Raw genomic sequence first — 57,671 nt, 5'->3', positions numbered from 1 at the left:
AGTTTCATCTGGATGCTGGCGACCGCGAAGGCGAGGCTGGCGGCGAGCAGCATGAACAACGAGGGCAGCGCGTTGCCGAGCCGCGGCTCCCCGGCGATGACCAGCACCCCGGCGAAGGCCGCCGCCATGCCGGTCGCGCGCCGCCAGCCGAGCTTGTCCTTGAAGACCACCGCCGCCAGCAGGGACGAGAAGGGCACCTGCGCCTGCACCGCCAGCGAGGCGGTGGCCGCGTCGATGCCGTTCAGCCCGTTGAACATCAGCGGGAAATGGATGCTGCCCAGCGTCACCGACAGGGCCGCGATCGGCAGCAGCTTCTCGCGCGGGATGCGGAAGAAGGGAACGATCAGCGCCGCCACCAGCACGAAGCGGATGAACATGACGAAGAGGGGGGAGAATTCCTGCAGCGCCCATTTGGACACCACGAAGTTCAACCCCCACAGGGCCATCACCGCCAAGGCCTGGAGCGCGTGGGTAAGGCTCACCGGCCGCCCTCCAGCTCCTCGCGCAGCGCCTCCAGCTCCAGCCAGCGCTCCTCGGCGGTGCCCAGCTCCGCCTGCTTGGCGTGGAGCTGGTCGCTGGTCTTCTGGAACTTGGCCGGATCGCGGGTGAACAGGTCGGGGTCGGCCATCGCCGTTTCCAGCTTGGCGATCTCGGCGGAGAGCTTGTCCATCCGGCCCGGCAGGTCGTCCAGCTCGCGCTGGTCCTTGTAGGTCAACTTGCCGCGCGGCTTGGCGGCGGCGGGGACGGCGGCCGGCTTGGCCTTGGCCGGGGCGGCCACCGACGGCTCCTTCGCCGGGCGCTGCACCAGATAGTCGGAATAGCCGCCGGCGTATTCGGTCGCCGTGCCGTCGCCTTCCATGGCGATGGTCCCCGTCACCAGCCGGTCGAGGAAGTCGCGGTCGTGGCTGACCAGCAGCAGCGTCCCCTGGTAGTCGCCCAGCACGTCCTCCAGCAGATCGAGGGTATCCATGTCGAGGTCGTTGGTCGGCTCGTCGAGGATCATCATGTTGCTGGGCTTGGCGAAGAGGCGGGCCAGCAGCAGCCGGTTGCGCTCGCCGCCCGACAGCGCCTTGACCGGGCTGTCGAGCTGCCGGGTGTCGAACAGGAAGTCCTTGATGTAGCCGGCGACGTGGCGCGACTGGCCGTTGACCATCACCGCGTCGCCGCCGAACGGGCACAGCACCTTGCGGATGGTGTCCTCCGGGTCCAGCCCCTCGCGGCGCTGGTCGAAATAGGCGGTGTCGAGGTTGGTGCCGAGCTTCACCGTGCCCTCGTCGGGCTCAAGCTGCCCGGTCAGCATCTTCAGCAGGGTGGACTTGCCGGCGCCGTTCGGCCCGATCAGCCCGACCCGGTCGCCGCGCAGGATGCGGGTGGAGAAGCTCTGGACGATGGTCTTGCGCCCGCCCTCGGCGGTGTCGAAGCCCTTGGCGATGTTCGTCGCCTCGATCACCAGCCGGCCGCCGCGCTCGGCCTCGGCGACGGCGAGCTTGGCCTGCTGGCCGCCCCGGATGCGCTCGGCCCGGTCGCCGCGCAGGGCCTGGAGGTTGCGCACGCGCCCCATGTTGCGGGTGCGCCGGGCGGAGATGCCCTCGCGCATCCACTTGGTCTCGGCCTCGATCTTGCGGTCGAGCTTGTGGGCGGCGGCCTCCTCCGATTCGAAGACCTCGGCCTGCCACGCCTCGAACTCCGAGAAGCCGCGCTCGGTCGCGCGCACCGTGCCGCGGTCCAGCCACAGCGTGCGCTTGGCCAGCCGGTTCAGGAAGGCGCGGTCGTGGCTGATCAGCAGCAGGCCGCCACGGAAGGACAGCAGCTCCCCCTCCAGCCACTCGATGGTGGGGAGGTCGAGGTGGTTGGTCGGTTCGTCCAGCAGCATGATGTCGGGGTTGCCGACCAGCGTGCGGGCCAGCGCGGTGCGGCGCGATTCGCCGCCCGACAGCGTGAGCGGGTCTCGGTCGCCGGCCACCTGGAGCCGGTCGAGCACCGCGTCGACCCGGTGCGCCTCGTCCCGCTCGTCGGCCGGCAGGCCCTGGACGACGTAGTCCTGGACCGTGGCGCAGCCGCTGTAGTCCGGCTCCTGCGGCAGATAGGCGATGCGGGCGCCGGGCTGCGTGAAGACGGTGCCGCCGTCGGGCAGGATCAGCCCGGCCAGCACCTTCATCAGGGTCGATTTGCCCGACCCGTTGCGGCCGACCAGACAGGCGCGGTCGCCCCGGCCGATGGACACGTCGATGGACTCGAACAGCGGGCGGCCGCCGAAGGTGACGGAGACGCCCTGGAGCGCCGTTATGGGTGCGGGAGGAGCCATGGACCGTTGATGCGCCGGAAAGCGGAAGGGAAGGAGGGGGTTATAACGCGCTTGTTCGTCATCCGGCGATGGTCAAAAACGGCGAGGCCGGGTTGCGCACCCGGCGGCGACCTGTCCCCGATGCGCGCGCCTCAGCAGGACAGCGCGGTCACCTCGGCCGTCTCCGCCCCGGCCTCGGCGCGGGTAAAGGCGCGGACGGCGGCGTAGGCGTCGTGCACCGCGTCGCCGATGCGCCCGACCTCCCGGCTGTCGCCGATCACGTGGGTCGGGAGCCCGGCGGCCCGCAAGACCTCCGCCAGTCCGTTCTCCGGCACGCGGCCCAGCGCCAGCAGGACCCGGCCCGCCGGGCGGCGATGGGTGGTTCCGTCGGCGTGGCGCAGCACGGCGTGGCCGTTCCCGACGGCGGCCAGCTCCATCCCGGTCTCGATGCGGATGCGCGGGTTGCTCTCCAGCCGGGCGATCAGCTGGCGGCGGTAGACGTATTGCGCCCGGCGGGCGAGCCGGCGTTCGGGGGAGCGGCTGACCAGCACCACCTCGTGCCCGGCGTCGGCCACGTATTCCGCGCATTCGCAGCCGGTCTCGCCGCTGCCGACGATGACCACGGGCCCGTCGCCAAGCGGCGCCTCGCCGGTCAGCAGGTCGTGGGCGAAGCCGAGTGGCGCGTCGTCGGCCGCTTCCACCGGCAGGGCGCGGTTGGCCGCCCCGGTCGCGACGACGGCGATGGCGGGGGCGAGCGCCAGGATGTCGGCCGGCTTGGCCTCCGCGTTCAGGCGGACCGCGATCCCGGCCTGCTCCAGCTGGCGCACCAGATAGTCGCGGTACCAGAAGAACTTGTCCTTGCCCGGCGGCGTCCCCGAGGCGACGAGTCCGAGCCCGAGCGTCGCCGCCCGTTCGAACAGCGTGACGCGGAACCCGGCGTCGTGCAGCAGCAGCGCCGCCACCATGCCGCCGGGGCCGCCGCCGACCACGGCGGCGTTGCGGCCGGCGCCGCTGCGCCGGATCGGCGCCTCGGTCTCGCGCCCGGCGCTCGGGTTCTCGGCGCAGCCCAGCCGCTTGTGGCTGAGCAACTGGTCGACGCACCAGTTGCAGGAGGTGCAGGGACGGATCGCCTCCACCGCGCCGCGCCTGGCCTTGGCGGGCCAGTCGGGATCGGCCAGCAGCGCCCGGCCGAGCGCCACGAAATCGGCGGAGCCGTCGGCGACCGCCTGTTCGGCGACCTCCGGCTGGCGGATGACGCCGACGGTCAGCACCGGGACGCCGGCCACCGCCCGCACCTGCCGCGCCAGCGGCACGCGCCAGCCCTGCGGGGCCGAGACCGGATCGACGTTGCAATCCATCCGCTCCGCCGTGCCGGTGGAGACGTGCAGCGCGTCGGCCCCGGCGGCGACGAGTCGCGGGGCCATCGCCAGCGCCTCGTCGATGCCGGTGCCGCCCTCGACGAACTCCTCGGCGGACAGGCGGAAGATCACCGGTGCCTCGCCGGCCCCCTCACGGACGGCCGCGATCACCGCCAGGGGAAAGCGCAAACGGTTCTCCAGCGGTCCGCCATAGGAATCGGCGCGGTGGTTGGACGCCCCGGACAGGAAGCCGCCGATCAGGTAGCCGTGAGCGCCGTGGATCTCCACCGCGTCGTAGCCGGCGGCGACGGCCCGCGCGGCGGCCTCGCCGAACTTGACGGTCAGCGCCTCGATTTCGGGGACGGTCAGGCCGCGCGGCTCCTCGCGGTAGACGCGGCAGGCGATGGGGGAGGCGGCGACCGGGGCCTGCCCGCCGGTGAAGCGGCGCAGGGTCTGCCGCCCGGCGTGGAACAGCTGCAGGCAGGCCCGCGCGCCCTGCGCCTTGATGGCGTCGGTCAGGCGGCGGTGGCTGGCGATCAGCGCGTCGTCGTCGATGCCCAGCTGCGGCGAGCCGCCGAGCCCGAGCGGACGGTCCACGCAGGCGTACTCGACGATCACCATCCCGACCCCGCCGGCCGCCCGCGCGGTGTAATAGGCCAGCATGTCGTCGGAGACCGACCCGTCCGCCGCCGCCAGATTGGATTCCATCGGCGCCATCACCAGCCGGTTGGGCAGGGTGAGGCCGCGCAGGCGGCCGGGCGAGAAGAGATGGGGGAAGGGCTGGTTCATGGTCTGACCTGCTGGGGCTGTCCCGCTGGGCACCGACGGAAGGCGGGAACGGACAAATACAATCACATATGAATTTTTTTGCCGTCAACCGTCTTCTGCGAACTGTGCTAGGATCCCGTTGGTTGTGGGGGATCGCCCGCCGCTCCCTTGTCATGGATCGGGGCGGCTCGGGCAGAACGGAGACGGTTGGGCATGGAGCGGGTGACGCAGGACGGGGCGGTCGAGGCCATCGACGCGGAGGGCCGCAAGACCAAGCGCAAGCCCCAGCAGGAGCGGAGCAACGCCACCCGCCGCAAGCTGGTGCGCGCCACCATCGACCTGCTGCGGGAACGCGGCTACGCCAGCGTGACGACGCCCGACATCGCCGACCGCGCCGGGGTCTCGCGCGGCGCGCTGCAATACCACTTCATCGGCAAGGAGGAGATCTACTTCGCCGCCATCCAGGAGATCACCGACTGGATGGACAAGGAAATGACCATGAGCCTGTTCGCCGGCCTGCCCATCGCGGAGCGGGTGGACCGGGTCGTCACCCAGCACTGGCAGGTCTTCGGCAGCGACGACTACGTGGCCGCCCTGGAAATCCGCCTGTTCGAGCGTTTCAACGACTGGCTTCACCAGAGCATCCGCACCCAGCTCGGCAAGGTGACGGAGAGCCGCGACCTGGAATGGGTGCGGCTGTTCGCCGACTCCCCCGCCGAGACCGCGACCGTCGTGCGCCTGCGCCGGATGGTGCTGGACACGCTGCGCGGCTTCGCGCTGCGCAAGATCCAGGAAGGCCCCGACGTGGATTTCGGGCCGCAGCTGGCCCTGCTCAAGGGCTTCCTCGTCAGCGTCCTGCAACCGGCGCCCGCCCCCGTGCCACCCCCGGCCGAACCGGGCGGACAATAAAAATCATCAATGAATGATTCGTGTTGCGGAGCGGGCGGGGCGGGCGTACAGTTCGTGTAACAAACGATTGCGTCCCCCACGTCATGGCCCGACGCCCTGCCGCCGCTTTCCCTGGCGTGAGCGGTCGATGAGGGGCGGCTCCGGCCTCTCCCAACACCAGTCAGGACACCCGATCATGCAGGAATGGGCGGTCGTCACCGGCGGCAACCGCAACATCGGCGCGGCCATCGCCCGCCGGCTGACGCTGGACGGCTACAAGGTGGCCGTGGCGTCGCGCACCCCTCCCGACCACGGCTTCTTCGCGGAGTATGTGCCGCTCGATCTGGCCGACCCGGAGGGGGCGGCGGGCGCGCTGGCGGACGCGGTCGGCGACCGGCCGGTCACCCGCTTCGTCCACAACGCCGCCATCGCGCCGCTGGCGCCCGGCGCCGAGGTGCCGCAGGCCGACGTCGCCGGGGTCTACGCCGTCAACGTCGGCTCCTTCATCGCGCTGGCGCAGGTGCTGCTGCCGTCGATGCGGGCGCAGGGGGTGGGGCGCATCGTCGCCATCGGCAGCCGCGCCGCGCTGGGCAAGCAGGGGCGCACCGCCTACGCGGCCAGCAAGGCGGCGTTGTCGGGCGTGGTGCGGTCCTGGGCGCTGGAGATGGGCGGGGAGGGCGTCACGGTGAACGTGGTGGCGCCCGGCCCGGTCCGCACCTCGCTGTTCGACGCGGCCAACCCGCCGGGCGACCCGATGACGCGCAAGCTGATGCACGGCGTCCCGGTCGGCTTCATCGGCGAACCCGACGACATCGCCCACGCGGTGTCCTTCTTCACCGGCGACGCGGCGCGCTTCGTGACCGGGCAGGTGCTGTTCGTCTGCGGCGGCACCTCCATCGGCTTCATCGACCCGGAAGGCCGGGCCGACGTGACCCACCGCCACGCCGGGGCCTTCCCGGAAGCGCAACCGTGAGCGGCCTGCCGGACCGCATGACGGCGGTGGAGATCGCCGGCTTCGGCGGCCCCGAGGTCCTGCGCGCGGTGCCCCGCCCGCTGCCGGTCCCGGCGGCCGGGGAGGTGCTGATCCGGGTCGCCGCCGCCGGGATGAACCGGGGCGACCTGCTGCAACGGCAGGGGCTCTACCCGCCGCCGCCGGGCGCCTCCGACCTGCCGGGGCTGGAGGCGTCGGGGGTGGTGGCCGCCCTCGGGCCGGGGGTGGAGGGCGTCGCCCTGGGAGACCGCGTTGCCGCGCTGCTCGCCGGGGGCGGCTACGCCGAGTTCTGCGCGGCCCCGGCGGCGCAATGCCTGCCCGTTCCGGACGGCTTCGACCTGACGACGGCCGCCGCGCTGCCGGAAGCGCTCTGCACCGTCTGGACCAATCTGGCCGAGCGGGGGCGCCTGCGCGGCGGCGAGAGCGTGCTGATCCATGGCGGGGCGAGCGGCATCGGCAGCGTCGCCATCCAGGCCGCCCGCCTGCTGGGCGCGGCGCGGGTCTTCGCCACGGCGGGCGCCCCGGACAAGCTGCGGCTCTGCGCCGAACTCGGCGCCGACCGGGCCATCGACCACCGCGCCGAGGATTTCGTCGGCATCGTCCTGAACGCGACCTGCGGACGCGGGGTGGACGTGATCCTCGACATGGTCGGCGGCGACTATCTGGAGCGCAACATCGCGGCGCTGGCGGTGGAGGGGCGGCTGGTCCACATCTCCTTCCTCGCCGGCTCGCGGATCTGCGCCGAACTCCGCCCGGTGATGACCAAGCGGCTGACCATCACCGGATCGACCCTGCGCGGGCGGGATCCCGCCGACAAGGCGGCCATCGTCGCCGGGGTGCGGGAAACGCTGTGGCCGGCGGTGGCCGACGGCCGCCTGCGCGCGGTGGTCGAGCACGGCTTCGCGCTGGAGGACGCCGCCGACGCCCACCGCTTCATGCACGAGGGCCGGCACCGGGGCAAGATTCTGCTGCGCACGCGGTTCGGCCGCGACCTCAGCCGATAAAGAAACCCAGGGGAAGGAGACGACGAGATGATGGGACGCGCGTGGATGATGGCGTCGGTTGCGGCCGGCTGCCTGTTGGCGGCGGCCGGCGGCGGTGCCCAGGCCGCCGAGGACGCGGTGGTCATCGGCCTGCTCGACGACCTGTCGGGGCCGACCGCCGATCTGTCGGGCAAGGGCAAGGTGGTCGCGGCCCAGATGGCCATCGACGATTTCGGCGGTCAGGTGCTGGGCAGGCCGGTCCGGCTGCTGGCGTCGGACCACCAGAACAAGCCGGAGATCGCCAGCACCCAGGCGCGGGAATGGTACGACCGCGACGGCGTCAGCATGATCACCGGCATGTCGAACTCGGCCATCGCGCTGGCCGTCCGCGCCATCGCGCGCGAGCGCGGCAAGGTGGACGTGATCGCCGGGGGAACGGCGGATTCGCTGATCGGCGCGGATTGCTCGCCGACCGGCATCCTGTGGACCGCCACCGCGCGGGCCATCGCCGGGACCACCGCCTCGGTGGTGGCGCAGACCGAGAAGACGTGGTTCATGCTGACCGTCGACTATTCCGGCGGCAAGTCGCTGGAAGCGGCAGCGCTGGAGGCGCTGAAGGCCCGGGGCGCCACGGTGGCCGGCGTCGCCCGCCATCCCTTCAACAGCCCGGACTTCTCGTCCTATCTGGTGCAGGCGCAAAGCTCCGGCGCCAAGGTGCTGGCGCTGTCCAACACCGGCAACGACACGCTGACCGCGCTGAAGCAGGCCAACGAGTTCGGCGTCCGCCAGAGCGGCATGAGCATCGTCGGCCTGTATTTCGACACCACCCAGATCAAGGCGCTGGAGGATTCGGCGGTCAAGGGCCTGATCTACACCTCCAGCTTCAACTGGAACCGCGACGCCAAGGCGGCGGCCTGGGCCACGCGCTTCCTGGAGCAGCGCGGCGCGCTGCCCTCGCAGAGCCAGGCGGCGACCTATTCCAGCGTCCTGCACTACCTGAAGGCGGTGAAGGCGGCGGGCGGCACCGAGCCCGGCAAGGTCATTGCCCAGATGCGCGCCATCCCCGTCGAGGATCCCGTCACCGGCACCGGATGGGTCCGCGAGGACGGCCGGGTCATGTACGACATGTATGTGCTGAAGGCCAAGGCGCGCGACGCGATGACCGGCCCGCTCGACCTCGTCGACGTGGTGAAGACGGTCCCGCCGGACGAGGCCTTCGGCCCGGTCAGCGCCGAGTGCCATCTGAAGAGCTGAGGGGGGAGGACGTCCGCCGCCGGCGGACGCCTTTGTCACGCAATGCCGAGAAAGACCGCGACCGAGGCGGTGATGCGCTTCATGTCGGTGTCCGACACGCGGCCGAAGATCTTCCCGACCCGCTCGCGCCGGATGGTGGCGATCTTGTCGACCTGCACCCAGGACCGTTCGCGCAGGCTGTTCATCTCATCCGGTTCGAGAGCGGGACGGATGGTTGCGATCTCCGTCCTTTCGCCGGTCAGCAGGCAGACCGTGACGCTGTCCATCGCGTCGAAAAAGTCGGACTGGATGACGATGGCCGGACGCGGCTTGCACTCGTAATCGCCTTTCTGGGCAATCGTCACGAGGTCGCCACGCTTCACCGATCGGTCTCGTCGAAGAGGTCGTCCTGGATGGATTCCAGGAATTCCATCGTGCCGTCCCGGCGATCCGCTTCGTTGATCGCGAGGCACTGCCGGCGGGCGGTCTCCTTGAAACCCGGAACGCGGGTGTCGGGCACCCAGATCTGGACCGGTCGCAGCCCCTGGGCGCGGAGCTGCTCGCGGTGCTGCCGTACCCGGCTGCGGGTGGGTTCAGCCATCTCACCCTCCTCGGCTTCGTTACATGTAACGTAGGCCGAAACCGGAGGAGAGGCAAGGGGAGGGGCGCTTGCCCCTCGTCACTCCCCCGCCGCAGGGTCCATCCCAGCCGTCCAGGTCGACAGCGACCCGGTGAAGCCCGACAGCGCCCGGCGGTGCAGGAAGTGTCCGTGCTGCACCGGCGCCAGGGCGAATTCTTCGTCCACGCCCAGCTTCTGCGCGGCGTCGATGGGCCAGTTCGGGTTGTAGAGCAGCTCGCGGGCGATGGCGATCATGTCGGCCTGCCCGTCGCGGACGATGGCCTCGGCCTGATCGGCGTGGATGATGAGGCCGACGGCGACGGTCGGCATGTCCGCCTCGCGGCGCACCCGCTCGGCGAAGCCGACCTGATAGCCGTAGGTCAGTGAGATCTTCGTCTCGATGGGGGAGGCGCCGGTGATGCCGCCGGACGAGCAGTCGAAGGCGTCCACCCCCAGCGGCTTGAGGATGCGGGCGAGTTCGACGCTGTCCTCCACCTCCCAGCCGCCGTCGTCCTCGGTGGAGACGCGCAAGAACAGCGGCTTGTGCGCCGGCCAGGAGGCGCGGACCCGTTCCACCACCTCCACCGCGAAGCGGATGCGGTTCGCGAAGGAGCCGCCGTAGCCGTCGGTCCGCCGGTTGGCGCCGGGCGACAGGAACTCGTGGATCAGATAGCCGTGGGCGGCGTGCAGTTCCATCACCTCGTAGCCGGCCCGGTCGGCGCGGGCGGCGGCGCTGCCCCAGGCCTCGACGCAGCGGTCGATGTCGTCGCGGGTCATTTCGCGCGGCATCGGGTAGCCGTCGTCCTGCGGGATGGCGCTGGGGGCGATCACGTCCCATTCCTCCCAATCGGCGATCTCCGGGCTGCGGGGGAGGGCGCCGCGCCCGTCCCAGGGAAAGCGCTGGCGCGCCTTGCGCCCGGCGTGCATCAGCTGGATGCCGGGCACGGCGCCGCAGGCCTTCACGAAGTCGACGATCCGCCGCAGCGGCTCGACGAAGCGGTCGTCCCACAGGCCGAGGTCGCCGACGGTGCCGCAGCCGCGCCGCTCCACCGTGGTGCCCTCCTGGAACACCAGCCCGGCGCCCCCGGTGGCGAAGCGGCCGAGATTCATCAGGTGCCAGTCGGTCGGCTGCCAATCCACCCCGCAATACTGCCACATGGGGGCGACCATGATGCGGTTCTTGATGGTGACGCCGCGAAAGGTGATCGGCGCGAAAAGCGGGCTGTGGGCCAAGGCCGGAATCCTCTTGAAGAAGCGTGTGCGCCGGGGGCGCCGTCAGGGGCGTCGCGCCCAGTCGGCCAGGATCGCGTCGGGATCGTCCGGCTCCTGCGGCGGGGCGTTGCGGATCGCCGAGGGGGTGCGCGAGAAGCGCGGCGCCGGCGCCGTCTGGACCACGCCGCCATGTTCGACCAGCGATTGCCGGGCCGCGACGTGCGGGTGGTGCCGGGCCTCGCCCATCGTCAGCACCGGGGCGACGCAGGCGTCGGTGCCCTCCAGCAGGACGGCCCAGTCGTCGCGGTCGCGGGTGAGGAACAGCGCCTGCATTTTCTCGCGCAACGCCGGCCATTGCGCGGAATCGTGCTGGGCGGCGAAGGCCGGGTCCCCGGCCAGCCCGGTCAGCCGCAACAGGGTGGCGTAGAACTGCGGCTCGATGGCGCCGACGGCGATGTGCTTGCCGTCGCGGCAGGCGTAGGTGGTGTAGTAAGGCGCGCCGCCGTCGAGCATGTTGGCCTCGCGCCGCTCCGACCATTGCCCGACGTTGAGCCAGGACTGGAACATCGACAGCAGGCTGAAGACCCCGTCGCACATGGCGGCGTCGACCACCTGCCCGCGCCCGGAACGCCCGGCCTCGTTCAGCGCCGCCAGCACCCCCATCGCCAGATAGAGCGCGCCGCCGCCGTAGTCGCCGACGAGGTTCAGCGGCGGCACCGGCTTGCCGTCGCCCGGCCCGATGGCGGCCAGCGCGCCGGTGATGGCGATGTAGGTGATGTCGTGCCCGACCGCGTTCGCCAGCGGGCCGTCCTGCCCCCAGCCGGTCATTCGCCCGTAGACCAGACGCGGGTTGCGCGCCAGCAGCGGCTCGGGACCGAGGCCCAGCCGCTCCATCACGCCGGGGCGGAAACCCTCCAGCAGGATGTCGGCGCCGTCGGCCAGCCGGCGCGCCGTCTCGGCCTGGGCCGGGTCCTTGAGGTCGAGCGCGACGAAGCGCCGGCCGCGCGCCGTGATGTCCTGCGCGTCGAGCCGTTCGACCCCGCTGCGCTCGATGCGGACGACGTCGGCGCCCATGTCGGACAGCAGCATCCCGGCGAAGGGCACCGGCCCCAGCCCGGCGAACTCGACGACGCGGACACCCGCCAGCGGGCCGACGCGCGTGGCGGACACCGTCATCGGGCCGCTCCCGCGCCGGCCGCCGCCGCCTGGGGGTTCATCCATTCGGTCGCCAGGTCGCGCAGGACGTTCTTCTTCACCTTGGCGCCGTTCGGCCCGTCCGTGACCGGCATGGCGTCGATGGCGAAGACCCGCGCCGGCACCTTGTAGACCGCCAGCCGCGCCCGGCAGGCGGCGAGCGCCGCCGCCTCGTCCAGCCCGTGGCCCGGCTCCATCACGACGAAGGCGACGGGACGCACCCCGGCCGGGCAGCTCGCCGACACCGTCTGGCAGACGGTGACGCCGGGCAGGGCGAGGATGACCTCCTCGATCTCGGTCGGGCTGACCAGATAGCCGGCGATGCGCAGCACGTCCTTGATGCGCGAGACGAAGATCATCCCGCCGTCGGGCAGGCGCAGGCCGTAGTCGCCGGTCTTCAGGAAGCCGTCGTCGGTGAAGACCTCGGCCGTCGCCTGCGGGTTGTTCATGTAGCCGATCATGGCGTTGGGGGTGCGGACCTCGACCTCGCCGATCTCGCCGTCGGGCAGCAGGGCGCCGCTCTCCGGGTCGCGCACCCGCACCACCGCCTGCGGCGACACCGGCCGGCCGCCGCCCTGGGACCGGCGTTCCAGGGGGGCGTCGGCGGGCTGGGCGGCGAACATCGCCAACGTCTCGGTCATGCCGAAGAAGCCGCGCAGCAGCACGCCGTGCGCCTCGGCCTTGGGCGGCAGGATGGCGGTCAGGGCCGGGGTGAAGTTGGCATGGCCGAACATGCGCAAGGCCGGGAAGGGCTTGCCCTCCGGCACCACCGACAGGATCTTGTCGAGCATGTCGTCGGTGCCCAGCATGTGGGTGATGCCGTGCGCGGCCAGCAGGCGGGCGGCCTCCTCCGGCACGAAGGCTTCCATCAGCACCAGCGGCTTCCGCGCCCGGATCGTGGTGATCGCCAGGGTGTAGCCGAAGGCCCCGCACATCGGGATGCCCAGCAGCAGGCTGGTCCCCGGCTCGTTCAGCCCGACCGCCGCCGCCGCGTCGCCCGCGTGGCGGACGTTGCGCTCCTGCGTGTGCTGCACCAGCTTGGGCGCGCTGGTCGTGCCGGAGGTGGCGAGGATCAGGCTGACGTCGCCCGGCTGGCCGTCGGCGACCTCGGCGTCGGCCTTTTCATCGGGCTCAGGGTCGGCGAGCAGGGCGTCGAAGCTGGTCTGCCGCACGCCGTCGAGGATCGTCTCCTCCGTGCCGCCCAGCGTGACGACCAGCCTCAAGGCCGACCGGTCCTCCGGCGGCACGCCGCGCAGCGCCTCGACGCAGGCGCCGTTGCGCTGGGCGGGCGCCAGCAGGATGGCCTTGCAGGCGGCGCGCGACAGCAGGAAGCCGACCTCCTGGCTGCCCAGCCGCACGTTCAGCGGGGCCACGGCCACGCCCAGCCGCGAGCAGGCGAACGCGACCGTCAACCATTCCGGGATGTTGGGCAGCCACACCGCCAGCCGGTCGCCGCGCGCCAGCCCCAGGCGTTTCAGCCGGGCCGCGAGGCAGGCGGAGTCGCGGCGCATGCGGCCGTAGGTGACGGCGCGGTCGCCCGCCATCAGCATCGTCGCGTCGTCGGGCGCGCCGTCGAGCATCTCGAAAAGTCGGGCGGGGGGTGCCATGCCGGTGTCGTTCATGGAGGCTCCAAATCGGCGAAGGCCGGCCGGTGGAACGGCGGTGCGGGATGGGGCAGGGCCGCGCGTCCCGCGCCGCAGGATCGGCGATGCGTCCGCGCCGACTTGGCGGCGCCGGACCGCCGGCCGAGGTTGCTCAGGGTCAAATATAATCACACACGAATAATTTTATCTGTCAACGGGGTTGTTGGGTCGAGGGGGTACACCCCCTCTCCCCTTGCGGGAGAGGGGGTGGGGTGAGGGGTGCCGAAAATCGTCTTTCGCCTGCGGCGAATACCCCTCCTCCCAACCCTTCTCCCGCCAGGGGAGGAGGGCTTTCCTGCGATTCGGGGCTGTCTGCCCACCGTCTTCCCGGCTTCCTGGTTTTGTCAGCGGTTGGGTGCGCCGCAGCATCCGCGCGCGCCATTCCCAAGCCGCCTCTTCCCGCCTTTCAGGACCGCCCAGCACAATTCCGACCGAAAAAATCAATCATATATGATTTTTTATATTCCAAGTTCCCCAAGCGTATGATTGACTTATCCAGCAATAAGCGGCGCGGACCGGATGGCGCGTGCGGCGCCCAACCGGCGCCCGGCTTTCCGCTCGCCCTTCGCAAGAAGCGATCCTTGAGAGGACAGCATGACGACCGAGACCAAGAGCGGCACCCACGCCGTGATCCTGCCTTCCGCGGATCCGGGTTGGCTCGCCCTTCGGCAGGAGGCGATCCTGGAACCGGATCTGCCGATCATCGACCCCCACCACCATCTGTGGGACGCCCCGCGGTCCCCGCGCTACCTCGCCGAGGAGCTTGAGCGCGACGCGCGGGCCGGCCACAACGTCATCGGCACCATCTTCACCGATTGCAGCGAGGGCTACCGCACGGACGGCCCGGAAAACCTGCGGCCGGTCGGCGAGACCGAGTTCGTGACCGCCATCGCCGACCGGGTCGCCGTCGGCGCCTATCAACCGGCGGGCCTGTGCGCCGGCATCATCGGCTACGCCGACCTGCGCGAGGGCGCCGGCGTGCGCGCCGTGCTGGAGGCGCACATCGCCGCCGGCAAGGGGCGGTTCAAGGGCATCCGGCAATCGACCGCCTGGGACCCGAATCCGGAGATCCGCACCACCATCCGCACCCCGCCCGAAGGGCTGCTGCGCGACCCGACCCTGCGCGCGGGCTTCGCCTGCCTGGCGCCGCTCGGGCTGACCTTCGACAGCTGGGTCTACCATCACCAGCTGGGCGACGTGGCCGATCTGGCCGCCGCCTTCCCCGAGACGACCATCATCCTCGACCATGTCGGCGGCCCCATCGGCATCGGCCCCTACGCCGGCCGGCGCGACGAGGTCTTCGCCCAGTGGAAGGCCGGCATCCTGGAGGTGGCGCGCCGCCCCAACGTCAGCGTCAAGCTGGGCGGGCTGGCGATGCGGCTGGGCGGCTTCGGCTTCCACGAACGGCCGGTGCCGCCCTCGTCCGAGGATCTGGCCGCCGCGTGGCGCCCCTATGTCGAGACCTGCATCGAGGCCTTCGGCCCTGACCGCGCGATGTTCGAGAGCAATTTCCCGGTCGACCAGCTGTCCTGCGGCTACGCCGTGCTGTGGAACGGCTTCAAGCGGCTGGCGTCCGGCGCCTCGGACAGCGAGAAGGCCGCCCTGTTCAGCCGCACCGCCGCGCGGGTGTACGGGATCGAACACGTCCTGAACTGACCAGAACCAAGAAAACCGGGAGGAAGACCGCATGACCTTCGCAAAGACGCTTCGTGGCGCCGCATCCTGTCTGGCGGTCGCCGCCGCCGCCTTGGCCGCCGTTCCGTCCGCCCAGGCGGCGACCCCGGTGAAGGAGGTCAAGATCGGCGTCCTCACCGACATGAGCAGCATCTATTCCGATCTCGTCGGCCCCGGCTCGGTGGCGGCGGCGCAGATGGCGATCGACGATTTCATCGCGGCGGAGAAGCCGGGCTTCACGATCAGCCTCGTCTCGGCCGACCACACCAGCAAGGCCGACGTCGCCTCCAGCATCGCCCGCAAATGGATCGACGAGCAGGGCGTCGACGTGCTGACCGACGTGGCCGGCGCCTCGGTCACGCTGGCGGTCTCGAACATCGGGGCGGAAAAGAACAAGCTGGTGCTCGCCACCGCGTCCGGCCAGAACAGCCTGTCGAGCGAGGATTGCAAGCCGACCACCCTGCACTGGAGCTACAACACCCGCTCGGTCGCCGCCACCACCGCCAAGGCGGTCACCATGGACGGCGCCAAGAGCTGGTACTTCGTGACCGCCGACTACGCGGGCGGGCGCTCGCTGGAGGAGGACGCGACCAAGGGCGTGCTGGCCGGCGGCGGCAAGGTGCTGGGCTCGGTCAAGCACCCGTTCAACAACAGCGACTTCTCCTCGCAGATCCTGATGGGGCAAAGCTCGGGCGCCACGGCGATCGGCTTCGGCAATTCCGGTCCCGACACCATCAACGCGGTCAAGCAGGCCAACGAGTACGGGCTGAACGGCAAGGTCGCGCTGACCCCGCTGCTGGCGATGATCACCGACATCGACGCCATGGGCCTCGACATGGCCAAGGGGATGTACGTCACCGAGTCCTTCTACTGGGACCTGAACGACCAGACCCGCGCGTGGTCCAAGCGTTTCTTCGAGCAGCGCAAGAAGATGCCGACCATGGTGCAGGCCGGCCTCTATTCGGGCGTCATGCATTACCTGAAGGCGGTCAAGGCGGCCGGCAGCAGCGACACCGCCCCGGTCCTGGCGAAGATGAAGGAGCTGCCGGTCAGCGACGCGGTGACCAAGACCTCGCATCTGCGGGCCGACAACATCGTCCTGCGCGACATGTACCTGTTCAAGGTGAAGGCGCCGTCGGAGAGCAAATACGCCTGGGACTACTACAAGCTGGAAAAGACCGTTCCGGGCGAGGAGGCCTTCGCGCCGCTGTCGGAAAGCAAGTGCCCGCTGGTCAAGAAGTGAGCGGAGGGGCGGGCCGGATTGTGAAAATCCGGCCCCGCGTGCCCCCTCCCCATCCCTCCCCCGCCTTTGGCGGGAGAGGGGGCCGGACGCTTGTCGGCGTTCGGCGGCAGTTCCCTCTCCCGCAACGCGGGGGAGGGTTAGGGAGGGGGCAAGCACGCAGGTCCGCCCACCATTCCCCCAAGAAAACCCACGCTCCATCCTGAAGGGTCTCCCTGCATGTCCTCCCTTCACGCCGGCGGCACGGCCGGCCGCCTGATCGCCGACGCCGTCGCCCGCTTCGCCGACCGGCCGGCGCTGGCGGATCAGCGGACGCGCTGGACCTACGCGGAGCTGGGCGTCTGGATCGGCCGCTTCGTCGCCGGCTTCCGCGCGCGGGGCCTCGGCAAGGGCGACGGCATCGCCATCCTGACCAGCAACCGCGTCGAGCCCTGGGCCGCCATCTGCGCCGCCAACATCCTGGGCATCCGCTACACTCCGCTGCACCCGCTGGCCGGCGAGGACGACCACGCCTTCATCCTGGAGGACTCCCAGGCCCGCGCCCTGATCGTGGACGCGGAAAAATTCGGCGCCCACGCCCTGCGGCTGCGCGACCGCGTGCCGTCCCTGGAGACGCTGCTGTCCATCGGCCCGCTCGACGGCGTCCCCGACCTGATGGCGGAGTTGGCAGATCTCGACCCCGCCCCGCTGGACCCGCAGGCCGAGGCCGAGGACACCTCGCTGCTCTGCTACACCGGCGGCACCACCGGCCGGTCCAAGGGCATCATGCTGCCGCACCGGGCCATCGCCGCGATGGCGACGATGATCGCCGCCGAATGGGAATGGCCGGCGGATCTCCGATACGCCGCGATGACGCCGATCAGCCACGCCGGGGGCATCATGCTCTATCCCGTCATGCTGATGGGCGGCTCGGCCCGCCTGCTGCCCGGCTTCGACAAGGAGGCCTTCTGCCGCACCGTGGCCGAGGAGCGCATCACCGCCACCTTCCTGGTCCCGACCATCGTCAACGCGCTGCTGGAGGATCCCGCCACGCTGGCGCGCCACGACCTCTCCTCGCTGCAGCTGATCGTCTACGGCGCCGCCCCGATGTCGCCCGACCAGCTGCGCCGGGCGATGGACGTGTTCGGGCCGGTCTTTCTCCAGCTCTACGGCCAGTCGGAGGCGCCGCAATGCGTCACCACCCTGCGCAAGGTCGACCACGACCTGTCGAAGCCGGAACGGCTGGGCTCCTGCGGGCGGGCGACCGCGCTGTGCGACGTGCGGCTGTTCGACGCCGATATGAACGAGGTCGGGGTCGGCGAGCCGGGCGAGCTCTGCGTGCGCGGCCCGCTGGTGATGAACGGCTACTGGCGCCAGCCGGAGCTGACCGAGCAGGCCTTCCGGGGCGGCTGGCTGCACACCGGCGACGTGGCCCGCAAGGACGCCGAGGGCTTCCTGCACATCGTCGACCGCACCAAGGACATGATCATCTCCGGCGGATTCAACATCTACCCGCGCGAGGTCGAGGACGCGCTGATGGCCCATCCGGCGGTCTCGCTGGCCGGGGTGATCGGCATTCCCGACGCCAAATGGGGCGAGGCGGTGAAGGCCTTCGTCACGCTGCGCCCCGGCGCGGAGGCCGGCCCCGGCCTGCCGGGCGAATTGCAGGCCCATGTGAAGGCAAAACGCGGCGCGCCCTGGTCGCCCAAGACCATCGAGGTCCTGTCCGAGATTCCGCTGACCGGCCTCGGCAAGGTGGACCGCAAGGCGCTGCGGGAGCCTTATTGGCGGGACCGGACACGCGGAGTGAACTGAACCATGCTGGACCATGCGGCGATCCTGGCGCTGAGGACGCGCGACGAGACCTCCTGGACCGAGCGCGACGTGATGCTCTACGCGCTCGGCGTCGGGATGGGGACCGACCCGATGGACGGGCGCGAGCTGCCCTTCGTCTACGAACGCGGCCTCAAAGTGCTGCCGACCTTCCCCATCGTGCCGTCCTTCGCGGGCGGGCCGCTGTTCCAGATCGGCATCGACACCCGCTACCTGCTGCACGGTGAGCAGTCGGTCACCCTGCACAAGCCGATCCCGACCCGAGGCCGTGCCGTCGTCGAGGGCCGCATGCTCGGCGCCTGGGACAAGGGCGTCGGGAAGGGCGCGGTCTTCGCGCAGGAGAAGATCCTCCGCCTCGTCGGCGACCCGGACCCTTTGGCGACCGTCGTCACCACCGCCTTCGGCCGGGCGGAGGGCGGCTTCGGCGGCCCCACCACCGGCCAGCCGGCGCCCCACCGTGTGCCGGAGCGCGCCCCCGACCGCTCGCTGGCGATCCCGACCACGCCGTCCCAGGCGCTGCTCTACCGGCAGTCCGGCGACCTCAACCCGCTGCACGCCGATCCCGAGGCGGCGCGGGTCGCCGGCTACCCCCGGCCGATCCTGCACGGCCTCTGCACCTACGCCATCGCCGCGCGCGCCGTGCTGGCGGCCTGCTGCGCTTACGAGCCGGAGCGGATCGGCCACCATCAGGCCCGCTTCTCCGCTCCCGTCTATCCGGGCGAGACGATCACCGTCGATCTGTGGATCGAGGCAGACCAGGTCGCCTTCGAGGCGCGGGTCGAGGCGCGCGACAACCTCGTCGTGGTCAAGAACGGCCTGACCCGCCTGAGCGGAGCGTTCCCCCAATGAAGGCCCTGCATTGCCTGTCCTACGGCGAGCCGCCCGAGCTGACGGTCGCCGACATCGACGAGCCGCTTCCGGGGCCGGGCGAGGCGCTGATCGCGGTCGAGGCGGTCGGTCTCGGCGGTTTCGACGCGGTGCTGCTGGGCGGCCGCTACCAGGAGCGCCCGAGCCTGCCCTTCGTTCCGGGGCGGGAGCTGACCGGCCGCGTCCTGGCGGTGGGGGAGGGCGGCGATCCGGCCATGGTCGGGGCGCGGGTCGCGGCCATCGCCTTCCGGGGCGCGCTGGCGGAACGGACGGTGGCGCATCTGTCCCATTGCCTGACGGTGCCGGCCGGGATGGAGGCCGCGGTGGCGGCGTCCTTCCTGACCTCCTACGCGACGGGGCTCTACGCGCTGGAGGATTGCGGCCGGCTGGCGGCGGGGGAGACGGTGCTGGTGCTGGGCGGGGCGGGAACGGTGGGGGCGGCGGCCATCGATCTGGCCAAGGCCATGGGCGCGCGGGTCGTCGCGGCGGCCTCCTCGCCGGAGAAGCTGGAATTCTGCCGAGCGCGCGGCGCCGATGTGCTCGTCGACTACGCCGACCCGAACTGGCGGAAGGAGTTGGCCGGACGGATCGGCGGCGGGGTGGACGTGGTGCTCGATCCCGTCGGCGGGGCCTTGTCCGAGGCCGCCTTCCGCAGCTTGGCGCCCAGGGGGCGCCATCTGGTGGTCGGCTTCGCGTCGGGCGAGATCCCGCGCATCCCCCTCAACCTGCCGCTTCTGAAGCGGGCGAGCATCGTCGGGGTCGATTGGGGCGGCTTCATGCAGAAGGAGCCGGACGGCAACCGCGACCTGATGCGGCGGCTGGGAGGGCTCTACGACAGCGGCGCGCTGCACCCGGAGCCGTCCTCGGTCCACCCGGTCGGGGCGGTCGCCGATTTGTTGATGGGCTTTTTGGAGCGGCGCAGCGTCGGCAAGCCGGTGGTCAGGGTGGAGTTCGGCGCGTCCTGAGCCGAACTGCCTGCGTTCCGCCCCCCGTGCCCCCTCCCTAACCCTCCCCCGCTTGCGCGGGAGAGGGAACTCCGCCGCCCTTCACCAAGCATCCGGCCCCCTCTCCCGCGCAAGCGGGGGAGGGATGGGGAGGGGGCAAACCACCGTCGAACCGTCACATTTCCCTCAGAACAAGCTCCCCTGCACCGGAACCGGACGCGGCTTCTTCACCTCCGGCTTTTTCGCCTCGACGATCTTCGGCTCCCCGCCGTCGACCGTCGCCCCGACACGGCCCGACTCGCCGAACACCAGCGTCACCGCCAGCCCCGGCACCGCCTGTTCCGCCGTGGTGATCGGCCGCCCCTCGCGGTCCTCGACCAGCGCGAACCCCCGCTCCAGCACCCCCTTGTAGCTGTAGCTCTCCAGCAACTGCCCGAGCGCCGCCAGCTTCGCCCCGCGCTCCTCGACGCTCTTGCCGTAGACACGGTCCAGGCGCGGCGACAGGTCGGCCATCCGCCGTTCCGCCTCGCCCAGCTTCACCCGCGCCGGCGTCAGCGACAGCCGCCCGGCGACCCGCTGGTAGCGGCTTTCCACCGTCGTCACCGCATGCCGCAACGCGCCGTCCAGCGCGCGCCCCTCCGAGGCCAGCCGCTGCCCGGCTTCGGCCAGCTTCTCGCGCGGGTGGCGCAGCTTCGCCGCCAATTCCCCGACCCGCGTCCGCCGCCGCTCCAGCAGCGCCGCCGCCGCGAGGTTCAGCCGCTCCGCCCGGTCGTCGAGCCGCTGCGCGTGCCCCTCCAGCAGCGCGCGCGGGTCGCCCAGGCCGCGCGCCAGCCCCTCCACCCGGTTGCGCCGGTCCTCCACCGCGCGGCTCGCGCAGGCCAACAGGCGCCGTTCGTCGTCGAGGATCTGCGCCAGCAGTTCGGCCCGCACCGGAACCGCCATCTCGGCGGCGGCGGTCGGGGTCGGCGCCCGCAGGTCCGACGCGAAGTCGATCAGCGTCGTGTCGGTCTCGTGCCCGACGGCGGAGATCAGCGGGATGGCGCTGGCCGCCGCCGCGCGGACGACGTTCTCCTCGTTGAAGGCCATCAGGTCCTCCAGCGAGCCGCCGCCGCGCGCGACGATCAGCAGGTCGGGCCGCGGCACGCGCCCGCCGGGCGCGATGCGGTTGAAACCCTGGATCGCCGCCGTCACCTCGGCCGCCGCCCGCTCGCCCTGCACCGCGACCGGCCACAGCAGCACATGGCGGGGGAAGCGGTCGCTCAACCGGTGCAGGATGTCGCGGATGACGGCCCCGGTGGGGGAGGTGATCACCCCGATCACGTCGGGCAGGAAGGGGATCGGCTTCTTGCGCGCCGGCTCGAACAGCCCTTCGGCCGCGAGGCGCCGCTTGCGCTCCTCCAGCATCTTCAGCAGGGCGCCTTCGCCGGCCAGCTCCATCGACTCGATGATGAGCTGGTATTGCGAGCGGCCGGGGTAGGTCGTCATCCGCCCGTTGACGATGACCTCCAGCCCTTCCTCCGGCTTCACCACCAGCTTGGACATGGTGCCGCGCCAGCACACCGCCTCGATCACGGCGGTGTCGTCCTTGAGCCGCATGTAGCAATGGCCGGAGCTGTGCTTCTTGGGCTGCGAGATCTCGCCGCGCACGCGGACGAACCCGAACTCGTCCTCGATGCTGCGTTTCAGGCGGCGCGCGAGGTCGCCGACCGTGAATTCCGGCAGGTTGGAACCGGGGCGCGGTTCCGGGGCGATCAGGGGGAGGGCATCAAGGTCTTGAGTCATGGCGCGGCCATGATACAAGGCGCGGTGTCCACAACAAGCGCTGAAGGGGCTTGTACCATGAAAGTCCTCGTCGTCGGATCCGGCGGTCGCGAGCATGCCCTGTGCTGGGCCATCGCCAACTCGCCGCTGTGCGACGCGCTGTACTGCGCGCCGGGCAACGCCGGCATCGCCGACGTGGCGACCCTCGTGCCCATCGGGGCGGAGGATGTGGACGCGCTGGTCGCCTTCGTCCAGGCCAACGCCATCGACTTCGTCGTCGTCGGGCCGGAAGGGCCGCTGGTGCTGGGTCTGGTGGACAAGCTGACGGCGCTGGGCGTCAAGGCCTTCGGCCCCAGCGCGGCGGCGGCGGAGCTGGAAGGCTCCAAGGGCTTCATGAAGGACATCCTGGCGAAGTACAACGTGCCGACCGCCTTCTACGGCCGCTTCACCGATCCCGAAGCCGCCAAGGCCTACGTCCGCCAGCACGGCGCCCCCATCGTGGTGAAGGCCGACGGTCTGGCCGCCGGCAAGGGCGTCACCGTCGCCCGCACCGAGGCCGAGGCCTTCGCCGCCATCGACGAGGCGCTGGTGGACGGCCGCTTCGGCGCCGCCGGGGCGGAGGTGGTGGTCGAGGAGTTCCTCGACGGCGAGGAGGTCAGCTTCTTCGCGCTGTGCGACGGCGAGAACGCGCTGCCGATGGCCTCGGCGCAGGACCACAAGGCGGTGGGCGACGGCGACACCGGCCCCAACACCGGCGGCATGGGCGCCTATTCCCCGGCCCCGGCGTTGACGCCGGACCTCCAGGCCCGCGTCATGCGCGAGATCGTCGAGCCGACCGTCAAGGGCATGGCGGCGGAGGGGCGCCCCTTCAAGGGCGTGCTGTTCGCCGGCCTGATGATCATGCAGACGCCGGACGGCCCGGTGCCCAAGACGCTGGAGTTCAACGTCCGCTTCGGCGACCCGGAATGCCAGACGCTGATGATGCGGCTGAAGTCCGACGCGCTGGCGGCGCTGGTCGCGGCGGCCGACGGGGTGCTGGACAGCATCGACCTGCGCTGGCACGACGAGACCGCGCTCTGTGTGGTGATGGCGGCCAACGGCTACCCCGGCGACTACGCGAAGAACACGGAGATCCGGGGCTTGGACGCCGCCAACGCGGTGGACAAAGTGACGGTGTTCCACGCCGGCACCAAACGCGCCGAGGACGGCCGGGTGCTGTCGGTCGGCGGCCGGGTGCTGGGCGTCACCGCCATGGCCCCCACGGTGGCCGAGGCGCAAGGAGCGGCTTACAAGGGCGTGGACGCGCTGGACTGGCCGGGCGGCTTCTGCCGCCGCGACATCGGCTGGCGCGCGGTGGGGCGGTAAAGCTGTTCGCTGGGGTAATTATTCAAGAGGACAGAGCCCTTCTCCCCTTGCGGGAGAAGGGTTGGGATGAGGGGTATTCGCCGAAGGCGAAGAAGAGGGGTTTGCCCCCCTCACCCCAACCCCTCTCCCGCAAGGGGAGAGGGGCTATTCCTTGCTGCCCGGTATACGCCGACCAAGCCAATCGGCTGATACCCGTTCACCGCCGCTCCCTGAAGAAATCCCGCAGCAGCGCCCCCGCCCGCGTCTCGCCGATGCCGCCATAGACGTCCGGCGCGTGGTGACAGGTCGTTTGTCCGAAGAAGCGCGGGCCGTGGTCCACCGCGCCGCCCTTGGGATCGTAGGCCCCGTAATACACCCGCCGGAGGCGCGCGAAGCTGATCGCGGCGGCGCAGAGCGCGCAGGGCTCCAGCGTCACGTACAGGTCGCAGCCGGGCAGGCGCGGCTGTCCCACCGCCGCGCAGGCGGCACGGATGGCCAGCACCTCGGCGTGGGCGGTCGGGTCGCGCAGTTCCTCCGTCCGGTTGCCGGCGCGGGCCAGCACGGATCCCGTCGCCGGATCGACGATCACGGCGCCCACCGGCACCTCGCCGCGCGCGGCCGCGGCTTCGGCGTCCTCGAAGGCGAGGTCCATGTAGGACGGGGCGGGGGGCGGGGTCGGCATGGCGCGGGAGCCTGCCCGCCGCCTCCCGGCCCCGTCAAACGAATTCCGACGCCGGATTCCACACCAAAGGGCAGGGTCTCGTGTTGCGGGCGGCGCCATCAGGCCCTATGGTCCGCCTCATGGACACAACCGATACCGACCCGACCTCCGCCGCCGCTCCGGACGGTGGTGAACGCATCGCCAAGCGGCTGGCGCGCGCCGGGCTCTGCTCGCGCCGCGACGCGGAACGCTGGATCACCGAGGGCCGCGTCGCGGTCAACACCCAGGTTCTGACCAGCCCGGCCTGCGTCGTGCGGCCCGGCGACATCGTTCAGGTCGACGGGAAGGTCATTCCCGAGCCGGAACCGGCGCGGCTGTGGCGCTACTACAAGCCGTCGGGTCTGGTGACCTCGGCGCGCGACGAGAAGGGGCGGGCGACCGTCTTCGACCGGCTGCCGCCGGAACTGCCGCGCGTGGTCTCCATCGGCCGTCTCGACCTGACGACCGAGGGACTGCTGCTGCTGACCAACGACGGCGAGCTGGCCCGCTTCCTGGAGCTGCCGGCCACCGGCTGGACCCGCCGCTACCGCGTGCGCGTGTTCGGCGAGGTGGACGAGATCCAACTGGCCGCGCTGGCCAAGGGACCGACCATCGAGGGCGTGAAGTACGGCCCGATCGAGGCGCTGCTCGACCGCGTCCAGGGCCGCAACGCCTGGCTGACCGTCAGCCTGAAGGAAGGCAAGAACCGCGAGATCCGCAAGGTGATGGAGTCGCTGGGACTCCAGGTCAACCGGCTGATCCGCGTCGCCTACGGCCCGTTCCAGCTCGGCAAGCTGGAGGAGGGCGGCGTCGAGGAGGTTCCCAAGCGCGTCGTCCGCGAGCAGATCTCCACCTTCTTCGGCACCGTCGCCCCGGCCGCCGAGCCGGAATCGAACACCAAGCTCCGCGCCAAGGCCCGTGCCGCCGAGGCCGGCGCCGCCTCCGCCGCCAAGCCGGCGGCCCGTGCCGAGGCCGCTGCGCCCAAACCCGCCGCCGAGGCGCCGAGGCGCGCGCCGCGCTCCGCCACCAAGCGGCTGGAGGTTCAGGCCGCCTGGGGCAAGGACGAGACCAAGCCCGCGCGTGGCCGCTCCGACGGCAAGCCGACCTTCGCGGCGAAAGCCGCCGAGGGCAAGCCCGGCTATGGCAAGCCGCCGTCCGCCGAGGGCAAGCCGGCGCGCGCGCGCGGCACGCTGTCGCTGAACGACCCGGCCTCGTCCAGGCCCAGCCGTGGCAAGCCGGAAAGCCGGGACGCCCAGGGGCCGAAGTCGCGCGACCCGCAGGGCGCAAAATCACGCGACCCGCAGGGTGCGAAGTCGCGGGATTCGCAGTCGAGGGATCCGCAAGGCGCCAAGCCACGCGGTCCGAAGGCGGCGGGCAAGCCCGCCTCGGCTCCGAAGCCTTACGCCCCGGCCAAATCCGCTTCGTCCAAGCCTGCCGGCATGGGCAAGCCCTCCGGCGCCCCCAAGCCCGCCGGTGCGGGCAAGCCGGCCAGCGCGGCGGCCCCCGCCGGTCCGAAGAAGCGCGACGGGCGGACCGACCGCCAGCGCGTCGAGCGTCCCCGCAAGGATCGTCCGGATGCGGATCGTCGGCGGTAGGCACCGGGGCCGGCGTCTGGCCGCTCCGGACGGACGCGACACGCGCCCGACCACCGACCGGACGCGCGAGGCCGTCTTCAACATCCTGGCCCACGCCGACTGGGCGCCCGATTTCGAGGGCGCCTTCGTCGTGGATGCCTTCTGCGGCACCGGCGCGCTGGGGCTGGAGGCCCTGTCGCGCGGCGCGGCGGGGTGCAGCTTCCTCGACACCGGCCGCGCCGCGCTGGACGCCGCGCGCGCCAACGTCGCGGCCCTGGGCGAGGAGGCGTCGGCCACCGTGCTGCGCGCCGACGCCACCCGCCCGCCGCCGGCCCGCCAGCCCTGCACCATCGTCTTCTGCGATCCACCCTACGCGAAGGGGCTGGCCCCCCTTGCCCTGACGGCGCTGGCGCGGGCCGGCTGGCTGGCCGACGGCGCGCTCGCCGTGGTCGAGGTGGGGGAGGGCGATCCGCTGCCCCCGCCGGACGGCTTCGCCCTGGTGGACGAACGCCGCTACGGCGACACGCGGGTCGTGTTCCTGACCTTCGCGGCGCGGGCCTGATCCCGCCGGCTTTTCCGACGATACTCCCAAGTTCCATTTTTCCGATCCGTTCCTTGCCGCGCCCACGATCCGTGGTTGGCGGCGGCTCCCTTGCGTTTCAACGGGTTGGCCGATGTTTTTCCATGATGCGGAAAGACAAAATGGATTGTTGAGTTCCAAAACAATCAGACGCAAAGATTGTGTGTCGCCGAGGTAGTTCAAAACACTGTCGCGGCGGCTTCATTCTATCTCCTTTGAATGCACACCCTCGACTGGGGGGGCCGTGCAGGTACCGGCACGGCTTCTTTTTCAAGACTGCGATTCAAGGAAGGGAATGGTTCGGATGAACAGTCCGGACTGGACTCCGTCGGGACAGGAATGAACACGAATACTTGAAGGTCCGGCAGCAGCATTCCGCCATTCTGGCTTTGGGCGTCTTTTTCGGCCTTTTTCTGGTATACCTAATTCCAAACTCGGTATTCAGAATTACCAGTGTGCGAACGGTACGATGCCGTCGAAGGACTTGGGAACAAACGACACCGCCGGTACGGAAACGTCGCGAAGAACGCATCCGTCCCGTCAACGCAACCGCGGCAGGGTCTCGGCATCGCTCCTGGGAGAAGGGGCGTCGCGGCGACCGGCTTTGGCTTAAGTTTTGGGAGGCACGATGACTTACTCTTCCACCCCATCGGCGGCTGACAAGGGGGCGCCGATCTCCGATCGCGCCCGCTGGATGCAGATCGTCGTCGGCATCGTCTGCATGGTCGCGGCGGCCAACATCCAATACGCCTGGACGCTGTTCGTTCCGGAAATCCAGGCGCAGCAGAACTGGACGCGCGCCTCGATCCAAACCGCCTTCACCATCTTCGTCGTCGTGCAGACCTGGCTGACGCCGATCGAGGGCTATTTCATCGACCGTTACGGCCCCCGCGTCATCGTCGCCGCCGGCGGCTTCTTCACCGGCCTGTCCTGGATCGTCGACAGCTACGCCAACACCCTGTCGGTCCTCTACATCGGCTCGGCCATCGGCGGCATCGGCGTCGGCTGCGTCTACGCCACCTGCGTGAACAACGCGCTGAAGTGGTTCCCGGAAAAGCGCGGTCTGGCGGTCGGCCTGACGGCGGGCGGCTACGGCGCCGGCTCGGCCCTGACCATCCTGCCGATCTCCAGCATGATCCACAGCGCCGGCTATCAGGCGGCCTTCTTCTGGTTCGGCCTGCTCCAGGGCGCGATCATCATCGCCGCCGCCTACTTCCTGCGCATGCCGCAGAAGGAGCACGTCAAGGCCTCGACCAAGGTCGCCCAGACCCGCCGCGACTACACGCTGGGCGAAGCCATCCGCACCCCGGTGTTCTGGGTGATGTGGGCGATGTTCATCGGCACCGTCACCGGCGGCCTGATGGCGGTGGCCCAGCTCGGCGTCATCGCCCACGACCTGGGCGTCAAGGAGACCCCGGTCAGCGTGCTCGGCATCACCATGGCGGCGCTGCCCTTCGCCCTGATGCTCGACCGCGTGATGAACGGCATCTCGCGTCCGCTCTTCGGCTTCATCTCCGACCACATCGGCCGCGAAGCGACCATGTTCGTCGCCTTCTCGCTGGAAGGCCTGGGCATCATCGCGCTCAGCCGCTTCGGCCATGACCCGATGATGTTCCTGCTGCTCAGCGGCATGGTCTTCCTGGCCTGGGGCGAAGTCTACAGCCTGTTCAGCGCCACCTCGGCCGACACCTTCGGCACCAAGCACGCTGGCAAGATCTACGGCGTCCTCTACTGCGCCAAGGGCGTCGCCGCCCTGCTGGTCCCGCTCGGCAACCTGCTGATGGAAGCGACCGGCACCTGGGCGACCGTGCTCTACGTCACCGCGGCCATGGACCTGACGGCGGCGCTCTGCGCGATCCTGGTTCTCAAGCCGATGCTGGCCCGCCACCACGCCCGCAACGCCGAGGCGGCGCAGAGGGCCGAGGCGCAAGGCGTGCCGCTGTCGTCGGCCCAGCCGGCCGGAAACTAGACCGGGCAAACGTTTCGAACCGACACGACCCTCTGCTGTGCCCCCTCCCCACCCTTCCTCCGCGCCCACGCGCGGGGGAAGGGCAGGGCGGGGGCAAGAGCGTGCGGGGAGGCGGAGCGGAAGCGGTCACTCGATCCAGAACGGCCGGTCCTCGCCCTTGGCGCTCTGCTGGAAGCGGTCGGAGGAAAAGGCGATGCCCGGTTCCTCCTCGGCCTCGTCCTTCTCCGGCAGGATTACGTCGTAGGGCTTCCTGCCGCTGGCGAGGTAGATGGCGTGGCCGATCATGCCGGTCAGCGCGAGGAACAGGAACGCCTGGGTTTCGATCATGATCCGTCTCCATCAGTGCCACGCTTATGCTGTGGTGCAACATAGAGCGCGGTATGCCAAATGCAAAGTTCTTTGTATACCACGTACAAGAGGCCAGCCATGCGCGAGGCGGGTGACTGACCCGGATGCGCCATGCCCGGAACGCGCAACGCTTCGCTCCCGCCGCTGTTTGTTCGGGAACGGAAAACGGCGCGAGGCGGGCATGATCGAGGACCTCTGGTACAAGAACGCGGTCATCTACAATCTGTCCCTCGCGACCTTCATGGATTCCGACGGCGACGGGGTCGGCGACTTCAAGGGATTGCAGCGGCGGCTGGACTACCTGCACGGGCTGGGCATCACCTGCCTGTGGCTGGGGCCGTTCCAGACCTCGCCGATGAAGGACGACGGCTACGACGTCGCCGATTACTACAACGTCGATCCGCGCTACGGCACGCTGGGGGACTTCGTCGAGTTCACGCACGCCTGCAAGCAGCACGGCATCCGCGTCATCATCGACCTCGTGGTCAACCACACCTCGGACCAGCACCCGTGGTTCCAGGCCGCGCGCAAGGATCCGGACAGCCCCTACCGCGACTGGTACGTCTGGGCCGACCGCAAGCCGGCCAACGCCGACGAGGGCATGGTCTTCCCCGGCGTGCAGAAGACGACCTGGACCCATGACCGCGAGGCCAAGGCCTGGTACTTCCACCGCTTCTACAAGTTCCAGCCCGACCTGAACACGTCGAACCCGGCGGTCCAGGCCGAGTTGCTGAAGATCATGGGCTTCTGGATCCAACTGGGCGTGTCAGGGTTCCGCATGGACGCGGTGCCCTTCATCATCGCGACCAAGGGACCCGACGTCACCACCCCGACCGAACAGTTCGGCATGCTGCGGAGCTTCCGCGAGTTCGTGCAATGGCGCCGGGGCGACGCCCTGCTGCTGGCCGAGGCGAACATCCTGCCCGAGGACGACCTGGAGTATTTCGGCCACGACGGCGACCGCTGCCACATGATGTTCAACTTCCAGGTCAACCAGCATCTGTTCTACGCGCTGGCCAGCGCCGATGGCGGACCGCTGATCGACGCGCTGCTGGCGACCAAGCCGCGCCCGCATTCCGGCCAATGGGGCAGCTTTCTGCGCAACCACGACGAGCTCGACCTCGGCCGTTTGACCGAGCCGCAGCGCCAGGCGGTGTTCGACGCCTTCGGGCCGGACAAGTCGATGCAGCTCTACGACCGGGGCATCCGGCGGCGGCTGGCGCCGATGCTGAACGCCGACCGGCGGCGGCTGGAGCTGGCCTACAGCCTGATGTTCACGCTGCCCGGCACGCCGGTGATCCGCTACGGCGACGAGATCGGCATGGGCGACGACCTGTCCCTGCCGGAGCGCAACTGCGCCCGCACGCCGATGCAATGGTCGGACGAGCCCCAGGCCGGCTTCACCAAATCCGACACGCCGATCCTGCCCGTGATCAGCGGCGGGGTCTTCGGCTACGAGCGCGTCAACGCGGCGGCCCAGCGCCGCGACCCGGAATCCATGCTGAACTGGACCGAGCGCATCATCCGCATGCGCAAGGAATGCCCGGAAATCGGCTGGGGCGACTTCCGCGTCCTGAAGACGACCTGCCCGGAGGTGCTGGCCCTGCGCTACGACTGGCGCAACAACGGCGTGGTCGTGGTCCACAACCTGTCCGACGGCCCCCGCGAGATCACGTTGGACGTGGACGGGGAGGGCGAGACCTCGCGGCTGGTCAACCTGCTGTCCAACGACCACAGCGAACCGGATTCCAAGGGCCGCCACCCGATGGTGCTGGAGGCCTACGGCTACCGCTGGTTCCGGGTGGGCGGGCTGGATTACCTGATGAAGCGGAGCGAGGCGCTGTAGGCGACGGCGGGCTTCCCGTGCCCGCCGCCGCCCGCTGTTTGAAGAGCGGTCAGCCGGTGATGAACCAGCCGGACGCGACCTGATCCGGCCGGACCCCGGTCAGCAGCACCCCATCGGTGGCGCTGAACCGCACCAGGGCGTCCGAACCGGAGGTCTCGACGCTCCAGCCCTGACCGACGCCGATCTGCATCCGGTCTCCCCCGGCCGCGTCGAAGTCGGTGATGACGTCCATCCCGCTGGCGATGCCGAAAGCGAAGACGTCCGCCCCGGCGCCGCCGGTCAGCGTGTCGGCCCCGGCGCCGCCGGCCAGCAGGTCGTTGCCGGCCCCGCCCAGCAACAGGTCGCTCCCCAGCCCGCCGGACAGGAAATCCTCGCCGCCGCCGCCGGTCAGCGTGTCGTTCAGCGTGCCGCCGATCAGCACGTCCCGCCCGGCCGAGCCGGTCAGGGACGCGGCCGTTCCGTCGGCGGCCCGTTGGGCGGCGAAAGCGTTGCTGACGCTGGCGCCGTTCGTGTCGGTCAGCGTCACGCTGCCGGTATAGGAACCCGCCGTGCCGTAGAAGTGGGTGGCGGAGAGCGCGCTGGTCCCGGAGGCCACGGTCTGGGCGGTCGTCTGCCCGTCGCCCCAGTCGATCGACGCTTGAGTGACGGCTCCCGCCCCGGCAGCGAAGCTGATGGAGAGGGTGGCCGTCCCTTGCAGGCCCGCTTCGCCAATGGTCGGCAGCGAATCCAACGTCGCGGCGAACAGATCGGCCACGCCGTTGGTGTCGCCACCGACCACGTTGCTGGCGGCCGTGTCGAAGAGGATCCGCGTGCCGTCGGCGCTCAGGCTCACCTGACCGACGCCGGCGTTCAATTCGGCGCCGTCCGCGGCGACGCTGAGACGCCGGACAGCGCCGGTTTCGAGATCCTTCAGGAACACGTCCCGCGCCCCGTTGGTGTCGCCGTCCACGAGGTTGGAGCCGGTGCTGGTGAACAGGACGGATTTTCCATCCGTACCGAACGCGACGCCGCTGCTGCTGCCGTTGGCCGGGGTGCCGTCGGCCGCCGTGCTGACCAGACGCGTCACGCCGGTCTGCAGGTCGCGGACATACACGCCCGCCGACCCGCCCTTGCCGGCGTCGAGCCCGGACAGGCTGCTGGTGAAGAGAACGTAGCGCCCGTCGGCGGAGAAGGCCTGGGCGGTCGATGCGCCATTGCCGGGAAGCGAGCCGTCCGGAAGCCGGTCGATCCGCTCCACGGCGTTGGTTTCCAGATTGTGAAGGCGCAGAGCCCCTTGGTTGGTATAGGCGAGAAGGCTCCCGTCGGCCGACACCACCGGCGCGTTGGCCGTCCACGGCATCGGGCTGCCGGAGTCGCCGAAGCTGCGGACCGTGTTCGTCTCCAGGTCGGTGACCACGACGCTGGTGGATTGCCCCTGGTGGATGCCGACCGACTGGTTGACCTGGGTCAGAGTCCGTCCATCGGCCGAAAGCCCGAGGTCGGAGATGGAACTGGTGCCGGCGTTGAAGCTGGTCTCGGTTCCGGTCGCGATGTCGCGGATGTGGATGGAGGTGAGCGGGTAGTCGTAGCCGGAGGTTTGCAGGCCGACGCTGGTGTAGAGCAGCTTGCCGCCGTCGTCCGAAAAGGCCAGCACGCCCACCCGCTTCGACGCGGTCGCGTTGAAAGCCGGCATCTCGATCCGCGTGGCGATGCCGGTCTGCAGATCCTTCACGAAGAGGTCGGCCTGCCCGTTGATGTCGCCGCTCACCAGATTGCTGGCGCTGCTGATGAAGGCGACGTAACGGCCATCCCCCGAGATCGCGCCGCTGCCCGCCGCGTTGGCCTGGGTGCCGTCGCTGGCGGTGTTGGCACGCGTCACCGCCGTGGCGTCGAAGGAGTCACGTTTCCACCCCATGGAAGTGATCGACGGCCCGACCGGCTGCTGCGGGGCGTCGGCCACCTGGAGGTTGGCGGCGGTCAGCGACGCCTTGGTCACGCCCATCAGGCGGACGCCGGTGGTGTTGCTGAAGTTCAGCAGGGTGCCGCCGCTGTCCTCGGTCGCCGCGGCGAGCACCGCGGCGGCGCTCCCCAGCCCGCTCCAGCCGCGCAGATCCAGCACGTCGCCGCCGGCCCCGGCCTGGAAGTCGCCGATGGCGTCCCAGCCGTCGTTCGGGTTGATGACGAACCGGTCGGAACCGGCGCCGCCCTCCATGTAATCGTTGCCGGCCCCGCCGATGATGACGTCGTTCTGCGCCGTGCCGTACAGCTCGTCGCGCGCGGCGGTGCCGGTGAGGGTGTTGCCGGCCGAATCGTCGTTCAGGACGACGCCCAGGGCATCCTGCCGGCCCGCCACGAGGCTCCATCCCTGGGAGGGCGACGCCAGCGACACGGTGAAGGATTCGTCCGCCTCGACCGCGTTGTCCCCGGTGATGCCGACATGGATCGTCGCCGTGCTCTGGCCCGCGGCGAACTGGACCACGCCGGAGGGGCCCTGATAGCTGAAAGGCGACCCGGCCGGGCGATTCAGCGCGAAGTCGTTGACGTCGGCCATGTTGTAGGGATAGGAGCGCGAGTGGCTGCCCATGGAAGACCAGGACACCGACGCGGCTTCCGAGAGGTCCCCGGTGCGGGTGACGGTGAAGGCGTAATCGGTCACCCCGCCGCCGCTTCCCTCGTTCTGCACGACCTTGGTGGTCTCGAAAGAGATCGACTTGTCCGGCGGCGGCGCCTCCGCTCCATGGAATTTCAAGCCTATCGGACCCGACTTGAAGGTCGCCGCGTCCATGCCGACCAGCCGAAGGGTCGTGTCGGGCGCCAGCGTGATGATGGTGTCGCCCCCGTCGGCGGTGACGAGCTGGTTCAGCGCGGCGCGGCTGGTGATCGCGGTGAAGGCGGTCAGGTCGAGCGTATCGGCGAACTGGTAGCCGCCGCGGAAATCGCCGATGACGTCCCAGCCGTCGCCCGGCCGGATCACGAAGACGTCGGCCCCGGCGCCGCCCTCCATGTAGTCGTTGCCGGCGCCCCCGGTGATGGTGTCGTCGCCGTCGCCGCCCAGGATCACGTCGCGCGCGCTGTTGCCGGTCAGCCGGTCGTTGCCGCCGTCGCCGCCGATGGTATTGTCCTCCGCCCCACCGGTCAAAGTGTCCGAACCCGCTCCACCCCAGAGAGTAGCCATGTGGCCGCATCCATTCCGGTTTGTTTGTAAAGTGGTTCGAATTTTCCCTGGAAGCGGGCCGCACACAACGGCGTGCACGGAGCATAACCGTTCTTACAACCGGCACCTCTTTGGGGCGCTCGGTCGGGTTGCAACAATCTTTGGGAGTGGGCGGAACAACCGGTGGTGATGTGGGCGGGAGGAGCGGCGCCGTCTTTCCGATAATCCGACGGGGGGCGCCGTCCGAACTTTGGCCCGATGCCGGCCAGTTTCCAACGCCGCAGAGGTCGGAGCGTCGCGCCTGCACCGCTGGCCGCTGTGGCTGTAGGTCGGCTCAACTCATCGCCCGGATCCACGCCACCCCAGGGGCTGGGGGGCGCCCCGACCACGTGCCCAGCGCTCGTCCAGCGGGTCGTGGGGCGGGACCGGCCTTTCCGTGTCCGGGAGGCCACCGCTCGGGATCGCCGCGTCGCCGTGCATGAAGCGCTCGTCCTTGCCAGCTTCGGGAGAAGAACCCTGGCCGGAAAGGAGAGCGTTCCAACGACTGCGCGCGAGCCTTTTCGATGTGCCGCCCGGCGGCTTTTCCGCTTGCCTCCGGCGGGTTGCCGGGCCGTCGGGTCTGAAACCGAATCGGTGCCCTACGCAAGCTTGTCGAGGCCGCTGGAAACGGCCGACTTGTTCTCGCCCGCGCGGCTGTTGCAGGGCGAGGGCGCGCCGCCGGCGACGAACTCCAGCAGATCGTCGGGCAACTCGTCCTCGATGGAGTCCGAGGGCTGCGGCAGCACGACGTGGATCTCCGAGGGCTGATCGAGGAACAGCACGGGCTGGAGGCCAGGCGGCAAATCGAGGTCGTTGCTGGTCAGGGCATGGAACAGGGCGCGGGGGTCCGACGCCGCGCGCAGGCGCAGGTCGGGAGCCCGCTCGGCCGCCTCGAACAGGACGTTCTCGAAGAACTGGCGGCGGGTCGTGGCATCGGGCACCGGTCCGGCCTGCTCGGGCAGGGGCAGGGCGAAGTACATGGCGCCGGCCGGTTCCTCGTGGATGCGGACACGCAGGTCGTCCGGCAGGGAGCGGCCGAGCAGCGTCGCGCTCCCCGCCTGCGGGTCGGCGATCAGCCGGGCGCGGACGGCCGGGTCGGTGGCGGCGGACTCGATGCGCCGCTTGTCGGCGATGCTGAAACCGGTGGTCATTCTCGGTGCGTTCCTCGCAGCGGTTGGGGCGGGGGCCGACGGCAGGGCAAGCGGCCGTCCCATCGGGCCAAAACGAAAACGGTGTCTTGCTAAAGCTTGTCCACGGTGGCGGTCATGGTCGCGAGGTGCTCGCCCGCGCGGCTGTTGCAGGGCGAGGGCGCGCCGCCGGCGACGAACTCCAGCAGATCGTCGGGCAACTCGTCCTCGATGGAGTCCGAGGGCTGCGGCAGCACGACGTGGATCTCCGAGGGCTGATCGAGGAACAGCACGGGCTGGAGGCCAGGCGGCAAATCGAGGTCGTTGCTGGTCAGGGCATGGAACAGGGCGCGGGGGTCCGACGCCGCGCGCAGGCGCAGGTCGGGAGCCCGCTCGGCCGCCTCGAACAGGACGTTCTCGAAGAACTGGCGGCGGGTCGTGGCATCGGGCACCGGTCCGGCCTGCTCGGGCAGGGGCAGGGCGAAGTACATGGCGCCGGCCGGTTCCTCGTGGATGCGGACACGCAGGTCGTCCGGCAGGGAGCGGCCGAGCAGCGTCGCGCTCCCCGCCTGCGGGTCGGCGATCAGCCGGGCGCGGACGGCCGGGTCGGTGGCGGCGGACTCGATGCGCCGCTTGTCGGCGATGCTGAAACCGGTGGTCATCCTGGAGCCGTCCCTCGAAGCGGTTGGGGGGGTGCGCCGATGATAGGGCAGGCAACCGACGCCTTGCGATGACCGGATGGGGGGGTGGTGGGCGCAGTGGGCAGCCCATCGTCTTACGGAGCCCGGCCGTTGTCTCACGGCGGCGGTTCCGGATGAAACGGGACCGGCGCCGGGGGGCTGCGGCGGTCCGGCTTTCCGGGTAGCGTCCCGCCATGACACCGCTCCCCGATCCACCCGCCGCTCCCGGCCGGCCGGCCTCCCGTCGACCCGCGATCGTTCCGCTGGAGGGGGAGGACGGGCGCGCCTTCGCCCGCTGGACCTTTCCGGCCTTTCGCGAGCGTTTGGCTCCGCTCGACGGGACGAGCCTCGCGTTCGGGGCCTGGGCCGGGGATCGCCCCGTCGGGCTGGCCCTGGCGCACCGCGCGGGGGGCGCGGTGGTTTTGCTCTCGGTGTCGGTCGATCCGGCGTGGCGCCGCTGCGGGATCGCCGCGCGGCTGCTGGCGGCGCTGGCGGCGGCGGTTCCGGACGGCCAACGCCTGACCGTGACCTACTCCTCGAAGCTGTCGGCGCGCGAGGCCTTCGAGGCGCTGCTTCGCCGGGCCGGCTGGGGCGCGCCGGTTCTCCAGTCGATGCGGGCGGCCGGAACGCCGGGCGCCGTGCTGGCCTGGGCGGAGCGCCACGCCCCGGCCCTGCGGGTGCTGCGGAGCTACGACCTGCGGCTCTGGAAGGACGCCACGCCGGAGGACCACGCCGAGGTGCGCCGGCTGATCGACAGCGGGGCGATCGACGCGGATTTCAGCCCCTTCGCCATGGCCGCCCAGTTCGAGCATTGGCCCGACAACAGCTGGCTGATCCGCCGCGACAGGGTTGCGGCGGGCTGGATGTTCGCGCGCCTGCAGCCTCCCGACACGGTCTGGTACCACGGCGCGGCGGTGCGCCGGGATCTGGAGCAGACCGGACCGCTGCTGATGATGTTCCACCGCGTCCATCAGGTCGCGGCGGAACGGCTCGGCCCCGACAGCGTGTGGCGGATCGACAGCTTTCCGCGCACCCCGGCGATGCTGGCCTTCATGCGGCGGCGCGTCGCGGCCTTCGCCGGTTTCCTTGACGAGCTGTACCGGGTGGACGGGCCGTCCCGCCCGGAGAAAGCCCCCGATCCGGCGGCGCCTCCAGACGCCCGGACTGTTTGAAACGCCAAATCCCTTGGCGTGAAAGGAGAGGGGCCCCGAGACGGATCCTCGGGGCTCCCGTCCCATCAGACCGTCACGAACCAGCCACCGGCGACGTCGGACGATCGGACGCCGTACAGCGTCAGCGTCTCGCTCGACGCGAAGGTGAGCACCGCATCGCCGCGCGCGTTGCTCCCGACCGTGTAGGTCGTGTCCGCCGCCAGACTGATCCGGTCCCCCTGGGAGGCGTTGAAATCACGGATCAGGTCGTTGCCGTCCCCGACGCTCCACAGGAACAGGTCGGCTCCGTTGCCGCCGACCAGATAGTCGTCGCCCACACTGCCGGCCAGCATGTCGTCGCCGTTGCCGCTCTGGAGCGTATCGTCGCCGGCCCCGCCGAACAGGTAATCTCGACCGTCGTCTCCGCGCAGGCTGTCGGCGTAAATTCCGCCGGCCAGCCAGTCGTTGCCGGCCCCACCGAGCATCTCCACGCCGGATTGCGCGTTCGCCGCGATGATCATGTCGTTACCACTGCCGCCGTGGACGTGCTCGATCGACGCCGAAACGTCGAGCAGCGAGCCGTCCGTGGTGCGGATGTAGACAATGTCATCACCGCTGCCGCCGTCCACCGTGGCTGTCCAGCTGTCCACGTACAGGCGGTCGTCGCCACCGCCGCCGAACAGGGCGTCGGTCCCGCCGCCGCCGACCAGCGTGTCGTTCCCGTCGCCGCCGGCCAGCGTGTCGTCGCCGGCGTCGCCGCGCAGCGTGTCGTTGAAGGCGCTGCCGATGAGGCTGTCGTCCCCGGCACCGCCGTTGATCTCCACCCCGACGAGGGCCGCCGCCGCCGTCACGCTGTCGTTGCCGCCGCCGCTGAAGACGCGCTCGATGCCGGTGGCGGCGAGATCGAGCGTCAGGTTGCCGTTCGCCTGCACGTACAGGGTGTCGATCCCCGCGCCGCCGTTGACCGCCGAGGCGGCGTCCCCGACGTACAGCAGGTCGTCGCCGTCGCCGCCGACCAGCGTGTCGATGCCGTTGCCGCCGATCAGCGTGTCGTTGAAGCCGCTGCCCGTGATCACGTCGTTGCCGTCCCGACCATTGATGTACAGGCCGGACAGGGCGCCGGCGCCGTTCAGGGTGTCGTTGCCGGTTCCCCCATAGGCCTGCTCGATGCTGCTGGCCGCGAGGTTGAGGCTGGCGCCGAGACTACCCTGGACGACGGCGGTGTCGAAGCCGTTGCCGCCCTGCACCGGAGCGTCGGCGGCGTCGAAATAGAGGCGGTCGTCGCCGTTGCCGCCGATCAGCGTGTCGGCCCCGTCGCCGCCGGTCAGGGTGTCGTTGCCCGACCCGCCAACGATCAGGTTGTCCAGGGCGTTGCCGGTTCCGCTGAAGGCGCCGCTTCCGACGAAGACCAGCCGCTCCACATTGGCGCCGAGGGTGTAGCCGGCGAGCGTGGTCTGCACCTCGTCGATGCCTTCGCCGGCGAACTCCCGGACGGCGTCGCCGGTGCCGTTGACCAGATAGACGTCGTTGCCGTCCCCGCCATACAGGGCGTTGTTCCCGGCACCGCCGTCGAGGGTGTCGTTGCCGTCCCCGCCGTACAGGCGGTCGTTGCCGTTTCCGCCCAGCAGTTGGTCGTTGCCGTCGAGGCCGTTGATGGTGTCGTCGCCGTCCCCGCCGAACAGCAGGTCGCCCGACGCGCCGCCGGTCAGGCTGTCGTTGCCGCCCAGCCCATAGAGGCGGTGCGGCGCCGAGGTGGCCGCCGTCAGCGTGTCGTTGCCGTCCGTACCGGTCAGGGTGGTGTAGGTCGGCGGGACCGTTCCGTTGGCCGCGTATTCGCGGACGCGGATGCCGTATCCGGAGGCGTCCTGCCCGGCCCAGGTCGCGACGAAGCCGCCGTCCGGCCGGGCGGCCAGCGCCGGCTGCACCTGATCGCCGGCCGCGACCTGCTCCAGCAGGAAGTCGCCGCCGACCTTGCCGCCGTTGGCGTTGTAGCGCTGGGCGTAGACGCCGTAGCCGCTGCCGTCCTGCGCCGCCGAGGTCCAGGCCACCACGAAGCCGCCGTCCGCCAGGGCGGTCACGCTGGGCTGCTGCTGGTCGCCGGTGACGTAGCTGTTGACCAACGTGTCGCCTTGCAAAAGCTGGCCCGTCGCGCTGTAACGTCGCAGGAAGACGCCGTTTTCGCTGCTGTCCGAGTCGCCGTCGCCCATGTAGACGACGACGTAGCCGCCGTCGGCTAGCCCCGCCAGCACGCTTTGCCTCTGGTTGTAGTCGCCGCTGATCGAGGAGGACAGGATCTCGCCGGTGACGGCCGCGTTGTTCGCCGCATAGACCTGGGTGTAGACGTCCCAGTGGCGGTTGAGCCCGTTTATCGAATAGGCGTAGCTGATCGCGTACCCACCGCCTTCCAGCGCGGCGATGCTGGGCAGCGACGCGCCGTTAACGGCGTATTTGCCAATTGTTGCCAGGGCGAAAACGCCGGTCTGGGCATTGCCATCGGCGTCGAAGCGTTGGCCATGGATCGCGGTCAGGTTGCTTTCGGCATGCGTCCAGACCGCCATCACACTGCCGTCGCTCAACCGCGTCGCCCTGACGTTCCCGTTGGACTGCGCCGCCATCGTCATTTCGCTGCCGACCGGGGTGCCGTCGGCGTCGTAGCGCTGGGCGCGGATGGCGTTGTTGCCGGTGTAGTTGTGCTCCCAGAAAACCATGAAGCCGCCGTTGCCCAGCGGCGTCACGGAGGGGTTCTGCTGGTTCAGGCTGGTTACCGAATTGACCCGGAACTCGCCGCCCAGCGGCTGTCCGTTGGCGTCGAGGCGCTGAGCGTAGACGCCGTAGCCGGAACCGTCCTGTCCGTCTGCCGCCCACGCCACCACCTGCGTGCCGTCGTCCAATATCGTCACTGCCGGTTGCAGTTGGTTGCCGGAGACGGTTTTGTTGACCGGAGCTTCCGGGGACGCGGTCAGCGACGTGGCGGGAAGCAGCGTGGTCGCGGTGCTGATGTTCCAATCCGACCAGCGGGTGCCATCGGAAACGCGCACAAGGATCGAATCCGAGACGGAAGCGGTGCCCCCGACGAAGTTGAGCCCCTTGAGCTGCTCGGCGGTTACGGCGATGGTCTGTTTGGCTACCTGCTCTACGCCGTTTAGTATGAAGTGGCCGCTGTCGGCAGCCGTGTTGGTGTCGATGAACTCGTACTGGGTGATCCCCTGGAGTCCCGAGGTTGCCCACGCATCTCCCTGCGCGTGGCTGGGCAGCAGAAGGCTAGAAGCCTGTTTCACCTCGTTTCTGGTAAACAGCAGATTCTGCGCGGTGAAGACCGGCTCTTCCGCGTTGACCGGGAACTCCCGGACGCGGATGCCGTATCCGGAGGCGTCCTGCCCGGCCCAGGTGGCGACGAAGCCGCCGTCCGGTCGGGAGGCCAGCGCCGGCTGCACTTGGTCGCCGGCCGCGACCTGCTCCAGCAGGAAGTCGCCGCCGACCTTGCCGCCGCTGGCGTTGTAGCGCTGGGCGTAGACGCCGTAGCCGCTGCCGTCCTGCGCCGCCGAGGTCCAGGCCACCATGAAGCCGCCGTCGGCCAGGGCGGTCACGCTGGGCTGCTGCTGGTCGCCGGTGACGTAGCTGTTGACCAGCGTGTCGCCTTGCAAAAGCTGGCCCGTCGCGCTGTAACGTCGCAGGAAGACGCCGTTTTCGCTGCTGTCCGAGTCGCCGTCGCCCATGTAGACGACGACGTAGCCGCCGTCGGCTAGCCCCGCCAGCACGCTTTGCCTCTGGTTGTAGTCGCCGCTGATCGAGGAGGACAGGATCTCGCCGGTGACGGCCGCGTTGTTCGCCGCATAGACCTGGGTGTAGACGTCCCAGTGGCGGTTGAGCCCGTTTATCGAATAGGCGTAGCTGATCGCGTACCCACCGCCTTCCAGCGCGGCGATGCTGGGCAGCGACGCGCCGTTAACGGCGTATTTGCCAATTGTTGCCAGGGCGAAAACGCCGGTCTGGGCATTGCCATCGGCGTCGAAGCGTTGGCCATGGATCGCGGTCAGGTTGCTTTCGGCATGCGTCCAGACCGCCATCACACTGCCGTCGCTCAACCGCGTCGCCCTGACGTTCCCGTTGGACTGCGCCGCCATCGTCATTTCGCTGCCGACCGGGGTGCCGTCGGCGTCGTAGCGCTGGGCGCGGATGGCGTTGTTGCCGGTGTAGTTGTGCTCCCAGAAAACCATGAAGCCGCCGTTGCCCAGCGGCGTCACGGAGGGGTTCTGCTGGTTCAGGCTGGTTACCGAATTGACCCGGAACTCGCCGCCCAGCGGCTGTCCGTTGGCGTCGAGGCGCTGGGCGTAGACGCCGTAGCCGGAACCGTCCTGTCCGTTCGACGCCCACACCACCACTTGGGTGCCGTCGTCCAGCACCGTCACCGCGGGTTGCAGTTGATCGGCGTAGGTCGTGGTGTTGACGAGTCTTTCCTGATTCGTAACGAGCGAAGTCAGCATGATGCCCCTATCCCACGCGAGAGTATGAGTGACACCATGCCTGTTTAATTGTTTCTCCTCCACGAAGGGTTGATGCCGGAGAGGGGAAATTTTGTCGCAGCAATCTCGCCGTGAGAGCGCATCCCGGCGTCGCGCTGTCCCGCCGGTTGCTGGCGTGGATCGGAGCTACCGCCGCCCGAACAGCCGCTCGATGTCGGCCAGCTTCAGCTCCACATAGGTCGGGCGGCCGTGGTTGCACTGGCCGCTGTGGGGCGTCGCCTCCATCTGGCGCAGCAGGGCGTTCATCTCCTCGATGCCCAACACCCGGCCGGAGCGCACCGAGCCGTGGCAGGCCATGGTGCCGCAGACCTCCTCCAGCCGCTCCTTCAGCGACAGGGTGTCGCCCAGCTCGACCAGCTCCTCGGCGAGGTCGCGGACGAGGTTCTTCACGTCGGACTGGCCGAGCAGGGCCGGCGTCTCGCGCACCATGACGCAGCCGGGGCCGAAGCCCTCCAGCACCAGCCCCAGCTCGGCCAGCTCCTCGGCGCGGCCCAGCAGGCGGTTGGCCGACGGCTCGTCCAGCTCGACCAATTCGGGGATCAGCAGGGACTGGCGCTTGACGCCGCCCTCCAGCAGGGCGGTCTTCATGCGCTCGTAGACCAGCCGCTCGTGGGCGGCGTGCTGGTCGACGATGACGATGCCCTCGGTCGTCTGGGCGACGATGTAGGTGGTGTGGAGCTGCGCCCGCGCCGCGCCCAGCGGGTGGCTGTCGAGCGGCGGCGCGTTGGCCGGCGCCGGCCGGTATTCGGGCGGACGCGCCGCCGGGGCGAAGCCGGACAGGCGTCCCTGCAAGGGCGGCAACCCGGCTTGGTGGCCGGCCTGATGCGGCGCCTGGAAGGCGACGGAGCGTTCCGCCAGCCCGCGCGGCACCGTCTGGGGCGTGTACCCGCCGCCGCCCCAGGACCCGCCGCCACCGCCCCGGTTGTGGGGCAGGGGGGAGGGGGCGAAGCCGCTGTCGGCGCTCTCCTCCTGTCCGCCGCCTTCCGGCCGCAGGGCGCCCAGCGTCGCCAGCCCGACCGTGGTCGAGGCGCGGTGCCCGGCCTCGGCCAGCGCGTGCTTGAGCGAGCCGACGATCAGCCCGCGCACCATCGCCTGGTCGCGGAAGCGCACCTCGGCCTTGGCCGGGTGGACGTTCACGTCGACCTCCTGCGGGTCGATCTCCAGGAACAGCGCCAGCATCGGGTGGCGGTCGCGCGGCAGGAAATCGGCGTAGGCGCCGCGCACCGCGCCGACCATCAGCTTGTCGCGCACCGGCCGTCCGTTGACGAACAGATGCTGGTGGCGCGCGGTCGGTCGGTGCAGGGTGGGCAGGCCGATCCAGCCCGACAGGGTCGCGCCCTCGCGCTCCGCCTGGACCGGGACGGCGTTCTCCTGGAAGTCGCGTCCGATCAGCGCGCCCAGCCGGGACAGCCGCGCGTCCAGCAGGTCGCCCTGCGCGGCGGACAGCCGCAAGCCCGCGCGCCCGCCGTCGGACAGGGTGAAGGCCACGCCGGGATGCGCCATCGCCAGACGCTCCAGTCCATCGGCGATGTGGTCGTATTCGGTGCGCGCGGCCTTGAGGAATTTCAGCCGGGCCGGCACGGCGGCGAACAGGTCGCGCACCTCGATCCGCGTGCCCTGGGCCAGCGCCGCCGGCTGCGGCGTGCCCTTGGTCCCGGCGTCCACCGTCAGGCTCCAGGCGCTGTCGGCGCCGCGCGGGCGGCTGGTGAGGGTCAAATGGCTGACGGCGCCGATGGAGGGCAGCGCCTCGCCCCGGAAGCCCAGCGAGCGGATGTCGAGCAGATCGTCGCCCGGCAGCTTGGAGGTGGCGTGCCGCTCGACCGCCAGCGACAGCTCGTCGGGGGTCATGCCGCAGCCGTCGTCGGTGATGGTGATCAGCGCCTTGCCGCCGTCGCGCACCACCACGTCGATGCGGGTGGCGCCGGCGTCCAGCGCGTTCTCCACCAGCTCCTTCACGGCGGCGGCGGGGCGTTCGACCACCTCGCCGGCGGCGATGCGGTTGACCAGGATTTCGGGCAGGAGACGGATCGGCATGGGACAGATATAGTGGTTCCGCCGTCCGGGAACCACCATCTTCGGCGGAAAAGGGCGGCTTACAGCCCTTTCCAGGCGCGCACGTAGTCGATCAGCTTGCGCTCGTAGAAGGGCTGCGGGCTCTGGTAGCGGGCGACGAGCCCGGTCTGGTCGGTCATCTTCACCACCAGCCCATGGCAGGCCACGTCCACCGGGTCGTTGCCCAGGTCGAAGACCATGCGGAAATCGAACTGCTGCTTGCCGATCAGGTCGCCGTCATAGGGGCGGATGCGGAAGGAGCCGAGCGCGAATTCCTCCGGAACATACTCGTGATGGTCGATCACGATCTTCGGTGGGGTTGCCGGACGGTCCCGGTTCGCCGTTCCCGACGAGCCCGAGGACGCGGAGCTCTTGCCGCCCCCGGCGAGTTTCGACAGCCACGACATGAAGCCAGACGCCCCTTTCCCGCAAAACCCGCTAACCGATCCGATGTCGACAGTTTTCGCGGTATTTGGTTTAGTAATGGTTAAGGGCCTGGGCGCCCAACCCGACGCGCCGCTTTTCCACGCCAGTTCCGGGGGTTCCCGGCAAATACGGGCGGCTATACCGCAGGTCGGGACGGCATGCCCAACATGCGGCTGATTTGGACTCGACTGGCTCGTCAAGCCGGTTTGGCGGGATTAGGATTGTGGACCGGCGCTGCTTGTCTTCGCACGTGAAAATACGCCGGTGACCTGATTTTTGCACGTTTGAGGACGTGCCGGCACCAAGGCCGTCGGCGGCCGCCTCGCCACAGGTGATAGGGGCTACTGGTCATAGGGGATGACCCCAACCCCTCGTTGACCCATTCCCGGCTTGGCCTGTGCTACCGTCGCGGCAGAGACGGATCCGCCCGGGGGAGGTTACGACGATGGCGCTGCTGCCGGCGATCCACGATTTTGCCGCCGAGGCGTCGGACCCCAGCCGCTACGCGGCGCTGGAGGGCGGCTGGTCGCTGGCCATCGCCGACGTGATCGGCAGCACGCGGCTGGCCGGGGAGGGGCGCCACCGCGACGTGAACTTCGTCGCCGCCGCCGTGGTCGCCGTGCTGTCGCAGGCGGTGCAGTCGGCCGGCGAGTCGGTGGCCTGCCAGTTCGGCGGCGACGGCGCCATCGCCGCCGTCCCGCCGGGCCGCGAGGCCGAGGCGCGCGCGGCGCTGTCGGCGCTGGCCCATTGGTCGACCGAGCGGATGGACGTGCCGCTGCGGGTCGGGATCGTTCCGGTGCGGGCGCTGCTCGACCAGGGGCTGGAGGTGCTGGTGGCGCTGCATGATTTCGGCAACGGCAACGCCTTCGGCCTGTTCCTGGGGGCCGGGGTGACCGCCGCCGATGCGTGGGTCAAGGACGACGCGCGCTGGCGCCTGGCGCCTGCGCCCGGCCCGCTGCCGGGGCTGGAGAGCGTGTCCTGCCGCTGGAATCCGGTGACGCCGCGCCGTGGCACGGTGCTGTGCGTCATCGTCGACGCGGTGGAGGACGGCGACGCCGGTCTGGCCGCGCTCGCCCGCATCCAGGGCGCCATCGAGGGCATCGTGCCGACGGCGGGCGCCGCCCCGCTCGGCTCCGGGGAGCGTTTGAGGACGCAATGGCCGCCGACGTGGCGCTCCCTGCTGATGGAGGCGCGCGGCGGCGCGCCGGGCGGCGCGTTCGGCCGCGTGGCCGGGGCGCTGGTGAAGTCGGGCATCCTGTGCGTCCTGCTGAAATTCGGGCTGAAGCTGGCGAATTTCGATCCGGAGCGTTACCGGCGCACGATGGCCGAGCGTTCCGACTTCCGCAAATCGGCGGGCGGCCCGCGCATGGTCCTGGACGTGACGGAGGCCGAGGCGACGGAGATCGAACGTCTTCTGTCCGCCGCCGCCGCCGCCGGGGAGATCCGTTACGGTACCGCGCGGGCCGACGCGACCACGGTGACCTGCCTGGTCGGCGACCTGTCGGCCGACCGGCACGTGCATTTCGTCGATGGCGCGGAGTTGGGCTTCTGGCGCGCTTCGGTGATGCTGAAGGCGATGAAGGCCGGCAAGGTGATCGCCGCTCCACGAACGCTGGCCGGGGTGTCGGGATAGGGGGTCGGTTTGGATCCACGCTCCCGCACGGGGAGCGACTCTCTCGAACTCGGCCATGGCCGAGATGACCGTGTTTCAATCCACGCTCCCGCACGGGGAGCGACACCCGTCCTCGTCCTCGTCCAGCGCGCCCTCGAGCCAGTTTCAATCCACGCTCCCGCGTGGGGAGCGACCCAGCGGCGTCATCTGGGGCCCTTTTGGAGGCTGTTTCAATCCACGCTTCCGCACGGGGAGCGACTCGCCGGCTCCGTCTCCGTCGCCACGGGCGGCACACTGTTTCAATCCACGCTCCCGCACGGGGAGCGACTCCGGTTCACCTTCACGACCAGTTCGGGGCGGCGGTTTCAATCCACGCTTCCGCACGGGGAGCGACGGCCGCGAACGGTTTCGGCTCGCTGTCGACCGACTGTTTCAATCCACGCTCCCGCACGGGGAGCGACCTCCGGGGCAGGCGTCAAGGCGGTTTCGCGCTCACGTTTCAATCCACGCTCCCGCACGGGGAGCGACAGCCGGGGAGAGCGACCTCCCCGGCCCGACTGCCAGTTTCAATCCACGCTCCCGCACGGGGAGCGACTGCAACCAGCGGGCAAGCCACCTTTCGGTTTCGGAGTTTCAATCCACGCTCCCGCACGGGGAGCGACTATCTACTCATCACCCACCATCAACTCAGGCGGCGTTTCAATCCACGCTCCCGCACGGGGAGCGACCCTTCGCGTCGGTGGACAGCACCGACATCGCCCAGTTTCAATCCACGCTCCCGCACGGGGAGCGACCACCTGGGCGACCAGCTCGGCGCCGATCAGCAGCAGTTTCAATCCACGCTCCCGCACGGGGAGCGACTCGACCGATGGCCAGAGATGTTCCGGCTCGTCGCTGTTTCAATCCACGCTCCCGCACGGGGAGCGACCCGCCCGCGCCGATCGCCTACGGCTGTGGGACGCGGTTTCAATCCACGCTCCCGCACGGGGAGCGACGACGGGACCGCGCCGACGCTATCGACCAAGCCATCGTTTCAATCCACGCTCCCGCACGGGGAGCGACGTCTGTCTCTTGGCAGAGCATCGCGGCGCGCTGGGCGTTTCAATCCACGCTCCCGCACGGGGAGCGACGAGGCATGCGCTACGCGCTAACCGTCGAATTTACAGTTTCAATCCACGCTCCCGCACGGGGAGCGACCCGCCGCCTTGTCGATGGCGGCGGACTGCTCCTTGTTTCAATCCACGCTCCCGCACGGGGAGCGACGGCTCATCTTTATCCACTTGTCCAAGAACCCACAATCCCGGCCAAAACGCGAACCTTCACGTCGCATCCGGCAAACGGTGCCCTTTCCATCACCGTCGCATCCTAACGCGTTGATGAAACACATGTGCGAACCCACCAGGGTTTTCCCGTCCGCTTCCGGTTCGCAGCGCTTCAAAAAACCAGCGGCCCCTCAAGATCCAATGCCGGTTTGGCGCCCACATGCTCGATGCGGCGGGCGGCGTTGGCGCCGAGGTGATAGAAGCGCAGGCTGTCGGTGTCCGGGTTGATCTCGCCGATCAGGCGGGCGCGCAGGGCGGTCCATTGTGCCGGATCGACCTCGCATTCGAACACCGAAAACTGAACCCTCTGGCCGAAGTCGCGGCACGCCTTCGCCACCCGGCGCAACCGGCGCCGGCCGGGCGCGTCCTGGGTGTTCACGTCGTAGGTGATGAGCATCATCATGGCCGGGTCACTTCCACAGGAACGGCGGATAGCCGTCCAGGTCGCCGCGCAGGTGGCGGGCCAGAAGCTGGGCCTGGATGTGCGGGGCCAGCCCGAGGCTGATCTTCTCGTTCAGGAAGGGATGGGTGATCTCGTCCTTCTTGCGCTCCTGATACGCGGTCAGCACCGCCTTGCGGGCGTCGTCGCGCAACCGCACGGCGCCGCCGTCCAGATGGACGAAATCCCTGGCCCCCAGCTGCTGGCGGTTGATCAGGGTCAGGGCGACCCGGTCGGCCAGCACCGGCCGGAATTCCTCCATCAAATCCAGCGCGAGGCTGGCGCGGCCCGGACGGTCCCGGTGCAGGAAGCCGACCTGCGGATCCAGCCCCACGCTTTCCAACGCCGAGCGGCAATCATGCCCGACCATCGCGTACAGGAAGGACAACAGCGCGTTGCAGGCGTCCAGCGGCGGGCGGCGGCTGCGCCCGTCGAAGCGGAAGGCCCCGTCGTCGCGGCGGATCAGATGGTCGAAGGCGCCGAAATAGGCGTTGGCCGCGTCGCCCTCGTGGCCGCGCGCCGAATCGATGTCCGGCGCGTCCGCCACCCGGCGGGCCACGTCGCCGAGGCGGCGCTGGGCGTCGTCCAGCCTTGCCCGGCGGCTCTCCTCCAGGGCCGCGCCATGGTCGCGCAAGCCCCGGCGCAGCACGGCGCGCTGGTTGGCCGCCTTCGCCGCGACGATGGCGCGGACGACGACGAGGCCGGCGGCGGGATCGTCGGCCACCCGGTACTGGCGGCGGCGCAGCAGCACGTTGCCGCTGGCCGCGCCCTCGACCCGCGCCACGAACTTGCCGTGCTCGCTGAGGAAGGAGATCGCCATCCCCGCTTCGGCGCAATGCCCCATCAGCGGCGGCGACACGCCGACCCGGCCGAAGCAGACGATGCCCCCCATCATGTGGACGGGAACGCGCCCGACCTCGGCGCGCTCCACCTCCACCACGATGTTGGCACCGTCCTTGCGCAGCCACGCGCCGTCCGTCGTGATGAACAGGGTGTTCAGATGCTGGCGCATGGAGTCACGGCTCCTCCTGGGGGTTGGCCGGCCCGCCGTCCGCCGCCGCGTCCGCCGCCGCGTCGTCCAGCTGCCGGGCCAGCCAGACGGAGACGGAGGGCGGGCGGCTCAGGCGCTTGGGGCGGCAGAGGTCGAGCATCGAGCAGCCCTGGCATTTGCGGGCCTCGTGGACCGGCGGCGGGGTGACGCCGTCGCGGATCATCTCGCGGACCGCCTGGGCCGTCCGCTCCGTCAACGCGCGCAGCGTGGCGTCGAGCGCCACCGGAAAGCGCCGCCGGCTTTCGCCGTAGAACAGGGCGCCCTCGGCGATGGCGGCGTCGAACATCTCCTCCAGGCAGATCGCCTGCGCGCAGAGCTGCACCTCGTCGGCGCGGTGGGCCTTGGGGCGGCCGCGCTTGTACTCCACCGGGAAGGGGCGGCGTTCCGGGCCGTGCAGTTCGACCACGTCGGCCACCCCCGCCAGCCCCAGCCGGTGCGAGCGCAGCGGCATCGACCGCACCGTGCGGACGTTGCCGCGCCTGTCCCGGCCGCCGGAATCGACGGTGTCGTGCAGCAGCCGGCCCTCCGCCGTGAACCGGTTCTCCCGCCATTGGCGCTCGACATGGATCAGGGCGCATTGGCGGGGGCAGAACAGGTGGTGCTGGAGGGCCGACAGGGGCAGGAGATCGTCCTCGTCCATGGGACCGGCTCCATCGCGCCGGTGTCGTCAGAACTTTTCGATGAGCGTGACGCCCGCCGGCACCCGGTCCGAAGCCACCGACACGGCGTAGTCGGCGAAGCGGCGGGCCGGCGGCAGATTGCCGGTGCCGGGGCCGTCCAGCTCGTAATCCTCGCCCTGGAAGCGCCGCTTCACGTCCACGAGGTCGAACAGGCGGTGCGCCGGGGCGTTGCCGAGCGCGCTGTCGTGGCGGAACAGGAACAGCTTGCGCCCGGCCATCTCGCCGCGCGCGGCCGAGCGGTCGTGGTCGAACATCTGCTCCAGCGCGGTCCACAGCAGGCCGAGGTCGTCCTCGTCGAAGCCGGTCTTGCCCGCGAGGCTGGCCGAGATGTAGCCGTGGCTGCGGTACAGCCCGTAGGGCACGACGTGCTTGCGGCCCATGGTGCGGTTGTCGCTGCGCTCGTCCCCGCCCGCCGCCTCGCCGTCCCCCTTGGCCTTCTCCTTCTCGGCGATGCTGGTCGCGGCCATGCGGGTGATCGAGATTTCCAGCGGCAGGATCGGCTCGACCGATTGCGCGAAGGACATCTGCACCGGGCCGCGCACCTGCCCGCAGTTGATCTTGGTGCCCATCACCGCGCCGAAGCTGCGCACGTCGAAGAAGTTGTCGCACATGAACTGGCGGACGGCCCTCTCCTCCTCGTCGCTCTTGGGCGACAGCTTGGGCGACGCCGCCACCGTCTCGTCGCCGGGGCGGGCGGCGGCGTAGGCGGCGCGGTGCTTCTCGTTCAGGATCGCGCCCTCCTGCACGTAGATGCCGTAGCGCGGCTCGCCGTCGCGGCTCAACGCGGCGAAGTTGCGGATCTTGCGCTTCAGGCAGACGTCGGTGACCAGCCCCTTGTTGGTCTCCGGATCCAGGCGCGGCAGGTTGCCGGCGTCGGGGTCGCCGTTCGGGTTGCCGTTGGTCACGTCGAACAGATAGACGAACTCATAGCGATTCTGGATGGGACGGTTCTGGATGGCGGGCATGATGGCTCAGTCCTCGGAATCGGTCGTGGCGGCGGCGGGGGCGGCGGCGGGGGCGTCGGAGGGGAGGCCGGAGGGCGCGGGGGCGTCGGCCTTGCCGGCGTAGCGCTGGTGGTAGTAGCCGATGGCGAAGCGCCCCTGGTCCTCGATGCGCAGCGAGCGCGGGAACAGGGTGCCGATGCCGCCCAGGATCTGGGCCATCTCGCCCTCGAGCCAGCCGCCCAGCCTGGCCTTGTCGCCCTTGCGCAGCACGGCCAGATGGTGGGTGCTGTTGCGCAGCAGCATGGGGAAGACGCTGGCCGGGGTCGCCGACGCGGCGCCGAAATAGCGGTCGCGGATGCTGGCGTTGACCTTGCCCAGGGCGGCCCGCTGGGTGTTCTCCAGCACGGCGAACAGCCGGCCCAGCCGGTAGCCGGCGTTCGCCTCGTCTCGGTTCAGGCTCACGGGAAGTTCCTCCTCCTTCTTCGACCCCAGGCGGGAGTCGCGGGTCAGACAGGCTTTGCAGAGGGCGGCCTTGGCGCCGGTGATCTCGTCGCCGGCCCGGATGCGGGTGATGACCGCCGCCAGCAGGCTGCGCGGGTAGCGGCCGCCGGTGAGGATGGCGCGCATCAGCTCGCCGGCCAGCAGCGGGGCGACGTTGTCGGATTTGCGCTGGAGGGCGGTTTCGCAGGACAGCGCCCAGGCCGACGGCGCGGTGCGCCAAGGGTCGGGCTTGATCTCCAGGTCGCGCCAATGCTGGCCGATGTGCTCGGCGACGGCGCCGAAGCTGTCCTCCAGCCAGAATCGCACCGACAGCCGGGCGATGTTGGGCGACAGGCCGAGGATGAAGAACCGGGTCCGCTCGTCCAGCTTCGGGTCGATCTCGCGGAGGGGCCGTCCCTCGCCGAGGGGGCGCAGGGTGTCCTTGATCTTTTGCGCCTCTCCCGCCTCGTCGGGGCGCGGCGGGTCGAGCAGGTCGGCGAACAGCGTCTCCGCCGCCTGGGCCGCGGCCTCGCCGCCCGACGTGTCGGCCCAGAAGACGACGGTGGCGTCGCCGACCTGCAGGCGGTTGCCGCTTCCCCGCGCCAGCATGGCGTTCAGCGCCGTGCCGTAGCCGAAGGCGGCGGCCTCCGAGACGGGGGCGTTCAACCCCTGCGCCTTGCCGTAGGATTCGAAGGCGTCGTTGTTGAACGAGACGATGGAGGCGCCCGAACTCTGCGCGCCCATCACCCCCTTGATCGCGGGGTGGAGGCGGGCGACGGGCTGGACCGTGCCGGTGACGAGGCACAGGCTCTCGCTGCCCGCGCCGTCGGCGACCTGCCGTTCCCAGATCCGCCGGGCGGCGGGGCGGTCGTGCAGGAAGCGCGGCTGCCCGGACTCGTTCCGGTCGCCGTCCAGCATGAACACCATGTTCTGGTCGAGCATCGCGTCGGTGAACCCCGCCGCCTCGAACCGCTCCTCCGACCACGCGTCGAGGAAGCCCAGCAGGGCCAGCAGCCCGGCGTCCTCGGTCCCGGCCAGCAGCCTGCGGTGCAGGGCCTGGAAGGCCGCCCAGTTGGCGGGGTGGGCGACGCGCCGCTTGGTCGTCTTGTCGAGCCCGAGGCCGAGCGCGAACTTCGTGTTGTCCCACAGGAAGAAGGAACGCGGGGTGATCCCCGGCCGCTTGAAGGATTGCGGCACGGCGGTCGGGCGCGGCTCCGGCTTCTTGCCGGACAGGCTTTGCCAAGGCTCGGGTTTCATCGGCTCCCCGGTGGGGGAGAGGGTGATGAAATACGCGATGCGCTCGGTCGAGTAGCCGAAGGGCGGCACGTCGCCCCGGTCGGCCAGCCGGTCGTAATAGCCGTTCAGCGCGGCGAGCATGGTCATGAGCGCACCTCGACCGACTCCGGCGGCGGCACCGCCAGCACGCCGTTCCGCAGACCGGCGCGGAAGAACAGCGGCGTGCAGTTCGGCGTGCAGCAATGCTGGTTGCCGATCCGGCTGTCCCGCTCGTGCGCGATGTCGAGCAGCATCCAGCCCAGGTCGCGCTCGCGGTCGTCTCCCGTCAGCTCGGACGGCGGCGGCGCTCCCTCGACCAGGCTGAAATGCGCCGGGAACTCCCGCGTGCCGAAGCAGGGCTGGTGGAAGCACTGGCCGTCCGTGGCCCGGCGGTTGAACATGGAGATGTGCTTGGCCGGCGTGTCGCCTTCCCCGGCCCGGTCGGTCAGCTCGAAATGCGCCTCGATGACGTAGGCGACATCGACCAGCAGGGTGGCCGCCCGCTGCTGGCGGTTCTCCGCCGCGTCCATGCGCAGGTCATGGACCGCGCCGGCCTTCATCGCCTTGCGCACGGCGGCGGCCGGGATGCGCGATCCCACCTCGTTGCGCCGGATCGACTGGAAGCGGATGGGCTTCAGCACATGGATCGCGTCGACGATCCAGCGGATGGACGGTTTCCAATGGATGGCCTCCAGGATGCCGCGCGCGGCCGACGGCGTCATGACGTCGTAGGACACCCGCTCGACCTTCATTTCCGGGCGCGTGAAACACGCCCGCTCGCCCCAGACATGGAGTTTGACGCCGTAGCTCATGAGGCTCTCTCAGAAGATGCCGGTTTCGATCTTGCGGAAGGTCGGATCCTCCCAGTCCAGCCCGACATCGGGGTGGTAGAGGTCGCCGTTGACCAGCGACACGAACTGATCGCCGAACTCATCCCCCCGGACGCACTCGGCCGACCCGGCGGCCAGCAGGGCGTTGCGGGCGCTGCGCGGGATCTGCACCAGATAGGGCTGGAGTGCCCGCGCGATGCCGCCGGTCTTTTCCGCCGGCAGACGCTTCAAGGTCTCCAGCAGCCGCTGAACCACATCCGGGTCGCCGGCCGGCTTGTACGGGACGATGACCGGCACCAGCGGGGATTCGATGATCCGGAAGGCCTTGGCGATGTCGGCGAAGGGGTATTCGCGGTCGCTCTTGTAGAGGTCGAGCGCCTTGAGGATGCCACGGATCGGCGCCGGCCCGTCGCCGACCAGGGCGGCGTCCAACTCCTCCGGCCCGCGCTGCCAGTAGAGGCGCTGGAAATAGGCGCGCAGGGTGTCGAGCGCCAACGGGTCGTCGTGGCCGCGCAGCACGCTGGCCGCGACCTCGGCGAACTGCCCGAGTTCCGGTGGCGGCTTGCGGCCCTCGCCCTCGGGGCTGCTGAACACGAAGACGCGGCCCAGTTCCGGCAGATCGCCGTTCCGGTTGCAGCGGCCCGCCGCCTGGGCGATGGAGTCGAGACCGGCCATCGCCCGGTAGACGGTGGGGAACGAGAAATCCACCCCGGCCTCCACCAGCGAGGTGCTGACCAGCCGGACCGGCCGCTTGAGTTCCAATTCCTCCCGGATCGACGCCAACTCCGCCCGGCGGTGCGCCGCGCACAGGCAGGTGGACAGGTGCCGCGCGCCGTCCTCGCCCCTGATCCTGCGCAACAGGTCGCGCGCGTGCCGCCGGTTGTTGACGATGCACAGGACCTGGGTTTCGTCCAGCAGCCGTTCCGCCAGCGTCTCGTCGTCGAGCGGTTCGGGGAGATGCGCGACCGTCACCCGCTTCAGGCGCCGGTACAGATCCCGTGGGTCGGGGGCGAGTTCCCGCACCGTGTCCAGCCCGCCCGCGAAGCCGGCCTCCACGGTCACCGCCGGCTGGGTCGCCGTGCAGAGAACCACCGAGCTCCGGTAGCCGCGCGCCAGCTCCCGCAGCGTCTCCAGGCAGGGGCGCAAACACTTCAGCGGCAGGGTCTGCGCCTCGTCCAGGATCACCACCGATCCGGCGATGGCGTGCAGCTTGCGGCAGGAGGAGGGGTGGCTGGCGAACAGGCTCTCGAAGAACTGCACCGAGGTGGTGACGACCACCGGCCGGTCCCAGTTCTCGGACGCCAGCCGCAGCTTGCGCGCGCCGTCCGGCGCCTCGTCGTCCGACTCCGCCGTCTTCCTGCGGGTCTTCCCGGACGGCGGGCCGAAATCGAAGCCGCTGTGGTGCTCCAGCACGGCGTCGTCGCTGCCGAGCGCCTCGCGGAAGACGTCGGCGGTCTGCTCGACGATGGAGGTGAAGGGGATCACGTAGATGACCCGGCGCAGGCCGTGCCTCACCGCGTGGTCCAGCGCGAAGGCCAGCGAGGCCAGCGTCTTGCCGCCGCCGGTCGGCACGGTGAGGGAGAACAGGCCGGGTGCCTCCTCGGCCTTGGCGCGCACCCCGGCCAGCACCTCGGCCCGCAGGGCGTTGACCGGCCCGTCCTTGTCCTTGAACCGGAGCAGATGGGCGTCCAGTCGGTCGCGCAGGTCTTCCACCGTCAACGGACAGCCGCGCGCGGCGGTCTTTCCCCGCGCCTCGGCGTCGAAGCGGGCGTAGAAACGCTCGGTTTCCAGCCGGTCGGCGTCGACCAGGCAGGAGAACAGCATCCGGATCAGGAAGGGCAGGGAGAAGTGATGGGTGAAGCCCGTCGACAGGACCGGCGCCGACAGCGTCACGGTCGCAGGCGCCACGTCCAGATCGGGGGAGAGGGGCAGGGGGATCTTGCCGTCCAGCCGTTCCTTCAGCGCGGAGACGCCGCCGCCGGCGACCCGGCCGTTCGCCAGACCCGCGTGGTGACCGGCGATGCCGAACGCCATGATCTGGCCGAGCACCGCGCCGTACCGCTCCCGCGCGATCACCGCCCCGGCGGTGGAATGATCGACGCTGGTTCCCTTCCCGCGAATGTAGTCCTGAAACTCCTGGATGAGCTTCCCGACATCGTGCAGCGCCCCCATGGCTTCCGCCATGCGCTGGCCGCCGAACACGGTCGCCGACACCGCCGCGTGCGAGGCCACCGCCGTCAAATGCTCGGACAGGGGTTCCCAGACGCTTTCATCCCGCCCTGGAACGGAATGCGCGTAAACGCCCTGCGTCATGATCAGCGGCCTCATATGACCATCGGTTGATTTTTCCAATCACTAATCAATTTATCGACGTCATCAAGGAAAAAATCTCCCTTTTTCCCACAGGATCGGATCAGGATTCTTGCCGTCCCAGCCACGCGCTCGCCACCGCGCCGCCCCATAGGTTCGGCTCTTGACAAGGCGGCCCCCGCTGTGGCGCACTGCATCCCATGAACACGAAGCCGCTCTTTCCCTCGCGTCGTTGGTGGTGGCCCGCTTAAATCGGGCTGGCCCTAGCGACGCGCGTCGAGCGCACCCAAGAACCAAAGGCCGCCCGGAGTTTCCGGCGCGGCCTTTTTCGTGACAGGCGAAAAGCGAAGGGTACGAACGGAAGATCCGGGTGGCGTCCACCGACCGACGACCACACGACGACCGACCGGAGACCGTCCCGATGCTCGCCCCCGACCTCTTCCTCGCCGATCCCCGCCACCTCGACCCGCTGGAGTACCGGACCGGCGGCGGTCTGGCCGTCCGCCGCAGCGCCGAGCCGCTGCCCCCGGACCACGCCCTCGATCCGCTGATCGCGGCGCTCGACGAGCGGCGCGGGCTGCTGCTGACCGGCGGGGTGGAGGCGCCGGGCCGCTACCGCCGCTACGCGCTGGGCTTTGTGGATCCGCCGCTGTCGGTGACGGCACGCGGGCGCACGGTGCGGATCGACGCGCTGAACGGGCGGGGCCGCGTGCTGCTGCCGGCGGTGGACGCGGCGTTGCGCGGCCTCGCCGACACGCTGGCCGGGGTGGAGACCGCGCCCGGCCGCGTCACCGCCCTGGTCCGCAAGCCCGGCCGCTCCTTCACCGAGGAGGAGCGCAGCCGCCAGCCCTCGGTCTTCTCGGTGCTGCGCGCGCTGATGGCGCTGTTCGCGGCGCCGGGCGACCCGTTCCTCGGGCTGTACGGCGCCTTCGCCTACGACCTCGCCTTCCAGTTCGAGCCGATCCGGCTGCGGCTGGAGCGGCCGGACGACCAGCGCGACCTCGTCCTCTACATCCCCGACCGGCTGGTCGCGGTCGATCCGGCGGCCGGGGTGGCGCGCCGCTTCACCTATGAGTTCACGGTCGGCGACCGCTCCACCGAGGGCGTCGCCCGCACCGGCCGCGCCCACCCCTACCGTCCCGACACCAACGCGGCGGCCGGCTGCGACCACGCGCCGGGCGAGTACCAGCGGGTGGTCGAGGCCGCCAAGGCCGCCTTCCGCCGGGGCGACCTGTTCGAGGTGGTGCCTGGCCAGACCTTCGCCGAGCCCTGCGCCGACAGCCCGGCCACCGTCTTCCGCCGCCTGCGCTCGTCCAACCCAGCCCCCTACGAGGCGCTGGTCAACCTTGGCGACGGCGAGTTCCTGGTCGCCGCCAGCCCGGAGATGTACGTCCGCGTCGGCGCCGGTACAGACGACGGCGCGCGGGTCGAGACCTGCCCGATCTCCGGCACCGTGGCGCGCGGGGCGGACCCGCTGGGGGACGCCGCGCAGATCCTGACGCTGCTGACCTCGGCCAAGGACGCGGCGGAGCTGACCATGTGCACCGACGTGGACCGCAACGACAAGGCGCGGGTGTGCGAGCCGGGGTCGGTGCGCGTCGTCGGCCGCCGCATGATCGAGCTGTACTCCCGCCTGATCCACACGGTGGACCATGTGGAAGGACGGCTGCGCGCCGGCTTCGACGCGCTGGACGCCTTCCTCACCCACACCTGGGCGGTCACCGTCACCGGCGCGCCCAAGCGCTGGGCCATGCAGTTCCTGGAGGACACGGAACGCTCGCCGCGCCGCTGGTACGGCGGGGCCTTCGGGCGCATCGGCTTCGACGGCGGGATGGACACCGGGCTGACCCTGCGGACGATCCGCATGAAGGACGGCCTCGCCACGGTGCGCGCCGGGGCGACCCTGCTGTCGGACAGCGACCCGGACGCCGAGGACGCCGAATGCCGCTTGAAGGCCGCCGCCTTCCGCGACGCCATCCGCAACGTCGTCCCGGTGTCAACGACGGCGGAGGCGGCGCACGCTCCACGGACCCGGCCGGGGGCGGGCCGGCGGGTGCTGCTGGTCGATCACGACGACAGCTTCGTCCACACGCTGGGCGATTACTTCCGGCAGACCGGCGCGCGGGTGTCCACCCTGCGGCACGGCTCCGCGCGGGAGGCCCTGCGCGCCGACCCGCCCGATTTGCTGGTCCTGTCGCCGGGGCCGGGGCGGCCGGGCGATTTCGACATCGCCGGCACCATCGACGCGGCGCTGGCGCTGGGGGTTCCGGTGTTCGGGGTCTGCCTGGGGCTGCAAGGCATCGTCGAGCGTTTCGGCGGCACCCTCGATCCGTTGCCGGAGCCGATGCATGGCAAGGCGTCGGACATCGCCGTGCTGGGAGGGGCGCTGTTCGACGGGCTGCCGGACCGGCTGCGGGTCGGGCGCTATCATTCGCTGGTGGGCCGCCGCGCGGATCTTCCGCCGGAGCTGCGGATCGCGGCGGAAACCGACGACGGTCTGGTGATGGCGGTGGAGCACCGCAGCCTGCCGCTCGCGGCGGTGCAGTTCCACCCCGAATCGATCCTGACCCTCGACGGCGGCCATGGCCTGACGCTGATCGGAAACGTGATGGAGCGTCTGGCCGGGAGGCGGGCCTTGGCCGAAGCGGCGTGAGCTTCGGCCCGGACCGTCACACGATGAAAGGAGAAGGGTGCCGGCAAAAGGGAGCGAGGGCCGGTGCCCTTACTCCGCCATCCCCAGGGCTTCCTTGTAGAGTTCCAGGATCGCTTCCTGCTCCTGGCGGTCGGCCTTGTCCATCTTCCGCAGGCGGATGATCTGGCGGATGATCTTGGTGTCGAACCCGGTGCCCTTGGCCTCGGCGTAGACTTCCTTGACGTCCTCCTGGAGGCCCTTCTTCTCCTCTTCGAGACGCTCGATGCGCTCGACGAAGGATTTCAGACGATCCGCCGCAATGCCACCGACATCGGACATGAAGAAACCTCGCAACAAAAGGGGTACCGGGAACGGGCCGGGACGATATCGGCGGGCGGGGGGAATGGCAAGCGACCGTTGCGAAATCCAGCCCGCCGCCGCCGCACCCCTGCGACGCAGCGTCGCGGGCGGGAACCCGAGTTTCCGCCGATTGTGAACAGGCGCAGTCATGTGTTGCCCGCATGCCGGCTTCCAATGAAACAATGATGCGGGTAGCCAAATCCGATATTCCCTTTGTTGCGACGCGGTGAATAGGCTGGTAATACCATTGATGTGTTTGGCTTCACAAAGTCACACGGATACGGCATGTATGCGCGTCGTCTAAGCCGATTTTCGGGGATTCGGCGTATTTGAGGCAGGGGAGTTGGAACAATGAAAGTCGCCATACCCAAGGAGCGACGTGCGGGCGAACTTCGCGTTGCGGCGTCGCCGGAGACGGTGAAGAAGCTCAAGGCCCTCGGCCTGGAGGTTGTGGTGGAGAGCGGGGCCGGTCGCGGCTCCAGCATCCCCGACGCCGCCTTCGAGGCGGCCGGCGCCACCATCGCGGCCGACGCCGCGTCGGCGCTCGCTGACGCCGACATCGTGCTGAAGGTGCAGCGTCCGCTCCTTTCGGGGGAAGGGCAGGGGACTGATGGCGGGGACGTCAACGAGCTGGCGCTGTTCAAGAAGGGCGCGCTGCTGTTCGCCATCCTGAACCCGCACAACAGCCGCGACCATGTGAAGGCCTACGCCGAGGCCGGCGTCAACGCCTTCGCCATGGAGTTCATGCCGCGCATCACCCGCGCCCAGGTCAT

The 57,671-nt window shown here is 70.2% G+C and carries 42 protein-coding genes, 1 pseudogene and 1 CRISPR repeat array (1 of these 44 running past the window's edge); of the genes and pseudogenes, 18 read left to right on the top strand and 25 right to left on the bottom strand.

Annotated features, from left to right (window positions below; genetic code table 11):
• The 3 genes from EJ913_RS00215 to EJ913_RS00205 all read right to left on the bottom strand — a co-directional run.
• Nucleotides 1–482: the 5' portion of a DMT family transporter gene (locus tag EJ913_RS00215; RefSeq protein WP_126993687.1), read on the bottom strand. The gene continues 397 nt to the left of window position 1, outside the view; only the first 482 of its 879 coding nucleotides appear in the window; the start codon lies at nt 480–482; its stop codon lies off the left edge, out of view.
• A complete protein-coding gene (locus EJ913_RS00210; RefSeq protein WP_126993685.1) occupies nt 479–2,305 on the bottom strand; it encodes an ATP-binding cassette domain-containing protein in 1,827 nt (608 codons plus the stop codon). The genes EJ913_RS00215 and EJ913_RS00210 overlap by 4 nt, the downstream gene beginning before the upstream one ends.
• A 131-nt stretch (nt 2,306–2,436) precedes the next feature.
• A complete protein-coding gene (locus EJ913_RS00205; protein ID WP_126993683.1) occupies nt 2,437–4,431 on the bottom strand; it encodes an oxidoreductase in 1,995 nt (664 codons plus the stop codon).
• Between the two features lie 192 nt (nt 4,432–4,623).
• On the opposite strand from EJ913_RS00205, the gene EJ913_RS00200 reads away from it, so the two are divergent.
• The 4 genes from EJ913_RS00200 (at nt 4,624) to EJ913_RS00185 (ending at nt 8,526) form a co-directional block, all read left to right on the top strand.
• Nucleotides 4,624–5,319, top strand: a complete 696-nt coding sequence (locus tag EJ913_RS00200; protein WP_126993681.1) for a TetR/AcrR family transcriptional regulator — start codon at nt 4,624–4,626, stop codon at nt 5,317–5,319.
• Nucleotides 5,320–5,494: 175 nt separating this feature from the next.
• Nucleotides 5,495–6,271, top strand: a complete 777-nt coding sequence (locus tag EJ913_RS00195; RefSeq protein WP_126993679.1) for an SDR family NAD(P)-dependent oxidoreductase — start codon at nt 5,495–5,497, stop codon at nt 6,269–6,271.
• Nucleotides 6,268–7,293 (top strand): NAD(P)H-quinone oxidoreductase, encoded by a 1,026-nt coding sequence (locus EJ913_RS00190; RefSeq protein WP_420797550.1) that lies wholly within the window; start codon nt 6,268–6,270, stop codon nt 7,291–7,293. The genes EJ913_RS00195 and EJ913_RS00190 overlap by 4 nt, the downstream gene beginning before the upstream one ends.
• A 27-nt stretch (nt 7,294–7,320) precedes the next feature.
• A complete protein-coding gene (locus EJ913_RS00185) occupies nt 7,321–8,526 on the top strand; it encodes an ABC transporter substrate-binding protein (RefSeq protein WP_126993677.1) in 1,206 nt (401 codons plus the stop codon).
• Nucleotides 8,527–8,561: 35 nt separating this feature from the next.
• Here EJ913_RS00185 and EJ913_RS00180 read toward each other — a convergent pair whose 3' ends face one another.
• From EJ913_RS00180 to EJ913_RS00160, 5 genes are all read right to left on the bottom strand, one after another.
• On the bottom strand, nt 8,562–8,888 hold the full coding sequence (locus EJ913_RS00180) for a type II toxin-antitoxin system PemK/MazF family toxin (RefSeq protein ID WP_126993675.1): 327 nt from the start codon (nt 8,886–8,888) through the stop codon (nt 8,562–8,564).
• Entirely contained in the window at nt 8,885–9,106 is a 222-nt protein-coding gene (locus tag EJ913_RS00175; protein ID WP_126993673.1) for an antitoxin MazE family protein, read from the bottom strand. The genes EJ913_RS00180 and EJ913_RS00175 overlap by 4 nt, the downstream gene beginning before the upstream one ends.
• A gap of 78 nt (nt 9,107–9,184) precedes the next feature.
• Nucleotides 9,185–10,357 (bottom strand): NADH:flavin oxidoreductase/NADH oxidase, encoded by a 1,173-nt coding sequence (locus EJ913_RS00170; protein WP_126993671.1) that lies wholly within the window; start codon nt 10,355–10,357, stop codon nt 9,185–9,187.
• Between the two features lie 42 nt (nt 10,358–10,399).
• Nucleotides 10,400–11,512, bottom strand: a complete 1,113-nt coding sequence (locus EJ913_RS00165; protein ID WP_126993669.1) for a CaiB/BaiF CoA transferase family protein — start codon at nt 11,510–11,512, stop codon at nt 10,400–10,402.
• Nucleotides 11,509–13,152 carry an AMP-binding protein gene (locus EJ913_RS00160; RefSeq protein WP_126993667.1) on the bottom strand — a complete coding sequence of 548 codons (1,644 nt, stop codon included), beginning with the start codon at nt 13,150–13,152 and terminating at the stop codon, nt 11,509–11,511. Before EJ913_RS00160 ends, EJ913_RS00165 begins: the two co-directional genes overlap by 4 nt.
• 615 nt (nt 13,153–13,767) lie before the next feature.
• Here EJ913_RS00160 and EJ913_RS00155 point away from each other — a divergent pair.
• The 5 genes from EJ913_RS00155 (at nt 13,768) to EJ913_RS00135 (ending at nt 19,731) form a co-directional block, all read left to right on the top strand.
• The gene (locus EJ913_RS00155) at nt 13,768–14,829 is read left to right on the top strand and encodes an amidohydrolase family protein (RefSeq protein WP_126993665.1); all 1,062 of its coding nucleotides are present in this window, start codon (nt 13,768–13,770) and stop codon (nt 14,827–14,829) included.
• A 31-nt stretch (nt 14,830–14,860) separates the two neighbouring features.
• A complete protein-coding gene (locus EJ913_RS00150; RefSeq protein WP_126993663.1) occupies nt 14,861–16,090 on the top strand; it encodes an ABC transporter substrate-binding protein in 1,230 nt (409 codons plus the stop codon).
• A 216-nt stretch (nt 16,091–16,306) separates the two neighbouring features.
• Nucleotides 16,307–17,881, top strand: coding sequence for an AMP-binding protein (locus tag EJ913_RS00145; RefSeq protein WP_126993661.1), 1,575 nt, complete (start codon nt 16,307–16,309; stop codon nt 17,879–17,881).
• Nucleotides 17,882–17,884: 3 nt separating this feature from the next.
• Entirely contained in the window at nt 17,885–18,748 is an 864-nt protein-coding gene (locus tag EJ913_RS00140) for a MaoC/PaaZ C-terminal domain-containing protein (RefSeq protein WP_126993659.1), read from the top strand.
• The gene (locus EJ913_RS00135; protein WP_126993657.1) at nt 18,745–19,731 is read left to right on the top strand and encodes an NADPH:quinone oxidoreductase family protein; all 987 of its coding nucleotides are present in this window, start codon (nt 18,745–18,747) and stop codon (nt 19,729–19,731) included. The genes EJ913_RS00140 and EJ913_RS00135 overlap by 4 nt, the downstream gene beginning before the upstream one ends.
• Nucleotides 19,732–19,896: 165 nt before the next feature.
• Here EJ913_RS00135 and xseA read toward each other — a convergent pair whose 3' ends face one another.
• The gene (xseA, locus tag EJ913_RS00130) at nt 19,897–21,492 is read right to left on the bottom strand and encodes an exodeoxyribonuclease VII large subunit (RefSeq protein WP_126993655.1); all 1,596 of its coding nucleotides are present in this window, start codon (nt 21,490–21,492) and stop codon (nt 19,897–19,899) included.
• Nucleotides 21,493–21,549: 57 nt separating this feature from the next.
• Here xseA and purD point away from each other — a divergent pair, with 57 nt between their 5' ends.
• Nucleotides 21,550–22,836, top strand: a complete 1,287-nt coding sequence (purD, locus tag EJ913_RS00125) for a phosphoribosylamine--glycine ligase (protein WP_126993653.1) — start codon at nt 21,550–21,552, stop codon at nt 22,834–22,836.
• 196 nt (nt 22,837–23,032) lie between these two features.
• Here purD and EJ913_RS00120 read toward each other — a convergent pair whose 3' ends face one another.
• Entirely contained in the window at nt 23,033–23,497 is a 465-nt protein-coding gene (locus EJ913_RS00120) for a nucleoside deaminase (protein WP_126993651.1), read from the bottom strand.
• A gap of 119 nt (nt 23,498–23,616) precedes the next feature.
• On the opposite strand from EJ913_RS00120, the gene EJ913_RS33195 reads away from it, so the two are divergent.
• The 3 genes from EJ913_RS33195 (at nt 23,617) to oxlT (ending at nt 27,638) form a co-directional block, all read left to right on the top strand.
• Nucleotides 23,617–25,110: a pseudouridine synthase gene (locus tag EJ913_RS33195; protein ID WP_126993649.1), complete on the top strand. Its 1,494-nt coding sequence runs from the start codon at nt 23,617–23,619 to the stop codon at nt 25,108–25,110.
• Nucleotides 25,091–25,651: a 16S rRNA (guanine(966)-N(2))-methyltransferase RsmD gene (rsmD, locus tag EJ913_RS00110; RefSeq protein WP_126993647.1), complete on the top strand. Its 561-nt coding sequence runs from the start codon at nt 25,091–25,093 to the stop codon at nt 25,649–25,651. Before EJ913_RS33195 ends, rsmD begins: the two co-directional genes overlap by 20 nt.
• Before the next feature lie 646 nt (nt 25,652–26,297).
• On the top strand, nt 26,298–27,638 hold the full coding sequence (oxlT, locus tag EJ913_RS00105) for an oxalate/formate MFS antiporter (protein WP_126993645.1): 1,341 nt from the start codon (nt 26,298–26,300) through the stop codon (nt 27,636–27,638).
• A gap of 126 nt (nt 27,639–27,764) precedes the next feature.
• Here oxlT and EJ913_RS00100 read toward each other — a convergent pair whose 3' ends face one another.
• The gene (locus EJ913_RS00100) at nt 27,765–27,965 is read right to left on the bottom strand and encodes a hypothetical protein (RefSeq protein WP_126993643.1); all 201 of its coding nucleotides are present in this window, start codon (nt 27,963–27,965) and stop codon (nt 27,765–27,767) included.
• Between the two features lie 202 nt (nt 27,966–28,167).
• Here EJ913_RS00100 and EJ913_RS00095 point away from each other — a divergent pair, with 202 nt between their 5' ends.
• On the top strand, nt 28,168–29,832 hold the full coding sequence (locus EJ913_RS00095; RefSeq protein ID WP_126993641.1) for an alpha-amylase family protein: 1,665 nt from the start codon (nt 28,168–28,170) through the stop codon (nt 29,830–29,832).
• Between the two features lie 49 nt (nt 29,833–29,881).
• Here the strand turns inward: EJ913_RS00095 and EJ913_RS00090 are convergent, their stop codons facing one another.
• The 3 genes from EJ913_RS00090 to EJ913_RS00080 form a co-directional block, all read right to left on the bottom strand.
• A complete protein-coding gene (locus EJ913_RS00090; protein ID WP_126993639.1) occupies nt 29,882–32,986 on the bottom strand; it encodes a Calx-beta domain-containing protein in 3,105 nt (1,034 codons plus the stop codon).
• Nucleotides 32,987–33,603: 617 nt separating this feature from the next.
• Entirely contained in the window at nt 33,604–34,155 is a 552-nt protein-coding gene (locus EJ913_RS00085) for a hypothetical protein (RefSeq protein ID WP_126993637.1), read from the bottom strand.
• 89 nt (nt 34,156–34,244) lie between these two features.
• Nucleotides 34,245–34,793: a hypothetical protein gene (locus EJ913_RS00080; protein WP_126993635.1), complete on the bottom strand. Its 549-nt coding sequence runs from the start codon at nt 34,791–34,793 to the stop codon at nt 34,245–34,247.
• Between the two features lie 212 nt (nt 34,794–35,005).
• Between EJ913_RS00080 and EJ913_RS00075 the strand changes: the two genes are divergently transcribed.
• Nucleotides 35,006–35,983, top strand: a complete 978-nt coding sequence (locus EJ913_RS00075) for a GNAT family N-acetyltransferase (protein ID WP_126993633.1) — start codon at nt 35,006–35,008, stop codon at nt 35,981–35,983.
• Between the two features lie 65 nt (nt 35,984–36,048).
• On the opposite strand, the gene EJ913_RS00070 is transcribed toward EJ913_RS00075, so the two are convergent.
• From EJ913_RS00070 to EJ913_RS00060, 3 genes are all read right to left on the bottom strand, one after another.
• Nucleotides 36,049–40,446: a beta strand repeat-containing protein gene (locus tag EJ913_RS00070; RefSeq protein WP_126993631.1), complete on the bottom strand. Its 4,398-nt coding sequence runs from the start codon at nt 40,444–40,446 to the stop codon at nt 36,049–36,051.
• 165 nt (nt 40,447–40,611) lie between these two features.
• The gene (mutL, locus tag EJ913_RS00065) at nt 40,612–42,519 is read right to left on the bottom strand and encodes a DNA mismatch repair endonuclease MutL (protein ID WP_126993629.1); all 1,908 of its coding nucleotides are present in this window, start codon (nt 42,517–42,519) and stop codon (nt 40,612–40,614) included.
• A gap of 59 nt (nt 42,520–42,578) precedes the next feature.
• Nucleotides 42,579–42,944 (bottom strand): hypothetical protein, encoded by a 366-nt coding sequence (locus EJ913_RS00060; protein WP_126993627.1) that lies wholly within the window; start codon nt 42,942–42,944, stop codon nt 42,579–42,581.
• A gap of 464 nt (nt 42,945–43,408) precedes the next feature.
• Between EJ913_RS00060 and EJ913_RS00055 the strand changes: the two genes are divergently transcribed.
• Nucleotides 43,409–44,596 (top strand): DUF3095 family protein, encoded by a 1,188-nt coding sequence (locus EJ913_RS00055; protein ID WP_126993625.1) that lies wholly within the window; start codon nt 43,409–43,411, stop codon nt 44,594–44,596.
• Nucleotides 44,597–44,603: 7 nt separating this feature from the next.
• Nucleotides 44,604–45,838: direct repeats of the CRISPR family, unit length 32 nt; unit sequence GTTTCAATCCACGCTCCCGCACGGGGAGCGAC.
• A 171-nt stretch (nt 45,839–46,009) separates the two neighbouring features.
• Here the strand turns inward: EJ913_RS00055 and cas2 are convergent.
• Genes cas2 through EJ913_RS00020 form a run of 7 tightly spaced genes read right to left on the bottom strand, consistent with a single transcriptional unit; the run spans nt 46,010 to nt 53,924 of the window.
• On the bottom strand, nt 46,010–46,300 hold the full coding sequence (gene cas2, locus EJ913_RS00050; protein ID WP_126993623.1) for a CRISPR-associated endonuclease Cas2: 291 nt from the start codon (nt 46,298–46,300) through the stop codon (nt 46,010–46,012).
• Between the two features lie 7 nt (nt 46,301–46,307).
• A complete protein-coding gene (cas1c, locus tag EJ913_RS00045) occupies nt 46,308–47,348 on the bottom strand; it encodes a type I-C CRISPR-associated endonuclease Cas1c (RefSeq protein ID WP_126993621.1) in 1,041 nt (346 codons plus the stop codon).
• 4 nt (nt 47,349–47,352) lie between these two features.
• Nucleotides 47,353–48,027, bottom strand: coding sequence for a CRISPR-associated protein Cas4 (gene cas4, locus EJ913_RS00040; RefSeq protein ID WP_126993619.1), 675 nt, complete (start codon nt 48,025–48,027; stop codon nt 47,353–47,355).
• Nucleotides 48,028–48,054: 27 nt separating this feature from the next.
• Nucleotides 48,055–49,032 (bottom strand): type I-C CRISPR-associated protein Cas7/Csd2, encoded by a 978-nt coding sequence (gene cas7c, locus EJ913_RS00035; protein WP_126993617.1) that lies wholly within the window; start codon nt 49,030–49,032, stop codon nt 48,055–48,057.
• A 6-nt stretch (nt 49,033–49,038) separates the two neighbouring features.
• Complete coding sequence (gene cas8c, locus EJ913_RS00030) at nt 49,039–50,874, bottom strand: type I-C CRISPR-associated protein Cas8c/Csd1 (protein ID WP_211098850.1); 1,836 nt, start codon at nt 50,872–50,874, stop codon at nt 49,039–49,041.
• A complete protein-coding gene (gene cas5c, locus EJ913_RS00025; protein WP_126993615.1) occupies nt 50,871–51,578 on the bottom strand; it encodes a type I-C CRISPR-associated protein Cas5c in 708 nt (235 codons plus the stop codon). Before cas5c ends, cas8c begins: the two co-directional genes overlap by 4 nt.
• Nucleotides 51,579–51,587: 9 nt before the next feature.
• Nucleotides 51,588–53,924: a CRISPR-associated endonuclease Cas3'' gene (locus EJ913_RS00020; RefSeq protein ID WP_244939191.1), complete on the bottom strand. Its 2,337-nt coding sequence runs from the start codon at nt 53,922–53,924 to the stop codon at nt 51,588–51,590.
• A 403-nt stretch (nt 53,925–54,327) separates the two neighbouring features.
• Between EJ913_RS00020 and EJ913_RS00015 the strand changes: the two genes are divergently transcribed.
• The gene (locus tag EJ913_RS00015) at nt 54,328–56,559 is read left to right on the top strand and encodes an anthranilate synthase (protein WP_126993613.1); all 2,232 of its coding nucleotides are present in this window, start codon (nt 54,328–54,330) and stop codon (nt 56,557–56,559) included.
• A gap of 69 nt (nt 56,560–56,628) precedes the next feature.
• On the opposite strand, the gene EJ913_RS00010 is transcribed toward EJ913_RS00015, so the two are convergent.
• Nucleotides 56,629–56,877 (bottom strand): DUF2312 domain-containing protein, encoded by a 249-nt coding sequence (locus tag EJ913_RS00010; RefSeq protein ID WP_126993611.1) that lies wholly within the window; start codon nt 56,875–56,877, stop codon nt 56,629–56,631.
• 372 nt (nt 56,878–57,249) lie between these two features.
• Here EJ913_RS00010 and EJ913_RS00005 point away from each other — a divergent pair.
• Nucleotides 57,250–57,671 (top strand): annotated as a pseudogene (locus EJ913_RS00005) (NAD(P)(+) transhydrogenase (Re/Si-specific) subunit alpha); the annotation flags it as partial.

Origin of the sequence: Azospirillum doebereinerae (assembly GCF_003989665.1) — a bacterium.
GTDB lineage: Bacteria > Pseudomonadota > Alphaproteobacteria > Azospirillales > Azospirillaceae > Azospirillum > Azospirillum doebereinerae.
Note: the sequence above shows the minus strand (reverse complement) of the source record. Positions and strands in the feature narration are given on the sequence as shown.

Excerpts from the sequence above, each read along its gene's own strand:
- EJ913_RS00210 (WP_126993685.1), bottom strand. The coding sequence starts at position 2,305 with ATGGCTCCTCCCGCACCCATAACGGCGCTCCAGGGCGTCTCCGTCACC.
- EJ913_RS00205 (WP_126993683.1), bottom strand. The coding sequence starts at position 4,431 with ATGAACCAGCCCTTCCCCCATCTCTTCTCGCCCGGCCGCCTGCGCGGC.
- EJ913_RS00200 (WP_126993681.1), top strand. The coding sequence starts at position 4,624 with ATGGAGCGGGTGACGCAGGACGGGGCGGTCGAGGCCATCGACGCGGAG.
- EJ913_RS00195 (WP_126993679.1), top strand. The coding sequence starts at position 5,495 with ATGCAGGAATGGGCGGTCGTCACCGGCGGCAACCGCAACATCGGCGCG.
- EJ913_RS00185 (WP_126993677.1), top strand. The coding sequence starts at position 7,321 with ATGATGGGACGCGCGTGGATGATGGCGTCGGTTGCGGCCGGCTGCCTG.
- EJ913_RS00175 (WP_126993673.1), bottom strand. The coding sequence starts at position 9,106 with ATGGCTGAACCCACCCGCAGCCGGGTACGGCAGCACCGCGAGCAGCTC.
- EJ913_RS00165 (WP_126993669.1), bottom strand. The coding sequence starts at position 11,512 with ATGACGGTGTCCGCCACGCGCGTCGGCCCGCTGGCGGGTGTCCGCGTC.
- EJ913_RS00160 (WP_126993667.1), bottom strand. The coding sequence starts at position 13,152 with ATGAACGACACCGGCATGGCACCCCCCGCCCGACTTTTCGAGATGCTC.
- EJ913_RS00155 (WP_126993665.1), top strand. The coding sequence starts at position 13,768 with ATGACGACCGAGACCAAGAGCGGCACCCACGCCGTGATCCTGCCTTCC.
- EJ913_RS00150 (WP_126993663.1), top strand. The coding sequence starts at position 14,861 with ATGACCTTCGCAAAGACGCTTCGTGGCGCCGCATCCTGTCTGGCGGTC.
- EJ913_RS00145 (WP_126993661.1), top strand. The coding sequence starts at position 16,307 with ATGTCCTCCCTTCACGCCGGCGGCACGGCCGGCCGCCTGATCGCCGAC.
- EJ913_RS00140 (WP_126993659.1), top strand. The coding sequence starts at position 17,885 with ATGCTGGACCATGCGGCGATCCTGGCGCTGAGGACGCGCGACGAGACC.
- EJ913_RS00135 (WP_126993657.1), top strand. The coding sequence starts at position 18,745 with ATGAAGGCCCTGCATTGCCTGTCCTACGGCGAGCCGCCCGAGCTGACG.
- xseA (WP_126993655.1), bottom strand. The coding sequence starts at position 21,492 with ATGACTCAAGACCTTGATGCCCTCCCCCTGATCGCCCCGGAACCGCGC.
- purD (WP_126993653.1), top strand. The coding sequence starts at position 21,550 with ATGAAAGTCCTCGTCGTCGGATCCGGCGGTCGCGAGCATGCCCTGTGC.
- EJ913_RS00120 (WP_126993651.1), bottom strand. The coding sequence starts at position 23,497 with ATGCCGACCCCGCCCCCCGCCCCGTCCTACATGGACCTCGCCTTCGAG.
- EJ913_RS33195 (WP_126993649.1), top strand. The coding sequence starts at position 23,617 with ATGGACACAACCGATACCGACCCGACCTCCGCCGCCGCTCCGGACGGT.
- rsmD (WP_126993647.1), top strand. The coding sequence starts at position 25,091 with ATGCGGATCGTCGGCGGTAGGCACCGGGGCCGGCGTCTGGCCGCTCCG.
- oxlT (WP_126993645.1), top strand. The coding sequence starts at position 26,298 with ATGACTTACTCTTCCACCCCATCGGCGGCTGACAAGGGGGCGCCGATC.
- EJ913_RS00100 (WP_126993643.1), bottom strand. The coding sequence starts at position 27,965 with ATGATCGAAACCCAGGCGTTCCTGTTCCTCGCGCTGACCGGCATGATC.
- EJ913_RS00095 (WP_126993641.1), top strand. The coding sequence starts at position 28,168 with ATGATCGAGGACCTCTGGTACAAGAACGCGGTCATCTACAATCTGTCC.
- EJ913_RS00090 (WP_126993639.1), bottom strand. The coding sequence starts at position 32,986 with ATGGCTACTCTCTGGGGTGGAGCGGGTTCGGACACTTTGACCGGTGGG.
- EJ913_RS00085 (WP_126993637.1), bottom strand. The coding sequence starts at position 34,155 with ATGACCACCGGTTTCAGCATCGCCGACAAGCGGCGCATCGAGTCCGCC.
- EJ913_RS00080 (WP_126993635.1), bottom strand. The coding sequence starts at position 34,793 with ATGACCACCGGTTTCAGCATCGCCGACAAGCGGCGCATCGAGTCCGCC.
- EJ913_RS00075 (WP_126993633.1), top strand. The coding sequence starts at position 35,006 with ATGACACCGCTCCCCGATCCACCCGCCGCTCCCGGCCGGCCGGCCTCC.
- EJ913_RS00070 (WP_126993631.1), bottom strand. The coding sequence starts at position 40,446 with ATGCTGACTTCGCTCGTTACGAATCAGGAAAGACTCGTCAACACCACG.
- mutL (WP_126993629.1), bottom strand. The coding sequence starts at position 42,519 with ATGCCGATCCGTCTCCTGCCCGAAATCCTGGTCAACCGCATCGCCGCC.
- EJ913_RS00060 (WP_126993627.1), bottom strand. The coding sequence starts at position 42,944 with ATGTCGTGGCTGTCGAAACTCGCCGGGGGCGGCAAGAGCTCCGCGTCC.
- EJ913_RS00055 (WP_126993625.1), top strand. The coding sequence starts at position 43,409 with ATGGCGCTGCTGCCGGCGATCCACGATTTTGCCGCCGAGGCGTCGGAC.
- cas2 (WP_126993623.1), bottom strand. The coding sequence starts at position 46,300 with ATGATGATGCTCATCACCTACGACGTGAACACCCAGGACGCGCCCGGC.
- cas1c (WP_126993621.1), bottom strand. The coding sequence starts at position 47,348 with ATGCGCCAGCATCTGAACACCCTGTTCATCACGACGGACGGCGCGTGG.
- cas4 (WP_126993619.1), bottom strand. The coding sequence starts at position 48,027 with ATGGACGAGGACGATCTCCTGCCCCTGTCGGCCCTCCAGCACCACCTG.
- cas7c (WP_126993617.1), bottom strand. The coding sequence starts at position 49,032 with ATGCCCGCCATCCAGAACCGTCCCATCCAGAATCGCTATGAGTTCGTC.
- cas8c (WP_211098850.1), bottom strand. The coding sequence starts at position 50,874 with ATGACCATGCTCGCCGCGCTGAACGGCTATTACGACCGGCTGGCCGAC.
- cas5c (WP_126993615.1), bottom strand. The coding sequence starts at position 51,578 with ATGAGCTACGGCGTCAAACTCCATGTCTGGGGCGAGCGGGCGTGTTTC.
- EJ913_RS00020 (WP_244939191.1), bottom strand. The coding sequence starts at position 53,924 with ATGAGGCCGCTGATCATGACGCAGGGCGTTTACGCGCATTCCGTTCCA.
- EJ913_RS00015 (WP_126993613.1), top strand. The coding sequence starts at position 54,328 with ATGCTCGCCCCCGACCTCTTCCTCGCCGATCCCCGCCACCTCGACCCG.
- EJ913_RS00010 (WP_126993611.1), bottom strand. The coding sequence starts at position 56,877 with ATGTCCGATGTCGGTGGCATTGCGGCGGATCGTCTGAAATCCTTCGTC.